A 57671-nucleotide genomic window follows, 5' to 3' on the forward strand; every position below is an offset into this window, starting at 1 on the left:
CGATCGATGGTTAACGTATTGCGCCATCGGTCGGTTTCTCGGCCTGCGAGAGTGCGGACTGTGACAATCTTGTGGTCCGCCCGGGCTGGACTGAGTTGACTTTAGTCCCATCACCATCCGTCCCAGACGCCGCGCCGCGCAAGCTGACCGCCGCCGCCGCCAAGCCGCCGCCACCAAATCCGCCGCCGCCGAAGCCGGAACCGCCGCTGCCGCCACCCCAGCCGCCTCCGCCGCCCCAGATAACGACCGGGCCGGCCCCACGCCGATAGCGTTTGCCACCGCGGTTGGAGAACATCGGGATGATGACGAAGAAAATCAGGACGAAAATCCAGAAGACCATAAGGCCGATATTCTCGCCATCGCCTTTGCTGGCTTGCTGACTGGCCTGCTGCGCCACCGCGAGCGCTTCTTCCTCCGGTAGCACCAGTTGGTTCGAAATCCGGTCGACGCCGGCAATGATGCCGCCGGCCATATCGCCATTACGGAACTGGGGAAGGATATCATTCTGGATGATGATGCTCGACAGGGCGTCGGTTATGATTCCCTCCAGGCCATAGCCCACTTCGACGCGGACCTTGCGCTCATTGGGCGCGACCAGCAGGATCAGGCCATTGTCCTTTTCCGCTTCGCCTTCTCCATCCTGTCCGATGCCCCATGTCCGGCCAAGCTGATAGCCATAGTCGGCGATATCATAGCCTTCGAGACTGTTGACCGTGGCAACAACCAGCTGGCGATTGGACTGGTTTTCCAGAGCCTCCAGCCGGGCTGTGAGTTCTGCTTCCTGCGCAGGATCAAGCAAATCCGCCTGATCGACGACGCGGCCGGTAAGTTCGGGAAAGCTCTGGGCGTTAACAATCGGCGCGCACAGTAGGATCGACAGGGCAAGGAGCCAGCGTATCACATTCATGAGATTTTCCTGTTTTGCGCGGGTATTTCCGGCGCATTATCATTTGCGGGAAGGGATGGAACACGCTGCATTTTCTTGATCAGTCTGGCGGCGCCGTTCAAAATCCCTTCTTCCATCCGACCTGCCGAAAAGGCCGGCAGCATGGCTTCACGGATGACCTCCGCACAAAATGGATCGCTCAGGGATGCTTCCAGTCCGTAACCCACTTCGATCCGGACCTCCCTTTCATTTGGTGCCACGAGCAACAGAACACCATCATCACGATGCTTGTTACCGATCCCCCACGCCCGTGCCAGCTTTAAGGAATAGTCCGTGATTTCCAGGCCATTCAGCGATTTCGTGGTCGCTATCACAAATTGCGGGCCTGAAGTTTGTTCCAGATTTGCCAAAATTCCTGTCAGCTCCTTTTCAGTTTCCTCTGTCAACAAATCCGCGTCATCAACAACACGCCCCGTGAGCGCCATCGACGGGGCGGCACTGTCTAACTGTCCCTGGTCCTTTTCAACATTCTGGCCGCATGCAGATAAGATGAACCACAGAGGCAAGATGAGCCTCGGGCTCATCCCACTCTAGAATTCCACCGAGGGCGCTTCGTCCGCGCCTTCTGTCGTGGCAGCAAAGGGCTCCATCGGTTCGGCACCATGGATGATTTTCGCACCGATGATATCGGGGAAGGTGCGGATCGTCGTATTATACTCGCGGACCGCTTCATTATAATCGCGCCGCGCTACGTTGATGCGGTTTTCCGTGCCTTCGAGCTGGCTTTGCAGCGCTAGGAAATTCTGGTTGGATTTGAGCTCGGGATAAGCTTCCACCGTTGCCATCAAACGTCCAAGTCCTTGCGAGAGGGCGCCTTGCGCAGCGGCAAATTCCTGAACCTTCGCGGCATCGCCGAGATCGTCGGCGCTGAGCTGAATCGAGGTTGCTTTAGCCCGGGCTTCCACCACGGCGGTCAGCGTGTCCTGCTCCTGCGTAGCAAAGCCTTTGACGGTCTCAACGAGATTGGGAATCAGGTCGGCGCGGCGCTGATAGGTGCTTTCAACGTCAGCCCATTTGGCTTTGGCATTTTCTTCCGCCGTCGGCACGCTGTTGATTCCACAGGCGCTCAACGACAGGGCCACGGCCGGCACCACCAGAATTTTGATCAATTTATTCAGCATGTTTGAAAACCCTCCATCCACACGGCGAAACGCCGCACCACGTTGTAAAAATAGGTATCAATGGTCGCCTTTGCAACGACTTCCCTCGACAATTTTGGATTTTTCATACATTTACACGGCTTTAGAAACGGGAAGGGAAATTTTATGTTAAACGAGTTCAAGGCATTTATTCTGAAGGGCAATGTGCTCGATCTGGCGGTCGCCGTTATCATAGGCGCCGCCTTTGCAACGATTACCACGTCATTGACCGAAGATGTGATCATGCCGGTTGTCAGCGCCCTGTTCGGCATGCCTGATTTCTCGGGAATGTTCATTCTGCTCGGTTCGCCGCCTGCCGATTACGCCGGGGCGATGACCGATTATGCAGCGCTCAAGGAAGCCGGCGTGCCGATGCTCGGCTGGGGCCAGTTCCTGACCGTGGTGATCAACTTCATCATTCTGGCGTTCATCATCTTCATGATTGTCCGCTACGCGAACAAGGTGATGAAGAAGGCTGAAGAAGAAGCCGCCGATCCGGGACCAAGCGAAATTGACCTGCTGACCGAAATCCGGGACAGCCTGAAGAAATAGACATTCGCGATTACCGATATCGCCCCTTTTGCCACATGGCCCGCCTCGCGCAGCCCGTGTATCGCGAAAGGGGCGATTTTTCTGTCCGCTGCCGGCGAGCAGCCCGTTGAAACCCCGCGGAACAGGGCGGATTATCAATAATAATCTTTTTATTACAATATTATAACAAACGGCTTCATTTTTGAGATACATTCGGAATTTTCGACCCTATAGGCTCGCTCGGCTGGATTGATTCTCAGCCGATTTGAACGACATATGGGGACTAATTATTATGCGTAAATTCGCTGTTTTGGCTGCATCCGCAGCTGTATTCGCTTTGTCTGCTTGCAATGCTCCAGCTGAAGATGCTGTTGTCACCGACGAAGTTGCTACCGAAGAAGTTGCACCTGCTGAAGACGTTATGGCTGCTGAAGAAGTTGCTCCTGTAACCGAAGAAGCTGCTGCACCTGCTGACGAAGCCGCTGCACCTGCTGAAGAAGTTGTTGCCGAGTAAGCTCGAAGCATCTGAAATTCCCTCTGGGGAACTAGAGAAGGGTCGACCGGTGAACCGGTTGGCCCTTTTTTATTATATTTTTTGGAACACGGGAACCAATTGCTGGACGACGGGTTGATGGAACCGAGGAGCCTTTTTCGCTCCTTCCAATTGACGAGGGATTAATATGCGTAAATTGATGATTTTGACCGCTTCTACTGCTGCTCTGGCACTCAGTGCCTGTGCACAGGAAGACACCAGCGGTGCCGAAACCGAAACCGAAGTGCAGGCTCAGGAAGCCGAAATGGAAGCAGACCGTCTCGACGAAGCTGCTGACAATGCGATGACCGAGTCGGCTGAAGATTCGCTGGAAAACAAAGCGGAAGCCATGGAAGACAAGGCTGATGCCCTGGAAGACAAGGCCGATGCCGAAGAAGGCGTTCTCGCCCAGTAATCCAGTTCGTAATCACGAATTCCCTTTGGGGAACTAGAGGAGGGTCAACCGGGCGACCGGTTGGCCCTTTTTCTTGTCTGTGCACTGGCCATTCAGAATTATCTCCCTATATAGGAAGCGTCCGTTCCGACGGACTATGGTGATAAATTGTGATGTGTAATAGACACTACGGACCCGGGGGCAGTACCCGGCGGCTCCACCATTTCAGGCGATTTGCAGCGATGCAGGACGCTTTTGCTGATGGGGCCGAACCAGGATCGACGGGTGTTCAAAGGCATTATTTTTACCCGGCCTGAGTATGCCGTGATTGCTCAAAACCTATAAGTGCAAACGATAACGAAGCACTCGCTATTGCTGCCTAACCCATTGACCTCACGGTCATAAGTTAGAAAGCTACGCGCGGTTGAACCCACCGGGCAACAGAAGGGATTTCAGCGGTTTGGAAGGCACCGGGCAACAGAAGCCTTCCACTTCATTCAGAATGACAGATAGAATCGCCCGGATCCAGTGGGCCGGCGAAAGCGGCTGTGCAGCCCGGCGCATTCAATATTCGGAACTGTAGGTCCGGTTGAGGTCGATGGCCTCGATCATCTTGGCACCGGCCATGAACACCGCGCCGGTCACCGCCAGAAACAGCATTTTCCCGCCCCATCCCGGATATTCGACCAGATAATGCTGGCCACGCTGCACCGCGCCGGTGGCGAGGGCATAGGTGATGAGAAAAGCCTCGAACTTGGTCTTGATAACGAACAGCCGTCTGAATTTTTCCACATGAGCCATCCTTAGCAAGCGCCGTGCCAAGCGCGGAAAACTGCTGTTCCTGTCACCGGAATATGGTAAATTGTAAGTTAACCCGACAGTCGCGCGGCAAGATCAGCCTTCGAGTTTGGCCAGACGGCAGACGTCGAGCAAGCAGCTTCGGGCCTGCCTGACAAGATCAGCCAGCGCCGGATCCTGCAACTGGTCGGGATCGATCGATTCCGGCCAATATTCGCTCACCACCCGCGCGATCGCATCCAGCTTCTCCGGCGTTGCCATGAAGCGCGGATCGACCGTCGCGGGATTGGCAACCACCCGCAATCGCAGACAGGCCGGACCGCCGCCATTGGCCATCGATTGCCGGACATCGACCGGGCAGAGGCGGCGGATCGGGCCATTGCCTGCCACCAGGTCGGTCAGATAGGCCCAGACGGCTTCATTCTCGCGCGCCTCGCTGGGCAGGATCAGCGCCATGCCGCCGCCGTCGGGCAGGCTCACCAGCTGGGCGTTGAACAGATAGGATTTTATCGCGTCGGCCAGGCTGACCCGGTCGGCGGGAACGATGATGATTTCTGCCTCCGGCAGCTTGGCCCGGATTGCCTCGTACAGTGCGTCGGGCTGCTCAAACGCCTGTTCGTGCGTGAACAGCACCCGCTCGTTGGCCACGGCTACAACATCATTGTGGAAGGCTCCCGCAGCAATGGCCGCTTCCGCCTGCTGCGCGAAAATCACGCTCTGCTCGTCCAGCCCGTGCTTGCGCGCCACCGCCTTGCTCGCCTCGATATGCTGGCGGGCGGGGAAGGGGCCGCCGCTCTTGCCATAGACAAATATCTCGAGGCCCGGCGCGTCATGACCGGAACAGAGCCGCATATGATTGGCCGCGCCCTCGTCGCCGAATGGCGAGGGAACGGGCGCGTGCACCGCGAAATGCTCATGATCGGCAAAGGCCAGCTGCAACTGCGCCAGCGTGCCCGGCCATTCATGGCTGCGGTGCGGCATCGTCTGGAGATTGGCGACGGTGAGATGGCATTTGCCGTCGGGCGCATCCGGTGCGGGGGATACGGTCGCGGCATTGGCCGCCCACATCGAGGACGCGGAGAAGGCAGCAGCCCGCAAATGCGGCTCTGCAGCGGCGACATTTGTCCCCAGCGCCTCCAGCCAGCCGCTGTTCGGCCGGTCCAGCGGCATCAAAAAGCCCTGCGCCAGCCCCAGCTCCAGATTGTGCCGCATCTTGGTGATGCCCTGAAGCGCCGCTTCCCGCGGATAGGCGGTCGCGCCGGCATTGGTCGAAGAGGCGATGTTGCCGAGACTCAGCCCGGCATAATTGTGACTGGGCCCGATAATCCCGTCGAAATTGATTTCGGTCAGCGCGCTCATCGCGGAATATACCGGATTTCATCGCCGACCGAGAGGCCGATATTGGCGGCAGCCTGCTCGTCGATCATCACGCCGTCGTCAGTCTCGCTCAACATGGCATAAGTTGCCTGAAAATCGCTCAGCTTGCCGTGCGAAATGATCACTTTCGTCTCGCCTTCACCAAGGGCGCTGATCTTCGCGGATTTTGCGTTGCGGATACTCGTCACATCATTGGTCTTCGCGATCATCGTCGGGCCGCCGTCAAAAATATCGACATAGCCGTCATAAGAGAAATTCTCGTTCTCCAGCATCCGCATGGCAGCCCGGCCATTGGGATGGGGAACACCGATCGCGGCGCGCGCGGATTCGCTCAGCATGGCCGTATAGATCGGGTGTTTGGGCATCAGGTCGGCGATGAACTGGTTGCCGTGGATGGCGTTGAAATAATCGGCTTCCTGAAAGCTCATGCCAAAGAAACGGCCGGCAAGACCGTCCCAGAAGGGCGACCCGCCCGCCTCGTCGATGATCCCGCGCAATTCGGCAAAAATCTTGTCACCGAAGCGCTCGCGATGTTCCTTGATGAACAGATAGCGGCTGCGGGCCAGCAACATGCCAAGACCGCCGGCGCGCTCGCCGGGATGGAGGAACAGGCCGCCGACTTCGCTCGCGCCTTCCAGATCGGTGACCAGGCTCAGCATCTGGGCGCTGAACGTCCGGTCGAGCTCCTTGCTGGTCTGCGACAGGGTGCTCAGGCGATAGGAATAGAAGGGCCAGGTCTGCCCGACCTTGGTGAACAGTTGCGAGGTGCCCCGGACCGCGCCGGTCTCGACATTTTCCAGCACCATGACAAACAGGTCATCGCCATGTTCGTTGCTGTCATTCTGATAGGCGCGTTCGGATCGCTCCAGTTTCTGGGTCAGCGAATCCCGGTCGGCCGGCAGGTTGGTAAAGCCGCCGCCGGTCAGTTTCGCCATTTCGTAGAGATGCTGCAGATCATCGACCCGCGCCGCGCGTATCCGGAAACTCATAATCCTCCTTTTCGGCGATCCGCATGATCGTCAGCGCCGATAATTGTGTCCGTTCGACCAGACTGTCCGTGATCAGAAATTCGTCGGCGCTGTGGATCGCCCCGCCGCGCACGCCCATCGTATCCACCACCGGGATACCGCAGGCCGCGATATTATTGCCATCGCATACGCCGCCGGTGCCGCGCCAGCTGATATCGAGGCCTAGCTCTGCGCCGCATTGCTTCACAAGGCCGAAAAGCTTTTCCGCCTGTGGGTCAATCGGCTTGGGCGGGCGGCCGAAGCCGCCGTGGCAATGGACGCCGAGATCGTGCAGCTTCGCGATATCTGTGACCATCTGGTCCAGAGCCTTTTGCGCCACAGCCTGATCTTCCAGCGTCTTGGGCCGGAAGTTGACGCGCAATATGGCATGATCGGGAACCGAATTATTCGGCCCGCCACCGTCAATCTTGGCCGGATTGACGCTCAGCCCCTCGCGGTGCAGCGCTTTCAGCCGCACGGCCATGTCCGCTGCCGCGACCAGCGCGTTGCGCCCTTCGCCCGGGTTGCGCCCGGCATGCGCGCTTTTGCCGGTAAAGATGATCGAAAAATTGCCGCTGCCGCCGCGTTCGCCGGCCAAAGTGCCGTCGGGCAGCGCGGGTTCATAGGTCAGGGCGGCGGTCTTGCCCTTCGCCAGTCGCCTGATCAGCGAAGCCGATGATCCGGAACCCACTTCCTCGTCGCTGTTAATCATCACGTCATAGCCGATCCGGCCCGCATATTCGCTTTGCTCGAGCAATTGCAGCGCGCCGAGCATGACGGAAAGACCGCCCTTCATGTCGGCAAGGCCCGGGCCGTTCAAAATGCCGCTTTCCAGCTCGACGATATGCTGGAACGGGTGATCCGCCGCAAAGACCGTGTCCATATGGCCGGTCAGCAGCAGACGCACCGGCGCTTCGGGTCGCACCGAAGTGATCAGATGCCGGCCGCGCTGAACCTGATCGACCGAGCCATCCGCGCGTACCGCCTCGACCGGTTCGGGATCGATCAGGCTGGTCTCTCCCGGCAATACCGAAAAGGCATCGGCGAGCATTCCCGCGACGGTCGCCAGGCCATCGAGATTGGTGGTGCCGCTATTGACCTTCGCCCATTCGAGCGTGCGCGGCAAAAGCGGCAGGTCGTTGGCCTTTTCCAATAATGTCATTTCGGAGGAGGAATCTGCTTTCATTTGAAACCGATAGCATTTGTCGTGAGTCCATGCCAGTCGCTCTGTCACGGGGAAAACGCTGTCCTACAGTGCGCAGCGCCGTTATTGTTGCATTCCGAAGCCCTCAGCGGCCTTGCCGTGCCGTTTCAAAAGGAGTGTCCCATGATCAAGCTCGCCCGTTCATCATCTCCCTTCTTTGTCAGAAATTCCGTCAATGGCAAAAATGGACGGAAATTCAGTTGGTTTGCAATGGCCTCTAATAGGCGATCGCAGGAAAAGGAAAAATTTTCATAACAGTGTAAAGTTTGTAAAGTTCATCTCCGGGAATATCCTTTTTCGTCTCTCCAGCGGCCCATCCCATTTACAGGGCGAAAAAGAGCCGTCATAGACGGCAGCGATTCCTCCCCGGAACAATTTGAACGCCCCCGGTGTAGTTTCTATGCTGAGGCTAAATGCATTTGAACGAGGAATTATCATGTCCGAATATGTCAGCCAGAACAATATCCAGATCGCGCAGGAACTGCTCGATTTTGTCAATGACCGTGCCTTGCCGGGAACCGGGGTGGACGGGGAAAAATTCTGGGCCGGGTTTGCCGATCTTCTCGGAAAATTCGCGCCGCGCAATGCGGAGCTTCTGGCGAAGCGCGAGACGCTGCAGGCGCAGATCGATGCCTGGCATATCGACCACAAGGGGCAGCCGATTGATCAGGTTGAATATCAAGGCTTTCTGAAGAGCATTGGCTATCTAGTTGAAGAACCGGTGGCTTTTTCCATCACGACGGAAAATGTCGATCCGGAAATCGCGACCATGGCCGGACCGCAGCTGGTGGTGCCCTCGCTCAACGACCGTTTCGTTCTGAACGCCGCCAACGCGCGCTGGGGCAGTCTCTATGACGCTTTCTACGGCACTGACGCGCTGGACGCGCCACCGGCCAAGCCCGGCGGCTATGATCCGGAGCGCGGCGCTGCGGTTATCAAGGCGGCAAAGGCCTTCCTTGATGAAGCTTTCCCTCTGTCGAGCGGATCATGGACCGATTATGCTGGCGGCGAACCCGCCTTGGCAGACCCGTCGCAACTGGTTGGCCGCAACGGCCAGTCGCTGCTGCTCAAGCATAACGGGCTGCACGCCGAAATCGTCATCGACCCGGCCCACCCGATCGGCAAGGATGACCCGGCCCATATCGCCGATGTCCTCATGGAAGCGGCGCTGACCACGATCATCGACATGGAAGATTCGGTTGCCGCTGTCGACGCTGAGGACAAGGTTCTGGCCTATACCAACTGGCTCGGCCTGATGCGCGGTGATCTCGACGCCTCCTTCGAAAAGGGCGGCAAGACGGTCGAGCGCAAGGCCAATCCGGATCGCGACTATGTCGATCCTGACGGCAAGTCTTTCACCCTGCCGGGCCGCAGCCTGATGTTCGTCCGCAACGTCGGTCACCTGATGCGCAACCCCGCGGTCCTGCTGGCCGACGGGTCGGAAGCGCCGGAAGGTTTGCTCGATGGCGTGTTCACCAGCCTGATCGCAATACATGATCTCAAGGGGCTCGGCGAACTGCGCAACAGCCGCGCCGGTTCCATCTATATCGTGAAACCGAAGATGCACGGGCCGGAAGAATGCGCCTTCACCAATGATCTGTTCGATGCGGTCGAAGATCTGCTCGGCCTCGACCGTCACACGATCAAGGTTGGCGTAATGGACGAGGAACGGCGAACATCCGCCAATCTCGCCGCCTGTATCCACGCAGTGAAGGATCGGGTCGTGTTCATCAACACCGGTTTCCTCGACCGGACCGGCGACGAAATCCACACGTCGATGCAGGCGGGCGCGATGCTGGCCAAGGGCGATATCAAGACAAGCGACTGGATCACCGCTTATGAACAGCGCAACGTCGCAATCGGTCTGGCTTGCGGCATGTCCGGCAAAGCACAGATCGGCAAGGGCATGTGGGCCGCGCCCGACATGATGGCCGACATGATGGAACAGAAAATCGGCCATCCGATGACCGGTGCCAACACCGCCTGGGTGCCCAGCCCGACGGCGGCGACATTGCACGCGATTCACTATCACCGGGTCAATGTGTTCGACCGGCAGAAAGAGGTCGCGGCGGACGGCGTTGCGCCGCTCGACAAGCTGCTGACCATTCCGCTGGCCGACGGCCACAACTGGTCGGATGCCGAAATAGAGCACGAACTGGACAATAATGCGCAGGGCATATTGGGCTATGTGGTCCGCTGGATCGATCAGGGAATCGGCTGTTCCAAGGTTCCCGACATCAATGATGTCGGTCTGATGGAAGACCGCGCGACACTGCGGATTTCCTCCCAGCATATGGCCAACTGGATGCTGCACGGCGTCTGTTCGCCCGAGCAGGTCGATGCCGCGCTACTGCGCATGGCGGCCAAGGTCGATGGTCAGAATGCGGGTGATCCGCTCTACCGGCCGATGGCCCCCAATCCGGATGCCAGCCTGGCGTTCCAGGCGGCGCGTGATCTGGTGTTCAAGGGTGTCGAGCAGCCGAGCGGCTATACCGAGCCGTTGCTGCACGCCTATCGGCGGAAGCTGAAAGCGGCGGGCTAGGAGAGCAGCCGGGCGAGTTCGACGAACTCGGACACGGCAAGAGTCTCGGGCCGGCGCTGGCTGTCGATACCGGCCTGCTCGAGGGCTTCGAGGCCGCCGGGCAGTTTCTTCAGGCTTTGCCGCAGCATCTTGCGCCGCTGGCTGAAGGCCGTCTGTGTCAGGATCTCCAGCTTGGCGAAATCGACGCCTTCGGGCTGCGCCGTGGGCGTGATATGGACGACCGCCGACATGACCTTGGGCGGCGGCGTGAAGGCCGAGCGGTGGACGGTCATGGCGAGCTTGGCCGTGCTGCGCCACTGGGCGAGGATCGACAGGCGGCCATAGGCGCTTGAGCCGGGCCGGGCGACGATCCGGTCGGCGACCTCGCGCTGGAACATCAGGGTCAGCGACTGCCATTGCGGTGGCCATTGCGGAGCGGAAAGCCACTTCACGAGCAGCGCCGAACCGACATTATAGGGCAGGTTGGAGAGGATGTGGAACGGACCTTCGAACAGGCTGCCATGGTCCAGCGCGAGCGCATCGTCGTTGATCAGCGTCAGCTTGTCCGGGAAATGACCGGACAGTTCGGACAGGGCGGGCAGGCAGCGCTCGTCCCGTTCCACAGCGGTCACCTGGGCACCGGCCTGCAACAGGGCGCGGGTCAGGCCACCGGGACCGGGGCCGACTTCAAAGACGGACTGGCCGTCCAGACTGCCCGGCACCGCAGCGATCCGGTCGAGAAGCTGCATGTCGAACAGGAAATTCTGGCCCAGCGCCTTGCTCGCGGTCAGGCCGTGTTTCTTGATCACCTCCCGCAGCGGGGGCAGGGCAACAGGCTGGCTCAATGGTCGTATATCTGGCGGTTGGTGACCGCGGTGGCGGCCATCTGGATCGCTGCGATCATCGAGCGCGGGTCGGCGATATTCCGGCCGGCAATGTTGAAGGCGGTGCCATGGTCGGGCGAGGTACGGACGATCGGAAGGCCGAGCGTGATATTGACGCCGTCGAAGAAATGCAGGGTCTTGAGCGGTATCAGGGCCTGGTCGTGATAGGGGCACAGCGCGACATCATATTGCCGCCGCGCTTCCTCGTGGAACATCGTGTCGGCCGGCATAGGATCGCTGATATCCATGCCGTCGTTGCGCAGCGTATCGATCGCCGGCTGCATGATCCGTTGCTCCTCGTCACCGAGATTGCCGCTCTCGCCGGCATGCGGATTGAGGCCCGCTACCGCGATGCGCGGCCGGGCGATGCCGAAATTGCGGACCATCGCCTTCTCCGCGGCACGGGCACGGGCGAGGATCAGCCGTTCGGTCAATTGCTCTGTCACGTCCCTGAGCGCGATATGGGTGGTCATCGGAATGACCCGCAAGCTGGGTCCGGCCAGCATCATCACGGCATTTTCGCGCGCGATTCCGCATCGTTCCGAGACAAATTCCGTCTGGCCGGGATAGCGAAAGCCGATCTTGTAAAGCTGGGTCTTGGAGACGGGCGCGGTGATCACCGCGCCGGCATCGCCCGAGCGGGCCAGACCGCAGGCAATCTCGAGCGCGTGCAGCGAACATTGCGCGCTGTCCAGCGTCGCCTCTCCGGGAACCGCGGCGGCGGCGTTGTGGATATGGAAGACGGGCAGCGCCTCGTCAAAAGTCTCGCCGGTTTCCACCGGCTGCTCGATCTTGCGAACCGGCACGCCGGCGAGATTTTCAAAGTCGGCTATATTGCCGATCGCGAAAAACGGCTTGAGCCCGGTTTCCGCCCGCTGCTGCCAGCTCTTGCCGATGATTTCCGGCCCGACACCCGCCGGATCTCCGCAGGAAACGGCAAATGGCTTGGCGTTCCACTCTGCCATCAATTATATTCGATAATGGCGTCGCGTCTCAGGTCGCGCAGATAGATTTGCGCCCGTTTGTTGATCCGGTCATTTTCGAGTCGCGACATGATCGCATCAAAGGATGGTGCTGCGGCGCTCTGCGGATCATCGCGGCCACAGAGTATGAGAACGCGGACACCGTCTTCGACCGAGCCGAATGGCTGGCTGGCCTGACCGATTTGCAACTGTCCGATCGCCCCCTGCAAGGCAGCAGGAAGATCGCGCAGACGGACCTGATCATTATCGACCACGCTGGCACCGAGCCTGGCCGCCACTTCGTTGGCTGCACCGCAACCCTTGATAGCCTGCGTCTCGGTCGCAAATTTCGCGGCCCGGGCAGATGCCTGTGCTTCGGTGACGCCCGGCGGGAAGTCGATCGCCAGCTGTTTGAGGCTGAGCAGAGCGTCTCGCGCATCGGCGGTGAGCACCTGACGCGAATCGATCAGATAGAGGATGGATAAACCGCCCGGGACTTCGATGGGACCGACGACTTGTCCGACCTGCATCTGTTCGGCTGCCTGCGCGAGGGTTTGCGGCAATTGTGCGGGCCGGACCCAGCCCAGATCACCACCGGTGGCGGCCGTGGATGCCTCCGAAAACTGGCGGGCATAGGCGACGAACGAACCACCGGCGCGGATCTGCTCCAGTATCTTCACCATATTTGCTGCCACCTGTTCGGCGTTTTCCTGATTGGCCGACATGTAGATTTCACCGATACGATATTCGGTGGTGCCCTTTGAGGCGTTCAATCGTTCGATGATGGCGTTGACCTCTTCATCGCCGACATTGATGAACGGCTGGATATTGCGGCGGAGCAGACGGCTCCAGGCCAGCTCGCCCTTGATCTGGCGCTTCAGCGTGTCGGCGGACGATCCCTGCGATCGCAAATATTGGTCGAATGCGTCGAGATCCTGTTTGAAATTCTGCTGTGCAACCTGACGGAACGTGGCTTCAACTTCCTCCGGCGCTATGACAATTTCATTGGCTTCGGCTTCCTGGATCTGCAGCGTTTCATCGATCAGATTGCGCAATATCTGGAGCCGCAGGCGCTGTTTCTCTTCGTCCGAGACCTCGCCGCCATTGGCAGCGACGATCAGGGCAAGACGATGGCCGACGTCGGTGCCGGTAATGATGTCTCCGTTGACGATCGCTGTCGCGCGACGGACGTTCGGATCATTATTGCCGAATATTGTCAGCTCGTCGGGAATGTCCAGTCCGGTCTGCGGCAGCGACGTATCCGCAACGGTCTGGCTGACCGAGGGGGATGCACCCGCAATGGCAAGCGCCGTGATCAGGATAGCCTTGCTCTTGAAGCCCTGGATTTTCGTGCTCAATACATTCATATTTTGTTTCTTCTCAAATACACAGAGTAAATTTTACGAAGCAAATACCAATTATCTGCTGAACCCAATATGAGTGGGCCGACCTGTTTGGATGACCTTTACACGCCCAGATTGCGCAAGGCCAGCCGGAACAGGAAGGTGCTGCCACTACGCGCGTCACCGGTGTCTTCATAATCATAGCGCCAGGTTACGCCCATAGAGAGGCAGCCGTCGTCATAGGCGATTCCGAGACGGTGTCGCACGGGAGCAAAACCATCGGCCACAGAGATCGGATCTTCGCTCCGATCGGTCAGGTCGATAATCGCCGACCCGAATACGGACCAGTAATTGTCGATCTGATAACGTCCGCCAGCGCGCACTTCCTCGCGGTCGCGCAGATCTTCCAGCTCCAGTCCGATATTGCGGTTCAGGCGCAGATAACCGACCTGGGCATAGGTTTCTTTCGAACCGATGGTTGCATCGATCTCGTTCCGCCGTACCGCCAGATTATCCTTGTCGAGCCGGAAACGATGGGTGAACTTGACGATATCCTTGAACCGGACGTTGGTGCGACCGACGATATCGGAAAAACGGTCTGACAGGCCGGTGCCTTCGGGCACGATATTATTGTTGTTTTCCAGTCGATAGCTCTGGCCGACGACCATATTGACTTGCAGATTGGGACGATTGATTTCCCATTCCATCCCGTAGGTCGCGCGGACATTGTCTTCATAGCGATCATAGCCGGGGAAGCGGTTGAGAGAAAAAAGATTGGTGTCTTCCAGATCCACGGCGCGGGAATCCTCGTTCGGAACCGAAAGATTGGCCAGAGCGGGTGTTGCGACAATCTGGAAACGCGGGGTGATCGTCTGGGTACCGCCAAAGGCCTCGCCGATCAGCGGCCATTTCACATCAATCGCCGCAGTGGCGATGGCGCGGGTCTGCCAGCCGCTCTGGCCGCGATAGATGTCCGTGTCGTTGAGCGCATTGTCGTCGCTATGATAGACATCGCCGCGAACCAGTCCGGTCAGGGTGATTTCCTGCCCCCAGTCGGTCAGCTTTCGCATGTCCCAGCGGGCAGAGCCGAATGCGCGCTGCGTGTCCTGTCCCTCGCTGCGCCCGATTGCCAGACTATTGGCCTGTACCTCGAGCCGACCGCCGAGAACCGGATCATCGAACCGCTTGCGATAGTCCAGCACCGGCAGCGCAACCGGCACACGGTTTTGCGGATCATTCACCCGCAACGTCTGGAACGCCCAGCCGGCAAGAGAGAAATAGCTGCTGTCGCTGATCCGCTCGACATTGATGGTGGAGCGAAGACTGTCGTCATCGCTGATGTCATAGCGCCGCAAAAAGGTGCGGTCGGACACAATGCGGGCCGATTGCGAAATCGTCCACTTGTCATCAAGCCGGAACCGGCCGCTCGTGGCAAAATAGCCGCGGAAATCCTTTTCGGAATCGGGAATGAGCTGGGTGGCACCGGTCGGAATACGGGAACCGTAAGTCGCATAGCCGGTCAGCTGGAATGCGCCCTTGTCGTCGAGGCTGCGAAACGTGCCGCTGACTAGCGGGGCGACGTCGGTAAACACCTGTGCGGTAACCGTTGCATCCTGGTTGGGTGCGATGCTGAAATAATAGGGGATGGTAATACCCATGCCATTCACCGTGTCGAACTTGATGTCCGGCACCAGAATGCCGCTGCGGTTCTCGTCGCTTACCGGATGGGAGAGACCGGGCAGGGGAATGACCGGCAGTCCGAAAATCTCGATCCGTGCGCCATCATATTTGACGCGTTTCTTGACCGGGTCGTAGATGACCTTGACCGCCTTGATCTCCCAACTCGGATTTTTCGGACATCCGTCTTCGGTCGAGACCGCGCAGGCGGTATAGGCGGCATTGTGCAGCGCAAGCGAGCCGTCGGTAAACCGTTCGCTGCGACGGGCCGCGAGGCGGCTGCCATCTTCCAGAACGAGCAGAAGATTGTCGACAGCACCGTCGCGCAGACTGTCGGTCAGCTCAATGCGATCACCATAAGCAACGTCACCATCGGGACTGACGGACTTGATATTGCCTTCTGCCACGACAGCGCCGGTTTTGCGGTTCCACAAGACCTGATCAGCGCGGAGCTGGTATCCGTCGCGATTGAGCAGCACATTGCCCTTGGCCGTGACGAAGTCATTTTCGAAATCATAATCGATACTGTCAGCGCTGAATTCGATCTCGTCGGCTTGCTGATCAGCAGAGACGGTGTCGTCGTCTTGCGACTGGCCCATGGCCGCAGCGGGAGTGACGGCGGCGAGACCCAAGGTGAAAAGGGCGAGTGAAGATTTCATCGACTGGCTCAACCTACTTTTAGCCCCATTTCGGACGGCATTGAATATCGCACTGTCCACCTTCCGAACGCCTATTGCACCAGATTGCCCAGTCTGCAAATTTTCTTTGCCAGATTCTGATGAACAGATGCTTGACCGGAAAACCAAGACGGTGCAGCAACAGCTCACGACAGGATAAATGCCGGCCCGGCCATCAATGAGTCGGATCGACGAGTAAGCCAGTAAGGCTTTTCACTCCTCAAAACAGAAAAATAGGGACAGTTTTCCAATGAATTTCACCTTTGCCACAGAGCGGCCCGCAGACGCTGATGCAATAATTTTTACCATCGCCGAGAATGGACTGGACGATTTCGAGCTCAAGCTCGAACAAGCAAATATCGTCAAGGCGGGGGCAAAAGCCGCCCGGTTTTCCGGCAAGCTGGGTGAAGTTTTCGAAATTTTCGTTACCGAGACGGGTACGGTCAAGCGGATCATCTTGACCGGATTGGGCAAGGGCAAGGCGAATAATGCGGAATCGGCCGGTGGTTCGGCCATCGCCAAAATCCTGGCATCCGGCGCGAAACACGCGGTCATCGAACCATCGGGTCTCGACGAGGAGCGGCTGGCGAAATTGCTCTTCGGCGCGAAATTGCGCAGCTGGCGGCACGACAAATACCGGACGACCATGCCGGAAAAGCAGAAGGTTACGCTGCAGACAATCACCGTGCTCGACCAGGACCTGGAGACCGCAAAAGCCTGGACGGACTTGTCCGCGGTTGCTGACGGTGTCGCGCTGACCCGCGAACTGGTCGCCGAACCGGCCAACGCTATCTACCCCGAAAGCTTCGTCGCTCGTTGCGAAGAACTGAAGGAACTCGGCGTCGAATTCACGGTGCTCGGCTGGGACGAGATGGAAAAGCTCGGCATGGGCGCATTGCTCGGCGTGTCGCAAGGTTCCGAACGGCCGCCGCGGCTGCTGGCCATGCGCTGGGACGGCACCAATGGGGAGCAGAAGACCCCGCTTGCTCTGGTCGGCAAGGGTGTGACCTTCGACACCGGCGGTATTTCGCTGAAGCCGGGTGCCGGTATGGAGGAGATGAAATGGGACATGGGCGGCGCCGGTGCCGTTGCCGGAACCATGAAAGCACTCGCTGGCCGCAAAGCCAAGGCGCATGTTGTCGGTGTTTGCGGACTGGTCGAGAATATGCCGGACGGCAAGGCGCAACGTCCCGGAGACGTCGTCACCAGCATGAACGGCCAGACCATCGAAGTGATCAACACCGATGCCGAAGGCCGCCTTGTATTGTGCGACGCGATGCACTGGACGCAGGAAACGTTCAAACCGGAGGTGCTGATCGACCTGGCGACTCTGACCGGTGCGATGATTATCGCACTGGGCAACGAACATGCCGGTTGCTTCAGCAATGATGACGATCTTGCCGACGACCTGATCGATGCGGGCAAGGATTCCGGTGATCCGCTGTGGCGGCTTCCCGTTGGCCCGGCCTATGACAAGCTGATCAACTCGCCGATTGCGACATGAAGAATGTCGGGCCGCGCGGGGCCGGGTCGATTACTGCGGCGCAATTTCTCAAGCGCTTCGTCAAGGACGGCGTGAAATGGGCGCATCTCGATATCGCCGGCATGGTCTGGGCGGACAAACCGGGCCCGGTCTGGGACAAGGGCGCGACCGGCTATGGCGTGCGCCTGCTCAACCAATATGTTGCCGACAATTTCGAAGATTGATCGCGTTGCAATGACGCTGAATTCTTGTGGGAAAGCGTAGCGGGTGCGGGTTGATTTCTATCACCTGACCCGCGATCCGGCGGACAAGCTCGTGCCCATGCTGGCGGGCAAGTCTCTCGAAGCGGGGAAAAGGGTTCTCCTTGTTTCGCAAGGCGAGGCCCGGTGCGCGGCTCTGGGCAATGCATTGTGGAGCGATGATCCGGCCAGCTTCCTTGCCCACGATTTTGCAGGGTCCGAGCGGCAGGCCGATCAGCCGATCCTGATTTCAGAGCAATGCGATGCGGCAAACGGTGCCTCCTATATCATCCTGTCTGATGGCTTGTGGCGGGAAGAGGCGCTGGCATTCGAGCGCGCTTTCTTCCTGTTTACAGCTGAACAGATCGACAACGCGCGAAATGCCTGGCGGGACTTGGCGGCCAAGGATGATGTGACGCCGCGCTACTGGAAGCAGGACGGTGGTCGCTGGGTCGAAGGCCCCTGATTGCGGCGAAACTGCCGACCGGGACGGTCAGACGATCATCGAAAACTTGCCATGGTGCAGTGCAGCGGCTAAGGGCGGCGCAACTTTTGATTATCCCTACATTTATGGAGCTTTATCATGGCCGTGACACGGACATTTTCGATCATTAAACCCGACGCTACCCGCCGCAACATCACTGGCGCTGTCACCAAGATGCTGGAAGAAGCCGGACTGCGCGTCGTCGCATCCAAGCGCATCCACATGACCCGCGAACAGGCCGAAGGCTTTTACGCGGTTCACAAGGATCGTCCTTTCTTCGGCGAACTGGTCGACTTCATGATCAGCGGCCCTTGTGTTGTCCAGGTTCTCGAAGGCGAAAATGCGATGCAGGCCAACCGCGATATCATGGGCGCGACCAACCCTGCCGACGCCGCTCCCGGCACGATCCGCAAGGAACTGGCCGAAAGCCTTGAAGCGAATACGGTCCACGGTTCGGACAGCGAAGAAAATGCCGCGATCGAAATCGCCTATTTCTTCAACGAAGACGAAATCGTCGGCTAAGCCCACGCATTCTATCAGTTATAAACGCGGTTGCACATTCTGCGTCCGGGCGTTTGGTTATCCAGCAAGCTAGGCGGGGCGAGGCCGGTCTGCCGGCGCGGTAAATTTTGCTGCGATATTTATCCGAAACTTCCTGACAACCGACAGAATTTGCGTGTAGCGTAGCTATGAATCCGCACCCACACTGAAGGAAGTTTTTCGATGCAAAATAATCTGTTTTCGATGCACGACAAAGTCTGCGTTATCACCGGAGGTTCCAGGGGTCTGGGAAAAGCCATGGCACGCGCCTTTCTGGAAGCTGGCGCAAAACGGGTCTATATCACGGCTCGCAAACCCGAAGAATGCGACGCGACCGCCAAAGAATTGTCCGGTCTGAGCGACAGCGGCGAATGCGTGGCTCTCCCCGGTGATATGAGCAGCGGAGAAGAAATCGCAGCCTTTGCCAAGGCGCTGGCGAAGCGGGAAGAACATATCGACGTGCTGGTCAACAACGCCGGCACCGGCTGGACGGCGTCGGTCGAAGAATTTCCCGAAATAGGCTGGGACAAGGTCATGGACCTCAATGTCAAAACGCCCTTCTTCCTGACACAGCAGCTTTTGCCACTGCTCAAAGCCAAGGCAACAGCAGAGAACAGCGCCTCCGTCATCAACATCGGCTCGATAGCCGGTATTCTCGGAAGCGCGGGAAGTGGCATCAGCTATGGCACGTCCAAAGCGGCGATTCACCAGCTTACCCGCAATCTTGCCAGCCTGCTCGCCGACGATCATATCCGGGTGAACGCCATTGCGCCGGGACGCTTCCATTCCAAAATGACCAGTCTGGTCGAGCAGGACAAAGAGCAATATGAGCAGGAAATTGCAATGATCCCGCTACACCGCTGGGGCCACGACGCGGATATCATGGGGCCGGCGCTCTTGCTGGCAAGCAAGGCCGGGGCGTTCATGACCGGGGAGATCATCACCGTCGATGGCGGCTATCTGCTGGTCTAGTATCGGCGGGAGCGACGGCCGTCTGTTACAAGAGCCTGCGGTGCGAAAAAGCAAGTTTCAGCCGGCGATCGCGGGAAAGGAAACGCGGCTGCCGATCGCGGTCAACAAAACAGCACACCGCTGATCGCAACAACCTGCTTGCTGTAAAATGAGAAATTGAGAACGGCTTGAAATTGCTTGCCGCGTTTCGTCTGCTTATATTCGGTGCCGTTATTTGCCGCCTGGCTCGCTGCCAGCCATCCCATCAACATCTGGAGATAATCGAGCGACACGGCGATACACCCGCAGATTGCTGCCCAGACCAGAAGATTGTCGGCGAAGGCTTCCATGCCCTTGCTGAATTCCGTGGCCCGCGACAACAGGCTGAAGGCTGCCGCGACAAGGCCATAGCCGATATAGCGGCTGGTTTCGCTGACCTTGGCGGAATAGGCATCCTGTTCCTTGCGCAGATTTTCCAGTCGTTTTTCAGGTGTCATATGCGGTGCCAGCCGATTGCATTATCTGAATTTGGGGCCAATCCAGCCATCATCGCCGCCGCGGCGGTTGTTGATGGCTTCTTTCAGACCCTTCCCGGCCTTGAATTTTGCACTGGTCGAGGGTGCTATTTGCATCGGTTCCCCGGTGCGGGGGTTTCTGCCGGTCGATGCCTTGCGTCTGGATGTGGAGAATGTGCCAAATCCGGCGAGACGGACATCTCCACCCTGGCTCAATGTCCCCGCAATCGCTTCGAAAATCGCGTCGACCGCTTTGGCTGCGTCTGTCTTGCTCAGGCCGCTTGCTTCGGCAACGGCGCTGATGAGGTCCTGTCGGTTCATCACATACCCCTGAAAAGCTCCAGTCGCCCGGATATTGCCAGTCGATCGTCAATTTGTCAAAAATGCGGGCGCGCAGAGCGCTAGGGAGATTTTTCACAGTAGATGTCAGTTGGTGGATAGAAAAGTCGACTTTTGCGCCGACATGGTCGGCAAGGCCGAGCAGTAGCTAAGGATATACTACTTCGGATCTATGATCCTAAATCCTTGCGATTCCCCGAGCGCGTGGCAAGATGCTGGCAAGAACTGCTTTGTCAGGAGGGGATTGATGGATAGCTTCAGTAAATTCGCAACATGGTTCGTCATCGCATCGTTCGCTATCCTCCCCGAGAGACCACAGGCTCAAGTCCTGCAGGAAGAGGACGATTATAACGTCATAGTCGTGACATCCGCTCGCCAAGGCGGAGCTCAGGATGCCCGCCGATTTCGAAAAGCGGCTGAAGACGGGATGCCCCGACCGGAAATGCTGACCATTGAGGGGCTGATGGGCGAACATGATCTGACGCTTCCCGCCACTGGGAAATGTGAACAGATGTTCTGTTTGGTGACCGAAGCTATGCCCGCATCTATCTCAGGGCGCCCCGATGACAAAATATTTGTCGGGCTTAGTTTCGCGACCAACATCGATGAAGCTCTTTACAAGCGTCCTCCACTCAATCTGGTCGCTGTCGTCGACAAATCGAGATCGATGTCGGGTGAACCGCTCGAGCTTGTCCGGCAGAGTTTGCGCCGGATTGTCAGCCAGATGCAGGACGACGACCAGCTCTCCATTGTCCTTTACGGCGATGAATCGCATGTGTGGATGAATCCCACCAAGTTGAAGCAAAATCGCCGTGCCATCTTGTCCAAGGTCAACGCGATCGAAAGCGCTGGCTCCACCAATATGGAAGCGGGCCTCAAAGTTGGCTATGATACGGCGTTTGATAGCCAGAAAGGGTTCCCCGGTTCGACCCGTGTGATGCTGTTCACCGATGAAAACGCCAATGTTGGTGATACGTCTGCAGAAGGCTTCATGGGCATGGCAATAGCCGCCTCGCAGCGCGACGTCGGTCTTACAACGATCGGCGTCGGCGTTATATTCGACGACAGTCTCGCGACAAAATTGTCGAGCGTGCGGGGTGGGAATCTGTTCTTTATCGAGGATCAAGCCGCTGTCGAAGATGTCTTTTCCAAACAATTCGAATTGATGAGCGGAGAGTTCGCCCATGATTTGAAACTGACAATCGTGCCCGCTAATGGTTGGACCGCAACAGGTGTTTTCGGCGTACCCGATAGCCTGATGACAAGCGGAAGGGACGGGGCAATCGCCGTGACAATTCCCACGGTGTTCCTCAGCAATAATGGCGGCGGTATTTATGTCACGCTTGGCAAGTCTAGCGAACGCGCAAACTTGCCAGTGGCCGCCATTGACGAGGACGGATGGCTCATGAATGTCTCGCTCAGTTACGCCGAGGCACAATCGGGCAAGGCCGGGACCGACCAGTTGACAGTAGCGCCGCCGGGTGCCGTCGCCAGCGCGCCTTTGCGTTTGTCGCAAAATCTGGTTGACCAGTTTCTGCATATGCAGAGCGCCACCACGGCCTATCATATCGACAATGACCCGAAACGGGCCTTCAGCATCCTTTCGGATCTCGAAAACAGGCTGAAGGACGCTTCGCTGGCCAGCCTGGATTCCGAACTCAAGCTCGTTGGCAATATGCGCGCCGAAGCCGCTTATTATGCCGGCTATTCCGGCGAGCTACCTGAAAATATCCGGCACAGGGCAATCTCGGGCCGTTGGAAAGTTGTCCGCGCGACGGGGTTTGTCGATGTTTTCAAAGGGAATATCATGACCTTCGAGACGGAGGAGGATGACAAAGGCTATGTTCAAACCGAGCGCGTCAAGCCGCCCCGTGGCGTGGAAGAGAGCGAGACGGAAGAATTCGCCGTGAACGAAAAGCAGATATTCTTCAAAGACAGTGATATCATCTTTGGCTGGCGATTGGTTGGCGACCGGCTTTATCTCAAGGACCGCGCAGTGGGCAGCAATGCCAGGATCAACCTGCAACGTATCGAGACTGACGCGGAAGCCGCGTCGCGCCGTCGAATTCTGAAAGGCGTGCAATATTTCCAGACGGTTAAGGCTGGTTATGGCGCTTCCTCGTGGTGCCAAGGAACGCCATCACTGCGGCAATCCGCCCGGAACGTCTAGCTGCCTCCCGCATGATTGCCGACGGTTACTGCCGAACTGCTGGCTTCTGCGGATCGTTCCCAGTCGTGGAAGGCTTCGCGCTTGACGATGATCCAGGCGCCGTCGCGTTTTTCCAGCCTGTCGCAATAGCGGCCGGCGACGATCCAGTCAGTGGCCTTGCCATGGGTCTGGCAGGCGGCGAAGTCCGGGTTGCCCGCCTCGATATAGTGATAGGCGACGAAATTGGCCTCGCTGGTGGCGCTGTTGCCGTCATCCGACAGGTCGATATGGACATTGGAGATAGAGTGGTGGGTGCCCGGGATATTTTCCAGCGTCTGGCTGGCAAAGCCGATGAACTCGTCCGGCGGCCCTTCATAATCGCCATGTTTGTGGACATGGTCATCGGCAAAACAGGAGCGGACCAGCGGCCAGTCGCGGCGATCGATCCCCTTGCAATAACGGTGCAGGATATCGCGGATTTCCTCGCGTGCCGAAAGCTGCTCCAAACTGTACATTCCTGATATCTCCTAATTTTGCCAGTCGTTATAATTTGACTCTGGCCCTAGCCTTCACCGCAATGATCGTTGAGGAGATAAAGCATGGGCAGACTGCAAGGCAAAGTGGCAATAATAACAGGCGCGGCCAAGGGATTGGGTGAAGCCGATGCCCGGATATTCGCGCGGGAGGGCGCAACGGTCATCCTCACCGACATGGACGAGGAAAATGGTCAGCGCGTTGCCGTAGAAATCGGTGATGCGGCGGAATTCCAGCTGCAGGATGTACGCGACGAGCAGGGCTGGGAAGATCTGATTGCCGATGTCGTTTCGCGCCATGGCAGACTCGACATATTGGTCAACAATGCCGGCGTGGTCGAACCCGGCACGATCGAGACACAGACGACCGAGGAATATCGCTTTGTCATGGCGGTCAGCGCCGACGGCGCCTTTTACGGCTGCAAATATGCGGTGCCGGCGATGAAGGCCTCCGGCGGCGGCGCAATCATCAATATGTGCTCGATCGCTTCGATCATCGGTGAACCGATTGTCGTCGCCTATTCGATGGCCAAGGGCGCGATCGAGAGCCTGACCCGCAGCGTCGCGGTCCATTGCGCCAACAATAAATATAACATCCGCTGCAACAGCGTCCATCCCGCCGGCATATTGACGCCGATGGTCGAGGCCATCGGCCCCAAGGTCATGGGCCGTGACGATCTCCGCCCTTCCAGTGAAGGCCCGGCACCAAGTGCGCTCGGCGAACCGGATGATATTGCCAATACCGTGCTTTTCCTGGCCTCCGATGAAAGCAAGTTCATCAATGGTGCGGCCATCCGCGTCGACAATGCGAAGTCGGTGGTGGAGGGCGTGGTGCCTTGACCATTTGATGGGGGCCGTTCTTGCCATGTTGGACGAGCGACATTTTCAAGATTGAGCCGGTCAGAAACATTCTCCGAACGTTTCCCGTCATGTGACCCGGCGTGGCAACGGCCGGAATCGCGCGAAGCCGCGAAGTCGCAAAGCGATTGCGCGCTGTTTTCCAACCTTCGCGGCTTCGCGCGGGCCCATTGAAAAAATGACAGCGATAACGCGGCGATTTTGACCTCGAACCGAACGATGCAGGTCGCTCAGAATCGGCAGCTTGCGGCCTGGACAAAGCCGGGTAAGGGTGAGTCGGACGGTGAGGGCACAGCGACCGGAGATCGGAACATCCTCAGCCAACTGCATTTAGCCGCCTCCGCTGACGCCGTGGCGCCAAGATTTCCTATCCTTCTCCCTCGTGGGAGAAGGCGCAACATGTTCAGGGCGATCTCGCAAAACCGCTTTCCTACACCCACTGCCATGGCCTATCCTCTTCCGCGGTCCTTGCGACAAGCTTGGGCCGCGCTCTTTGACAATCTGGAGATGACGAAGCCCCCTCCGCACGCCCCTGGAATTGAAGGGGAGCGATTGTCGGCCAAATCGAAAGGTCACACTCGGCGCGCCGTTGCTGGTTCAAAAGTTCCGGAAACCTGAGGTATTCGGGCAAAAGTCACGGAAAATAAACCGGGCTTTTCTGTAAAGTTTCCAGCGCGATGCATATTGATTGGGTTCGCACGAAGCCACGAAGTCGCAAAGGCCCAGAGAGACAGCGAGCAATGCCTCTCTATCTTCGCATCGCGGTAACGCCCCAATTGACCAAATTTGCCGCGGCCAATTGACAAAGGTTGCGTTTGCAACCGGAAGTGAGATATTCGGTGCCACCCGGCCGAACCGATCAACACGATCATATGATCGTTCGCTGTCCGGCCTCACAATGACATTGTTCCCCCGATCGAAAATATGTCGCCACAATTATTAGGAAGCCGTTGCCCCATGAACACCCTGATGGACTACCGGGAAAAAATCCGCACGCATCACCGCAGCGATGAAGATGAGATCCTGGATTATCTGATTTCCAACTATGCGCCGGACGAGCCGACCCGCAAGCGGATTCAGGAGCGGGCGATTCAGGTTGTCCGCGATGTGCGGAGCGCCTCGGGGCCGACGCTGACGGAAAGTTTTCTGGGCGAATATGGGCTGTCGACCGACGAGGGTCTGGCGCTGATGACGCTGGCCGAGGCGCTGTTGCGCGTGCCGGACAACCAGACGATTGATGCGCTGATCGAGGACAAGATCGGCCCGTCCAACTGGCGGGAGCATATCGGCCAGTCGGAAAGTTCGCTTGTCAACGCGTCGACCTATGCGCTGGAGATGACGCGCAGCGTGATCAACAAGCCGGAAAGCCGCGGGCCACTCGACGCCCTGCGCGGCGCGATCAAGCGCCTGGGCGAGCCGGTGATCCGGGTGGCTGTGCGCCAGGCGATGAAGGAACTCGGTAATCAGTTCGTGCTCGGCGAGGATATGAAGCTGGCCCTGAAACGAGCGGAGAAATGGAAAGCCAAGGGTGCGACTTACTCTTATGATATGCTGGGAGAGGCCGCGATCACGCAGGAAGGGGCGGATGAATATTTCGCCGCCTATGCCGACGCGATCGAGGAAATAGCCAAGGTCGCCGTTTCCGATGACTTGCGGGAAAACCCGGGGCTGTCGATCAAATTGTCGGCGCTCTATCCGCGCTACGAGATGAGCCAGCAGGCCAAGGCGGTGCCCGAACTTGCCGAACGCGTGGGTGAACTGGCGCGGGCCGCGCGCGATGCCAATATCGGTCTGAATATCGACGCCGAGGAAGCCTATCGTCTGGGCATATCGCTCGACATGATCGAGATGGTGCTCAGCGATCCGCGCCTGACCGGCTGGGACGGCTTCGGCGTTGTCGTCCAGGCTTTTGGCAAGCGCGCCAGCTTTGTGATCGACTGGCTCTATTCGCTGGCGACGCAGCTGGACCGCAAGATCATGGTTCGCCTGGTCAAGGGCGCCTATTGGGACAGTGAGATCAAACGGGCGCAGATGGACGGTGTCCCCGATTTTCCGGTGTTCACGACCAAGTCGGCGACCGATATCAGCTATATTTGCTGCGCGTCACAGCTGCTGAAAATGACCGACCGGATCTACCCGCAATTTGCCACGCATAATGCGCACAGCGTCGCCGCCATTCTCGAAATGGCAGGGAACCAGCAGAATTTCGAATTCCAGAGGCTTCACGGTATGGGCGAGACCTTGCACGATGCGCTGCTGCGCAATGAAAAAGTGCGGTCGCGGATCTATGCGCCTGTCGGCAAGCATCGCGAACTGCTTGCCTATCTCGTGCGGCGGTTGCTTGAGAATGGCGCGAACTCGTCCTTCGTCAACCAGTTGGCCAACCATGCGGTGGCGGCCGAAATGATCGCCACCGATCCTTTCGCGACGCTGAAAGCCGATCAGCAGGCCAGCCGGTCGAAAATCATCAAGCCGGTCGATCTCTACCAGCCGGAACGGGTCAACTCGCGCGGCTGGGATCTGGCCAATCGCACCGACATGAACGAATATGTCGGAGAGCGGGCGCCCTTTGCCGAGAAGCTGTGGCGTTCCTCGCCGATCACCGTGCGGCCGGTCACCAGCGGAACCACCCGCAAGATATTCAATCCGGCGCGTGTGGACAGTCAGGTCGGCGAAGTGATCGAGGCGGACGAGAGCCAGGCGCTACAGGCCATAGAAGACGCCCGGTCCTGGGATGCTCCGGTGTCCGAGCGGGCCGCGATCCTGCGCCGGGCCGCCGATCTTTACGAACACCATCATGGCGAAATTTTCGCATTGCTGGCGCGTGAAGCGGGCAAGACCCAGTTCGATACGATCGCGGAACTGCGCGAGGCTGTCGACTTCCTGCGCTATTATGCCAAGGAAGCGGAGAAGCATCCGGAGAGCAAGCCCCGTGGCATCATCAGCTGCATCTCGCCCTGGAATTTCCCGCTGGCGATTTTTACCGGTCAGGTGGCCGCGGCTCTCGCTGCGGGCAATGCGGTATTGGCGAAACCAGCCGACCAGACGCCGCTTATTGCAGCGCTTGCCACCAATTTGCTGCACGAAGCCGGCGTTCCGGTTGCTTCTCTGCAGTTGCTGCCGGGCGCTGGTGCGACCGTGGGGGCAACGATCAGCGGCGATGCCCGGATCAATGGTGTCTGTTTTACCGGCTCTACCGCGACGGCCCAGACGATAAACCGGAATATCGCCGAAAATGGTCAGGCGGACTCGCTGCTGATCGCGGAGACCGGCGGCCTGAACTGCATGATCGTCGATTCGACCGCTTTGCCCGAACAATCGGTTCGCGACATCATTACCTCGGCATTCCAGTCGGCCGGGCAGCGTTGCTCGGCCTTGCGGGTTCTCTATCTGCAGGAAGATGTCGCCGATTCTTTTCTGAACATGCTCTTCGGGGCCATGGATGCTACCGAAATGGGCAATCCCTGGTGGTTGTCGACCGACATCGGCCCGGTTATCGATCAGGCGGCGCACGACAAGATCAGTGCCCATATAGCTACCGCAAGGAAAGACGGCCGGTTGCTGAAGCAGCTCGACTGTCCGGATGAAGGCCATTTTGTCGGTCCGGCGGTCATCCGGGTGAAAGGAATTAACGATCTGGCAGAGGAAATTTTTGGTCCCGTCCTGCATGTTGCAACGTTCAAGAATGACGAGCTGGACATGATTGTCAGCGATATCAACAGTCGCGGCTACGGGCTGACCTTCGGCCTGCAGACCCGGATCGAGCGCCGCATCGACAAGCTGACCAGCGCCTTGAAGGTCGGGAATATCTACGTCAATCGCAACCAGGTCGGTGCGGTGGTCGGTTCGCAACCCTTTGGCGGAGAGGGCCTTTCCGGCACTGGCCCCAAGGCTGGCGGGCCACATTATCTACCGCGCTTCCATGCGGGCTCCAGGCCGGTGTCGGCGATCGAACAGGGCAATCAGCTAACCCTTGACAGGGTGCAGGCGGCACTCGACAACTTGCCGGCCGTCGACATGCGACCACGCAGTTCCGAGATTATGCCCGGACCTACCGGGGAATCGAATGAGCTGTTCACCTATGCGCGGGGGACGATATTGTGTCTTGGTCCTACAGCGGAAGATGCTGCAAGGCAGGCCGAGACGGCGCATCAGCAGGGCTGTGTGTCGTTGACCTGCGTTCCTGGCGCTACCGGAGAACAGACGGTCGACGGATTTGTGCCTCGCGAAATGCTGTCTGCCTTGACCGGTATCGATGCCGTTGTCTGCTGGAGCGAAATCGCGGATGTCCGCGCTATCCGCGAGGCATTGGCGAAACGCGACGGGCCGCTGATCCCGATCATCACCGAAGAGAATTTTGGTCAGCAATGTCTGGTTGAACGGCATGTCTGTATCGATACGACCGCTGCGGGAGGAAATGTTTCGCTGCTGACCTGAGGGTGTGGATGCCGTCGGGCCGCTTCACTGCGGGCAAATGCCCATGGCCACGGTTCCGCTCTACGCTTGCCTTTAACCCTATATGTAGAGTAGCTTAATCCGATGGAGCGCGAACAGAATTCCAGCATGAAAACCAGATGGCGATTTCCAAATCGGATTTGCCCACGGCCTCTGTCATGGGCCTGATCGAAAAAGTCCGATTGCCTCCGTGGTCAGCAATCCGCGTTTGCCCGATAATCCGCTTGTCGCCGTCAACGATGCCTTTGTGGAACTGACGGGCTATGACCGGGACTTCATTATCGGCCGGAATTGCCGTTTTCTCTCGGGCGAAGAGACAAAGCCCTGGCTGACGGAGGAAATCCGGCGCGGGGTGCGGCAGCAAAAGTCCGTCCTGGTCGAGATTTTGAATTATAAGAAGGACGGCACGCCGTTCCAGAATGCTGTGCTGGTGGCTCCCTTGTTCGACGAAGAGGGCGAACTGGAATATTTTCTGGGATCGCAGGTGGAAATCGATGCGGATGTTCCTGCGCTGGCGAAAGCGCGCCGGATGCGGGCTGTCGAGATTGTGAAAGAGCTGTCGAAGCGGCAACGGGAAGTGCTGCAATTCATCGCCAAGGGGCTGCTCAACAAACAGATCGCGCATGAACTGGGTCTCAGCGAGCGGACCGTGAAAATGCATCGTTCGATCCTGATGAAACGGCTCGATGTACCCAGCGCGGCGGACATGGTCCGACTGGCTGTCGAGGCGGGAATGTAGTCAGGGAGTCATACGGTCCAAGGGCCGTATCGATTTCACAGCGGTTACCACCTATCTGTAAAAGTGCATCGCGGGTTGGAGTTTCTTTTCCCAATTCGGGCCGCAGACCTTTTTGGATAACAGTTCTCCCTCCTCCTTGTTATCCAAAGATTTTCAGCCCGTGATGCATTATCCCCTAAAATTGGTCGGCGATTGCAATCATCTTGGTAAGTCGTTTCGGCGCCACCTGGCACCAGCTGCTGTACAGCCGGTCCGCAATATGGTCCCAATCGGTACGGCCTGTGTCGAGGCGGATCGCGATCCAGCCTGACTTTCCGTAAAATTTGGGAGAATAATAGAGGTCGGGATCGGCACTGATCAATGCAGCCTGCTCGTCCAGTCCAGTGGTCTTTACGAGAAGGGCTATGCTGGCCTCGCCATGATGGCTCTGCGCGAAATAGGCGAAATATTTGCCCGTTGTTTGGCTGCCCACGCGCCAACCGGGGGCGCCGAAACTGGCCCGTTCGTGGGTCTCCTCGAGCGCCAGCGCACGCGCGCGAACCTGGGCCAATATCCAGTCCGGATCCGCCTCGCGCGTGACATATTTGGCGAGCGTGGCGGGATAGAGCTGATGTTCGGCGATCAAAATGCGGCTGGCCAGACTGTCGGCATCGTCGTCGGGCCAAATGGCGACCTCGGTCTGGGCCAGTACAGGGCCATCATCCAGTTCCGCAGTTACGAGATGGACACTGCATCCCGCGACGCTGTCGCCCGCATCGATAGCGCGCTGATAGGTGTCGAGGCCTTTGTATTTCGGCAGCAGGCTGGGATGGATATTGAGCATATGGTCCGTCCATTTTCTGACAAAACCATCACTCAAGATCCGCATATAGCCAGCCAGCACGACATATTCTGCCCCGGCTTCGACTATGGCCTCGTGCATCATTGCATCATGCGCTTCGCGCTCCAGGCCTTTGTGCGGATGAACGAACGTTGCGATATTTTCCGCTTCGGCCAGTCTCAGGCCGGGCGCTTGGGGATCATTCGATGCCACCAGTACGATCTCGAAGGGGCAGTCGGAGGATTTGGCTGCATAGACCATCGCCGCCATATTCGACCCGCGGCCGGAAATTAGAATCGCGATTTTGGCCTTTTCAGCCATTGTGCGTGGCGGTCCAGTCGTCCGTCGCCGACCATATGCCGCGTGCGCCCGATACTGAGCAGCCTTTGGGCCCGTCACGGACATCACCGATCCTGTGGACCTTCTCGCCGGCGGCTTCCAGATCGGCTGTGATCGACTGCACTTGGTCGGGCGATACCGCCAGCACCATACCGATGCCGCAATTGAATGTCCGCGCCATTTCCTCCGGCTCGATATTGCCCTGTGCCTGCAGGAAGGCCATCAGGCGGGGCTGCTCCCAACTCGAAGCATCGACATGGGCGTGCGTGCCATCCGGCAACACCCGCGGGATATTTTCCAGCAATCCACCGCCGGTGATATGGGCCAGCGCCTTGATCCGGCCGGCCTGCATCAGCGGCAGCAGCGATTTCACATAAATCCGGGTCGGCGCAATCAGGGCTTCGATCAGCAATATATCCGGGTTGAACAGGGCAGGGCGTTCCATTTTCCAGCCCTTGTCGGCGGCTAGTCGGCGGACCAGCGAAAACCCGTTGGAATGAACGCCGGAGGATTCGAGACCGAGAAGCACATCACCCGGCTCGATCGTCATTCCGGTCACGGCCTTTTCGCGTTCCACCGCACCCACACAGAATCCGGCAAGATCATAGTCGCCGTCGGCATACATGCCCGGCATCTCCGCCGTTTCGCCGCCGATCAGGGCACAGCCTGACATCTTGCAGCCATCGGCAATCCCTGCGACAACCCGCTCGGCGATGCCGTTCTCCAGCTTTCCGGTGGCGAAATAGTCGAGGAAAAACAGCGGTTCTGCCCCCTGAACGATCAGATCGTTGACGCACATGGCAACAAGATCGATGCCGACCGTGTCATGGCGGTCATAGTCGATCGCCAGTTTCAGCTTGGTGCCAACGCCGTCGTTGGCCGCGACCAGCAGCGGATCCTGATAGCCCGCCGCCTTAAGATCAAAAATCCACCGAAACCGCCGAGTTCGGCATTGGCCCCAGGGCGCGCCGTGGCTTTGGCCAGGGGCGCGATGGCCTTGATCAGGGCATTGCCCGCTTCGATGGACACACCGGCTTTCGCATAGGTGTAAGAATCCGGCTCATTTTGCTTTTCACTCATAGCTTGAGCGATTAGACAAGTCGCGGCTGGATTTCTACGCCATAATCGTCAAAAGGGCGCAAATGAGTTTTTTGAGTGACTTCCGGACCAAGATTGCCGCCGCCATTGCCGTCGTGACTGTGCTCGCGGGAACCGTTGTCTATGCCCAGCTGGAAGGTACGGAGCGCGGCGTCGCGCCGCTCGCCAGCACCGGTGATTTTGAAGTCATGGGCGTAGAAGTCGATGTCCATGGCGACAATGCATTCGACGCGCGGAAAAAGGGCTGGGAAGAAGCCCAGCGCAAGGCCTGGAAGATGCTTTACAAACGCACGCAGGGCGGGGAGACCTCCGGACTGCCTGACGGTACGCTCAATACCATCGTCTCGGCGATCATTGTCGAGCAGGAGCAGATCGGCCCCAAACGCTATATTGCCACGCTAGGCGTGATGTTTGATCGGGCGCGAACGGGTTCGATCTTGGGCGTTGGCGGCCGGCGGTTGCGTTCTCCGCCGCTGCTGGTTCTACCGATCATGTGGAGCGGTGGTTCTCCGCAGGTGTTCGAGAACCGCACCGAATGGCAAAAGGCTTGGGCGCGTTTCCGCTCCGGGGACAGCGCCATTGATTATGTGCGGCCTTATGGGTCGGACAGCGAATCGCTGGTGCTGACCGCAGGGCAGGCCAATCGTCCGAGTCGGCGCTGGTGGCGCAATATTCTCGATCAGTTCGGCGCAGCCGATGTCATTATACCGATTGTCCGGCTGACCTATGAATATCCCGGCGGTCCGGTGACCGGTCGTTTCACGGCGCGCTATGGTCCCGACAACCGGTTTATCGACAGCTTTGCCCTGAAAGTGGACCGCAGCGAAGATATTCCCAAGATGATGGACCAGGGTATCGCGCGTCTTGATAATATCTATGCCAGCGCCCTGTCGCGGGGCATATTGAAAACCGACAAGTCGTTGATCATTGAGGATCCGTTTAATCTGGACGAGCTCGATCTTGAAGATTTTGATCTGGATGAGGATCTGGCTGGCGAGGTCGGCGGGGGCGAGGATGCTGCATCAGAAGCAGGGAACAGCGCTACTGAGTCCGCCGGAGAAGCACCTATAGCCGCACCTGCTGCCGCAACCAGTATCTCGCTGCAATTTGATACGCCGGATGTTGGCGCTGTCGGGCGCGGCGAAGCGTCGGTACGCGCGATCCCAGGCGTTACCTCCGCTTCCACGTCCAGCCTCGCTCTAGGCGGTGTTTCAGTCATGAGCGTGACCTATAGAGGCGATATTTCTACGCTGGCTCAGGCGCTGCGAGCGCAAGGATGGCAAGTTCAGCAAGGAGCGGGCGCCTTGCGTATCAGTCGCTCCGGACAATAATATAACGGGACCATGAGTCAGATAGCCCTCCCTCTTGAACAGAAACCGTCGCCGGATCAGGGGGGATATCTGGTGACCGCTGCCAATGCCGAAGTGCACAGGCATTTGCAGAACTGGCAGGATTGGGTGCATCATACCTTGATTCTGACCGGTCCCGAAGCCTCTGGCAAAACCACGATGGCCGCAGCGTTCGAAGCGGAGAGCGGCGGGCTCTCCCTCGACGATGCTGCAGATCATAAGGACACAGAGATATTCCATCTCTGGAATCGCGCCAACAGCGAGCAAAAGCCGCTTTTAATTTTGGCGGCCAAGCCGGTGTCGGAGTGGGGGATCACTCTTCCGGATCTGAAATCCCGTCTGGCCGCGTCGCTGCATGTTGAAATTGGTGCTCCCGATCAGGCGATGATCGACGGACTCTTTCAGAAATATTTCGCCATACGCGGGCTGACAATATCTCAGGATGCGTTGCGCTATCTGGAAAAGCGCATGGTTCGGTCCTATGCCATGGTGCTTGAACTGGCGCAAAAATGGACTCGTTAGCAATTGAGTCCCGGAAACCGATAAATCTGGCAATCGCGAAATCAGCGCTCGGTTTTTTGAAGCCGATGATGAAAAGGTGGATATTTAGCCCATGGAAAATCCTGCTGCAAAATCGCCTGATGCGGATGTGCTGCCTGCGGATACTGTCCCCGTTGCCTCGACGGAGGATAGCGGTAAGCGGTATTTCAATCGGGAAATCAGCTGGCTAGGCTTTAACGAGCGGGTTATCGAAGAGGCCGAGAACAGCGCCCATCCGTTGCTAGAGCGGCTGCGCTTTCTGTCGATATCCGGGAATAATCTGGACGAGTTTTTCATGGTTCGCTTCGCCGGATTGGTCGGACAATATCGGCAGAAAATCGAGGAACGTTCAGCCGATGGCCTGACCGCCACGCAGCAGCTGGAAGCGATAGCGGCCCGGACTGATTTGCTGATCGAACATCAGCAACGGGTATGGGCGGCCCTGTCCAGAACGCTGGCTGAGGAAGATATTTTTGTCTCGGCTGTGGCGGACCTGTCCGAGGATTCGAAGAGCTGGCTCAGGCAGCATTTCATTGACCAGATATTCCCAGTACTCACCCCGCAAGCGCTCGATCCGGCCCATCCCTTCCCCTTCATTCCCAACAAGGGGCTGAGCCTTGTTTTCGATCTGGTCAGGGAATCCGACAATCAGGGTATCAGAGAACTGGTGATGATCCCGTCGGGCCTCGCGCGCTTCATCCGCTTGCCCGGAGAATCGGCAATCTATGTTTCGGTCGAGACGGCGATTCAGAAATTTTCCGATATCCTGTTTCCCGGCTACGCCGTGAAAAACAGCGGACTGTTCCGGATCATCCGCGACAGCGATATCGAGGTGGAGGAAGAGGCTGAAGATCTCGTCCGCTATTTCCGCAGCGCTATCAAACGCCGACGCCGCGGTGATGTGATCCGGCTGGAAATGGGGCCGAATCTTGCCGAACCGGTGATCGCGATGTTGCGGGAAAATCTGCTCGATGACGGGGCCACCGAAAGCCGCATCAACGGGCTGGTCGCGTCGGCGATCTCGACATATTGGTCGAAGAAGACCGTCCGGATCTGAAATTCACGCCGTATAGTCCGCGTTTTCCCGAGCGTATACGGGATCATGGCGGCGACTGTTTCGCCGCGATCCGGGACAAGGATATTTTGGTCCATCATCCGTATGAATCGTTCGAGGTGGTGATCGAATTTTTGCGGCAGGCTGCTGCCGATCCCGATGTGGTGGCGATCAAGCAGACCTTGTATCGCGCCGGCAAGCAATCCGCCGTTATCCGTGCGCTGATAGATGCTGCCGAAGCGGGTAAATCGGTGACCGCGATTGTCGAACTCAAGGCCCGTTTTGACGAAGAGCAGAATCTGCTCTGGGCAAGCGCGTTGGAAAGGGCCGGCGTCCAGGTCGTCTACGGATTTATCGAATGGAAGACGCATGCGAAAATATCGATGGTCGTTCGCAAGGAACAGGAAGGCTATCGCACCTATTGCCATTTTGGCACTGGCAATTACCATCCGGTAACCGCCAAAATCTATACCGACCTTAGCTTTTTCACCGCCGACCCGCGAGCCGCGCGCGATGCGGCGCAATTGTTCAATTATATCACCGGCTATGTCGAACCCAAGGCGTTGGAACTCATTTCCATGTCACCCCGCGATATGCGCAACGACCTGATGGGCCTGATCGATCAGGAAATTGCCAATGTCCGGGCCGGCAAGCCGGGCATGGTCTGGGCCAAGATGAATTCGCTGGTTGATCCGGCACTCATTGAAAAACTCTATCAGGCGAGCAACGCCGGTGTCGAAATTGATCTGGTGGTTCGCGGTATTTGCTGCCTCAGGCCCGATGTGCCGGGCATGTCCGACCATATTCGCGTAAAATCGGTCGTTGGCCGGTTTCTCGAACATAGCCGCATATGGGCCTTTGGCAATGGCAGGGAATTGCCGAATGACGGAGCGAAGCTCTATATTTCATCGGCTGACTGGATGCCGCGAAACCTTGACCGGCGTGTGGAATATATGATGCCGATCACCAACAAGACCGTCCACGACCAGATATTGGATCAGGTCATGGTTGCCAATCTGATTGATGACGAACAGAGTTGGGAGCTGAATGCCGATGGTAGCTACACGAGAGTAAAGCCGTCCGACAAGCCGTTCAACCTGCATCGCTATTTCATGACCAACCCGTCTCTTTCCGGTCGCGGCAAGGCGCTAAAGAAAAGCAACGCCGTGCCTCGTCTCAGCCTGCGTCGCCGCAAGAAAAAGGCGTGAACAGCATGCCGGGACAAAAAGGCGCTGATTTCTTCCCTGTCCAGATGAGGAAAAACATGGTTGCCAGCGTACGGCGATAGTCGATATCGGCTCAAACTCCATCCGTCTTGTTGTCTATCAGGGTCCGGCTAGGGTTCCGGCAATATTGTTCAATGAGAAGGTAATGGCCGGGCTCGGCAGGGAACTGTCGACCACCGGTGCGATCGCCAAGGATTCAATGGCGCTCGCGGTGCGCGGACTGAAGCGCTTCCATTGCCTGTGCATGGAAATGGAAGTCGACAGCGTCAAGAGTTTCGCCACCGCTGCGGTGCGGGACGCCAGCAATGGCAAGGATTTGCTAAAAGCGGCGCGCGAGATCGGCTATGACGTTGTGGTTCTGCAGGGTGAAGAAGAGGCGGAATCGGCAGCACTCGGCGTTATTTCCGGCATACCGCATGCCAAGGGTATAGTTGGTGATCTCGGCGGTGGCAGTCTGGAACTGGCGATGATCGAGAAGGGCAAAGTGCTGGAACGCTATTCCTTCCCGCTGGGCGTGCTCAGGGTCGCGGACCTGCGTGCGAAGGGGCAGGATGCGCTCAAGAGGCAAGTCCGCAAGATGCTCAAAAAGACCGGCTGGGAGAAGCAGGCTCAGGGACTTCCTTTCTATCTGGTCGGCGGTTCCTGGCGATCTCTGGCCCGGCTTGACATGTTTGACAGCCATTATCCGCTTCCGGTCATCCACAATTACGAGATGGAACCGCGGCGCGCGCAACGGCTCGTCAGCAGGCTTGCCCGTCTGAACAAGGAAAAGCTCAAGAATGTGCCTGGGCTTTCGAGTTCGCGGATACCGACCCTAAAGGATGCCGCATGGCTTTTGTCGATGCTGGTGCGTTATCTCAACAGCAGCAAAATGGTTGTCTCTGCTTATGGTGTGCGAGAAGGGCTGCTGTACCAGAGCATCAGCAAGCAGGAAGCTGCGCGCGATCCGCTCTTGCTGGCGACCGAAGATGCCGGTGCGGCACAGGCCCGCTTCCCGGCCAACAGCAAATTGCTCGGCAAATGGATCGCCGATATATTCTCCGAGGATCCGGTCGAATGGCACCGAATTCGGCAGGCGGCCTGCAATCTCGGTGATGTTGCGTGGCGCGCAAACCCGAATTTTCGCGCGGAGCGCGGACTGGAAATCGGATTGCACGGCAACTGGGTGGCGATCAGCGGTCCGGAACGCGAGATGCTGGGGCAGGCACTCTATACCAGTTTCGGGGGCGGCAATCATATTTTCCCCGGCGGCGGTAAACTCGCCAGCGATCAGGCGACACAGCGGGCGATCAGCTGGGGCTTGGCGATGCGCCTGGCGCAGCGGTTGAGCGGCGGTACCCGCAACCCGCTGGAACAGACGCAAATCCGCAAGTCCGGGAAACAGCTGGAACTGACGATAGCCGGTGATCTCGTCCATCTCTATGGTGACGCGGTTGCCAAGCGGCATGGCCATCTGGCCAACATGATGGGTTTGGAACCGGTGATGACTGCCGTCTAGCTATTCCGCTTCGGCGTTATCGCCTTCTTGCTGGTGGGTCATTTTGAGTTTTCCGTCCTTGACCGTGAAGCTCACCCGGCCTTCAACCAGATCCAGCGCGTCCCGGCCAAATTCTTCGTAGCGCCAGCCCTCGAGCAGCGGCACGTCTTCGCGCTCGCCGGCAACGATCCGTTCCAGATCATCGGCGCGGGCCAACAATCGCGAGGCGACGTTCATTTCCGCCGACCGGATCTTGAGCAACAGTTTGAGCAGGTCGGTAACCAGCGCGTTGGATTTGCCATTCTTGGGACGCCGGCCGATTTTCAGCGGCAAGTCGTCGCGCGATAGCGGTTCCGCCTGTTCGATCACTTCCATCAGCCGTGCGCCGATATCATTGTTTTTCCAGCCGGACGATAGTCCGCGGACCTGTCCCAGCTTGTTCTGATCCTTGGGAGGATGGGCTGCAATATCCGCCAGCGTTTCATCGCGCATAATCCGGCCGCGTGGCAGGTCCTTGGATTGGGCTTCGGTCTCCCGCCATGCTGCAATCGCTTTCAGCCTTCCAAGCATCTCCAGATTGCGGCCCTGCGATTTGACCCTTAGCCAGGATTTTCCGGATCATTGACATAATTATCGGGATCGGCGAGCTTTTCCATTTCGGCATTGATCCACATGCCCCGGCCAGTCTCGCGCAATTTGTCCAGCATCATCGGGAAGATTTTAGCGAGATGAGTGACGTCGGCCACCGCATATTCCAGTTGACGCGCGTTCAGCGGGCGCCGCGACCAGTCGGTGAAGCGCGCGCCCTTGTCCAGGGTGATGCCCAGCCAACTATCGACGAGATTGGCATAGCCGATCTGTTCGCTCTGGCCTATGGCCATGGCGGCAATCTGGGTGTCAAATATCGGGTGCGGGGTCTTGCCGGTGATATTGTGGATGATTTCGACATCCTGTCCTCCGGCATGAAAAACCTTGAGCACATTCTCGTTATTGACCAGCAATTCCATAAGGGGACCAAGGTCGACACCTTTCGCCAGCGGATCAATCGCCGCGGCTTCCTTGCCATCAGAAATCTGGATTAGGCAGAGAATGGGCCAATAAGTATTCTCGCGCATGAACTCTGTATCAACGGCCACGAAATCCGCGGTCGCAAAGCGAGTGCAGATGTCGGCGATGTCCTGATTGGTCGTCAGCAAATTATGGATGTGCATTTTTATCCTATACAGCGGGCGGCTCATCCCGCAAACAATTCGTGGGTGCAGGAAAAAATTTGGGGGAAATCATGACATTTTGGTCACTGGTTCTGATCGGTGTGTTGGCGTTGCTTTTGCTCGGGCAGATCATGGCGCTTTGGGGGGACGCCTGTCTGGCGGTTGCCGATCCACGACCGGTCGGCGGCAAAACGATCGAAATCACAATATTGGGCTGGGGCTTTGCCTCGCGTCGAGGGCGGTCCCTGCAGGTAGATGACTGCTATCAGCTCGGTATAAACGACATGCGCTTCTTCATGACCGGCAAGGCCGTGCTGGTCTGTCTGCTAACCTTCGGCTTTGTCCGGAAGGTCAGCATCGCCTACCGCTGCTATGCCGGTGACCATGACGTGGGAGAAGCCTGATGGCACGGATCGTCAACCTTGGCCAACAGGTTTGGACCAACTATCACCAGACCGCAGAGTGCAATCTCAAGAGCCGGATCGAACTGGCAAACGGCGACGAGAAAAACGGCCGGGCGCATCTGAGAGGTGTGGCTGAAACGGTTCGCGATTTGCTCAGGGAGGCGAGGCAATATCGGATTCCGGTGCGGCCGATCGGGGCCGGCTGGTCGCCATCGCCGATCAATGTGGTGGAGGATGGCTGGCTGGTCGAGACATTGCGGCTCAATCGGACCTATAAATTGGCGGCAAAAGATTTGCATGAAGATTGCGAAGTTGCCGCGGAAGCGCTGTTGCTGGTGCAGGCCGGTGCGACGGTTGATGAAGTTTACGAAAGTGCCGAAGAAATCGGCCGGTCCCTGCGCACCGGCGGGGCGAGCAACGGCCAGAGCTTTGCCGGTGCCTGCGCGACCGGAACCCACGGTAGTGTCTGGCAGGCGGGCGGCATCCAGGACCATGTTCGGGCGGTACAATTGGTGACGCCGGAACGGATATTGTGGATCGCGCCGGAAAAACCGATATTGTCGGACGCGTTCATCGCGCAGACCGGATCGGAGATCATCCGCGACGACCGGATCTTTGCCGCCGCCCAGCTGCACGTCGGCGCCATGGGCTTTGTCACGGCGATGCTGATCGAGACCGATCCGATCTATATGGTGCAGAATATCCAGAAGGCAGCAAGGATCAGTCGCGACCATATCGACTGGCTCTCGCGCGGCGAATTCCGGAAATTCTCCTGTGAATTCGGATTGAATGAAGATCCTTATTTTCAGCAGGTTATCCTCAATCCTTTCGATCCTTTCGATAAGAAGTGCCTGCTGCGTTTTCTCTACAAGCGGCCCTTCGACGCCAGCATTCCCCCGCCGCCGCCGCGAGACATGGGTGCCGGCTATGACGCGCTGACCCTGCTCGGAAAGGCGATGGCACAAAGCGACCTTTTCAAGGGCGCGATCATGCAATTCGCGATGGAACAGGGCTATCCCAACAACCGCGATGTTGACGATCCGCCGGCCATCGCCACCTGGGGCCACACGACCGAAGAGCATGCGCCGATTGCCAGCCTATTCAACGGTTCTGTAACACTTGATCGGAACAGGCTGAGCGAAGTATTTGATATGATTATAGATAATTTCAGACGAGGCGGTGGCGGTACGGTCGTCACCCTGCGCTTCGTCCGGCAGGCCGCAGGCCTTCTCGCGCCCGCCCACTGGCCGGACAATGTGGTCATCGACTTTGACGGGCCCAATGTAGAATCCAGCCACAAGGGTTACAAGAAGGTGATTGAAGCGCTTGACGAGGCCGGGATTCCCTTCACCCGCCATTGGGGGAAAACCAACAATCTTGACGAGCGGCGGGTGAAGCAGGACTATGGGCAGAATTTTGCCGACTGGAAATGGGCACAGGCGCAAGTGATGCCGGACCCTGCCGACCGTCAGGTTTTTGCGAATGATGAACTGGTCAAACTGGGGCTGATCTAGGCTTTAGCATCCCGTCACCGTTCTGATCTTCAGCGATCGACGGCGGCCAATGGCGCTTTTGCGCTACGGAAATCACCCGTAGCCGGTTCGTGGGTGGATAGTTCTTGCGAATGCCATTGCTCTCCGTCGAGGGAAAACCCGACGTGGCTTGCACGCTGGAATCCTTCGCCATTCCAGACGATCACCTGCAATTCCATCCGGTTGTCTGGTTCGACGTGCAGCCAGTTGAAGCTTTGCGGCTCCTGATTGCGCAGACGGGTCGACGTCGCCGTACCCGCCTGGATCACCAGGGTGGGGCCGGCTTCAGCGACCATTTTGCTGGCGGCTTCGGCATAGGTGCGGTGGAAGTGGCCCGCCAGCGTCAGATGAATGCCGGCGTCGGCTATCGCCTGAAGGGCATCTTCCTGTCGCCCCACGGCTTCGCTAAGCTCGTTGCCCTGGCCTATCGGCAGTTCGAACAGCGGGTGGTGGGTAACCAGAATTCGCGTTTTATGGGGTGCGACGCCTTTGAATCGCTCGCGAATGAGCTGCATCTGGTCGCGGTTGATCCGGCCATCCTTGATCGTGAGGGACCGTGCGGTATTGATTCCCAAGATGGCGGCTTCATCCGTTTCCACCCAGGGACACAGGTCCTGGGCAATATGGCGTTTGTACCGGCCTAGCGGCGAAGCGAAGCGCCGGAAAACATCATATAGGGGAATGTCGTGATTTCCCGGGACGACCACCAATTTGTGCCCGTTTTCCCGCAGCGCCCCGAGATATTCGGCTGCATCCTGAAATTGACCCTCGCGCGCGCGTTGGGTCAGATCACCGCTGATGATGACGAGATCGGGCTGTTTCTCTTTCAGCCAGTCGATCGTTGCTACAACGATGGTGGGGTCATTTGCGCCAAAGTGAATGTCAGATAGATGTGCGATCCGGGCCATGGAGGTCTAACGGTTGAAACATAAAGTGGTTTCATCGTGCATCCAAACATCCGCCGCGGCGTAATCTCTCCATGAAAACAATTCTCTCCCGCGGGACGCCATTCTTGTCATAAACGCCGGTTCCGGAAGGGAGAGGATCTCTTCGAAGAGGCGAAGGCAAAGCTCGCTGAAGCTGGCGTCAATCTGCTGGACGCACAGGCCGTCGAGAATCCTGACAATATTCAGGAAATTGTCCGGCAAGCGGTTCAGAACGCCCCGATGGTTATCGTCGGCGGCGGTGATGGTTCGCTTTCCGGCGTGGTGGACGAATTTGTCGGCACCGGTTGCATATTTGCCATATTGCCGCTGGGGACCGCCAATAGTTCAGCGCGAACGCTGGGCTTGCCGCTCGATCTGGACGGGGCCATCGACGTTATCGCGCACGGGCATCGCAAGTCGATTGACCTTGGCATGATCGATGATGACTATTTTGTAAACGCTGCGTCCCTGGGCCTTTCCCCGATCATCGGGGAAACGGTGCCGCACGATTTGAAGCGCTATCTGGGTCGCTTTGGCTATCTGTTCTGGGCTTTGAAATGCCTCATCGGCTTCCGGCCGTTCAGGCTGATGATTGATGATGGCGCAGAAAAGCATGCATTATGGTCAACCGAAGTGCGGATTTTGAACGGACCCTATCATGGCGGTCTGGAATTGTCCGACGATGCGGAAATCGACAGCGGGCAGATCGTGATCCAGGCCGTGGTCGGAAAGAGTAAAATCCAGCTGATGTGGGACTGGCTTGCAAAAGCGCTCAAGCTGAGAGACCGGAACGCCAACACGCGTGAATTTTCCGGAACATCCTTTCATCTGGAGACCATACCGAAGCTGAAGATTTCGATCGATGGCGAAGTACTGGCAACCACGCCTGTCCAGGTCCGCGTTGCAACGGATGCCATAGAGGTCGCTTGTCCATAAGGGGCGGAACTATCCTGCGATGGCCGCGTAATTCTATTATGACACAACATGATGGAGAGTCCCCCATGGCGAAGATTGACAAGAAGAAAGCCGGACATTCGCACGAATATGAACGACTGAACCCCGGGGCAGCGCCCGGTACTCCGCATCGACCGGACAGTTCCTACGGCATGGATAAGGGCAAGGCCGGCGGGACGTATGGAGACGCCGACAATGTACCGGAAAACAAGGACGATAATGCGGCTCCCGGCGGCCAGGCCCCGGAAAAGGTGAGCGACCGTCCCAATGTTTCCACGGTTCGGCCCGAAGACTATCCGCTAAAAGATCGTAAGGACAGCCAGGCTTGAGCGTTTAGCAAAGCTATCGTGGGCCGCTGACACCTTGCGCCTGTTGCAGAGCTTTCGGCGGCGACAGCCTTATCCCTCGCAAAACACCGCATCAGGCGCGGCGCACAGCCTGTTCGGGCAATCTCAAGCCTTGACAAATGGCCCGCAGACCTGTGTTACGCGTGCAATCTTTCCATCTGGGAAAGCACCCAATTCCAAAGGTCTATCATGCACGCATATCGCACCCACAATTGTTCCGCGCTCCGCTCTTCGCACGTCGGCGAGGAAGTCCGTCTGTCCGGCTGGATTCACCGCAAACGCGATCATGGCAATCTGCTGTTCGTCGATCTGCGCGATCATTTCGGTCTGACCCAGATCGTCAGCGAGACCGGCAGCGAAGCTTTCAAGCTGCTTGACAGCGCGCGGGTTGAATCGGTTGTGACGGTCACCGGCAAGGTTGTCGCCCGCGATGAGGAAACCGTGAACAAGAATCTGCCGACCGGTGATGTCGAGCTGGTCGCCGATACGGTGTCCATGCAAGGCCCGGCCGAAGAACTGCCGATGCCGGTGTTTGGCGAACAGGAATATCCCGAGGATATCCGTCTGCGTTACCGCTTCCTCGACCTGCGCCGTGAAAGCGTTCACGCCAATATGATGCTGCGTTCCAAGGTGATCGCCAGCCTGCGCAACCGGATGACCGAGCAGGGCTTTACCGAATTCCAGACGCCGATCCTGACCGCGTCGTCCCCGGAAGCGCGCGCGATTATCTTGTGCCGAGCCGCGTCCATCCCGGCAAATTCTACGCGCTGCCGCAGGCACCGCAAATGTTCAAGCAGATGCTGATGGTCGCCGGTTTCGACCGCTATTTCCAGATCGCGCCCTGCTTCCGCGACGAAGATGCCCGCGCCGACCGCTCGCCGGGGGAATTTTACCAGCTCGACTTTGAAATGAGCTTTGTCACCCAGGAAGACGTATTCCAGACGCTGGAACCGGTTCTGGCCGGCGTGTTCGAGGAATTTGCCAATGGCCGCTCGGTCACCCCGGCCGGTGAATTTCCGCGCATTCCCTACAAGGAATCGATGCTGAAATATGGCAATGACAAGCCGGATCTTCGCAACCCGATCATCATCCAGGACGTCAGCGAGCATTTCAAGGGCTCCGGTTTTGGTCTGTTTGACAAGATCACCTCGACCGGTGGCACCGTCCGCGCCTTTGTCGCGCCGGAAGCGGGCAAGAACAGCCGCAAATTCTTTGACGCGATGAATGACTGGGCGCGCAGCGAAGGTTTCGCTGGCCTCGGCTATATCAACATGAAGGAAGGCGCGGCTGGCGGGCCGATTGCCAAGAATCACGGCGAGGAAGGCACAGCGAAGCTGCTCGCCAATCTGGGCTGTGGCCCTGACGATGGTGTCTTCTTTGCTGCTGGCAAGGAAGCCGAAGCGGCAAGGCTGGCCGGTCTGGCGCGCACGCGTGCTGCCGAGCAGCTTGGCCTGATCGATGAAAATGCGTTTAAATTCTGCTGGATCGTCGACTATCCTATGTTCGAATATGATGAAGAGCTGAAGAAACTGGACTTCTCGCACAATCCTTTCTCGATGCCACAGGGCGAGCTGGAAGCGCTGGAAAATCAGGACCCGCTCGACATTCTTGCCTGGCAATATGATATTGTCTGCAACGGCATCGAACTGTCCTCCGGCGCAATCCGGAACCACCGGCCCGATATCATGTACAAGGCGTTTGAAATCGCCGGCTACACCAAGGAGCAGGTCGACACCGAATTTTCCGGTATGATCAACGCGCTGAAATATGGCGCGCCGCCGCATGGTGGCTCCGCGCCGGGCGTTGACCGGATCGTGATGATGCTGGCGAACGAGCCGAATATCCGCGAAGTCGTTCTCTTCCCGATGAACCAGAAAGCCGAAGACCTGATGATGAGCGCGCCAAGCGGCGTGTCCCAGAAACAGTTGCGCGAATTGCATATCCGGGTGGTCGAGCCGCCAAAGGAAGGCTAGCCTCAACATTATAGGCAGTTCCGTTCGTGTCGAGCGTAGTCGAGACACGTCGGGAAGCAGGACATGTCTTGTGCCTACGCCGGAGACGAACGGAGTTATGAATTGACCAGTATCATCCCCGAACAACATCATTTCGCGTCTTCCCATGGCGATATTTGCTATTTCGAATGGGGCAAGCCGGGCGACGGTCCATCCGTCCTCCTGCTTCACGCAACAGGTTTTCACGCGCGCTGCTGGGACCAGGTCGTGGCTGCCTTCCCCGACGGCACTCATGTCATTGCGGTTGACCAGCTGGGCCACGGACGCAGCGCCGCGCCGATCATCACCGACTGGACCGATGTCGCGGGTGCGACAGCCGAACTGGTGCAATCGCTCGGCATTCGCTTTGCGGTGGGAGCAGGCCACAGCATGGGGGGCCATTGCCTGGTGCAGGTCGCGGCCAGCCATCCCGAGCTGGTGGAGCGCCTGGTTCTGGTCGATCCGGTCATCATGGAACGGGCGGTCTATCAGAACCCGCCCGATTACAGCACGACCAACGAAATGGTCGCCAGACGCCGCAACAGCTGGACCGGACCGGAGGAAATGTTCGAGCGGTTCAAGGACCGGCATCCCTATAAATTGTGGGACCCTGCGGTACTGCGCGATTATTGCGCCCATGGCTTGCTGCCGGACGGGCAGGGCGGCTATCGACTGGCCTGTCCGCCGCAGACCGAGGCGTCGGTCTATGCGACCAGCGCTACGGTTGATCCGTGGCCACTGATCGCCGCTATTACCCAGCCGGTGACGGTTCTGCGCGCGCCGCAGCTCGAACAAAATGGCGCTTTTGATTTCGCCACGTCACCAACTCCACCCGGACTTGCGGACGGTTTCGCCAATGGCACCGATATCTATCTGCCCGACCTGACGCATTTCATGCCGATGCAGGACCCGAAACGGATTGCGGAACTGATCATCAGCGGCTAATGTTTCGTTCATCTTCACATCAATAATTGTGAACGACTGGTTTCGGGGGGATGGACATGAACAGATTAGTGACCGCAGCAATCACGGCCGCAATGGCCCTTTCGGGCGCGGCGCAGGCAGAGGTTCTGACCATCGAGGGGATGGCGCCGGCGCATTCGCCCGAATTTGCAGAAATCGGTTCCCTGTCCATCGAGCGTTTTGGCGGCAGCGATGGCCGGGCGCTGGCTTTTGAACTGGAGGACCGGCTCTCTGCGGTCAATATTCATGACGAACCCTATTTCGTGGTGATTGGCGGGCGCTCTGCGGTGCAACCGGATGCGACGCTTTCCGGCAATGTGACGGCCGGCGTCGAAGAATATGAGACAACCGCGAAACGGCGGCGCTGCGTCGAACGGAACGACAAGGGCAAATGCGTCACGCACAAGAATATCAAGGTCGACTGCCTCACCCGGATCATCGATTATCGCGCGCAGGTCAGGGCGACACGCTATAGCGACGGGCGCAGTCTCTACGCCGAAAGCTTCCCGGACAAGCAAGAGCAGACAATCTGCTTTGGCGATGACGAGGATTTTGCCAGCAGCGAATCGGTGATCCGCAACATGGTCTCGCAGACCGCCGGCGCCGTCCGCAATGATCTGGCCCCGCGAGAATATCGTCAGGATATCCGGATATTGGAAAGCCGCAAGGGCATGAGCAAGGTCGAAGGAAATTTCTTCAAGGCGGCGATCAGGATGACCAAGAGCGATCCGGCGGAAGCCTGCCGGATGTGGGACGAAGCGGCGAATAACGGACAGGAACATGTATCGCTGACCTTCAATCGCGGCCTCTGCGCGGAACAGCGCGGCGACCTCGAAACCGCGCTGATTCTGTATGAAGAGGCGGACAGGCTCGCGCCCGGTAAGTCGGAGGTCACCCAATCCTTGCGGCGCGTCAGCGATCACCGGCGCGCCTCGGAAGAATGGGAATTGCGTCGCTCTGCAACATCGTGAAATTCCCGCGAAGGTGACGGGTTTGCACGCCTGTCGTCCGGACGTGGCGGATATGGATTGACCTGTCGGTGCCGAGCTTGTCAAAGGCTCGCGATATGCGATAGATGCTGTTGAGCGGTGCTCGCCCTCGGGGTTGGCAAGCTGAGCGCGAACGGAGTGAGAATGACCATAGACCTGTCCGACTATGAATCCGCCGAAAAATTTGATGGTGATTATGGCGAGGCGTTGAAAGCGCTGCAGGACCGGCTGGCGCATATCCATTTCAAGCATATCATTCACGGCAGCCGTTCGATCCTGGTGTTCGAGGGATGGGACGCGGCGGGAAAGGGCGGCACGATCCGCCGGATGACCGGCGAATGGGACCCGCGCTATTATGATGTCTGGCCAATCGGCGCACCGAGCAAGGAAGAAAAAGACCGCCATTTCCTCTGGCGCTTCTGGCAGAAACTGCCGGGCAGCCGCGAAATAGGCGTTTTCGATCGCAGCTGGTATGGCCGGGTGCTGGTCGAGCGTGTGGAGGGCTTTTGTGATCCGGCCGACTGGAAGCGCGGCTATGACGAGATCAACGAATTTGAAGCGCAGCAGATCGACGGCGGCACCAATTTGGTGAAGCTGTTCTTCCACACGACGCAGGAAGAACAGGACGCGCGCCTGACCAAAAGGCTCGACACGCCGCACAAGCGCTGGAAGATTACCGCCGAGGATTTTCGCAACCGGGCAAAGCGCGATGAATATCTCGAGGCGATGCACGACATGTTCCAGTATACCGACACCCGCTGGGCGCCGTGGAAGGTGATCGCCGGCAACAACAAGAAATCCGCCCGCATCGCCGCTATGACCCATGTCGCCGATATGCTGGAAGCAGCCCTGCCGGATCATCTGCCCGACGCGGATCCGGAGCTGGTGAAATTGGCGCATGAGGCGTTCGGCTATGAGGTCAAGGATTAGTCCGTCTGGAAACGTCCTCGAGGATTTAAAGGCTGGCCTATAAGCAAGGGCCAGCCTATTCAGCCAGAGGGAGCGGCGGCTCCGGACTGGATGCGGCCGGCTTCCTGCAACGCTGCTTCCCGCAATTCCTTGGCCAGACTTTTGTCAGGCAAAGTTCGCGCTAGAGTCATCCCGCCGACACAGAGGGCGGATAGCGTTAGCGCCCGCTGCCTGCGGTCCGGCTCATCCGTTCCGAAACATTGCTCGAATAGCCAGATCATCGACTCCAGCAGACCCTGATAGGCCGTTCGCACATCGTCATCGGCCCGCGCTGCGTCCGACGAAAGTGCAATCATGGGGCACTGGCCATCCAAATCACCAAGATGCTCGTCGGATAGATAACTTTTGATCATATTCTGGACCATCTCGGGTGAGGGTGACTGTATGTTGACCCCGGCGTTGTCACGCCATTGCGCACCGCGTCCCATCAGGAAGCTCGCTACTGCCTCGCCATATAGGGCCTGTTTATTTTCGAAATGACTGTAGAATCCGCCGCGGGTCAGACCCGCTGAATCCATGATCTGGTCGATCGTTACATTTTCGAAGCCGTGGCGATTGAACAATATTCGCGCCGCTTCAACAATCTTCTTTCGCGCCTGCCGTTTATGTTCGGCGCTGTAAGGCATGGCTGGTTCCTCCCGTTTCAGCGGAAATAGCATGAATCAAAATATGTTCTTTAACATATTAAAAGCCGTGTCAGTTTGTGGCTCACCGAAGCAATCAAAATCGATGAAAGGATTATAAAATGCCAAAATTTGTCTTCGCCTATCATGGTGGGGCGTCTGATCTCTCTCCCGAAGAAGGTCAGGCCCTTATGGCGGAATGGATGACATGGATCGAAAGCATGGGTGAAGCCGTGGTCGATCGAGGTCTGGCGGTTGGCCCGTCCAAAACAGCAGGTCCGGAAGGCATCGTCGACAATGGCGGGGCGAACCCCTTGTCGGGATATTCGGTTATCGAAACGACCAGTCTGGATATGGCATTGCAACTGGCAGCCGCGTCTCCGCACATCAAGATCGGTGGGACCATCGAGGTGGCGCCGGCGCTGGACATACCGATGTAGCAAGGTGAAGAGGCAGATTGGTCTTTCTGATGCGTCGCTATCTGCGGTGCGATAGCGCAGTTTCCGCTCAACCGGGATTCTTGCGCGCAGACCAATTTGCTAGCGCGGTTCCTGTGCGATCAGTGTCGCAATGTCGAGCCGGTAACCTGCACCGAGATTCAGCGGCAGATTCTCGCGTTGCCATGAAGTCTGATCGCCCAAAGTCTCATCCCTTCGGAGCAAGCTCGCTGTTTCGGCTTGTGCGAGCAGCGGAAAGCCAGATTGCGCAGCCTGCAAAAATGTAGCAACGGCGCCGCTCGCACCCGAAAACGGTACGGCACCGAGCCCCAGATATACCGCGGCAATATTCAGGATCATGGCAATCGCGCCGGCGACCATGCTGATCAGGCCGATCGCCCGGACTTTGGTCTTGTCGCTGCGAAACAGGGATAGTCCGAAGAGCAAAGCTGCCAGTCCGATTATCGCCTTCGCCAGATTGTAGAACAGAAAGGATCCGGCGAGCAGGGTCCCCATAAGCGGCGCGAATTCCGGGCCGGCTTTGGCGGCCGGCAGAAACATCGACAGGCCGATGCCGGACTGGACGATATTGATTGCCCCTGCCACGACCAGAGCGGCCCAGCCCCATGGCACGGCCGGGGAGCGAACCAGGGCGACGAGCGCTGCGATCGTGATGCCGGTGAACAGCAGGATTTCGGCGGTCCAGAGGGTCGACCGCAACGGCCAGCCCTCGACAATTCCGACGCCGCCCAATGTGGCGATATAGAATATTTGCGTCGCCACCGTGAGCAGAAGCATGATGGATATATATGTGGTGATGCTGCGGGACGTCTCTGGCATAAATGCTCCGGAATAACTGATGTATGGGAGCCTATTCAGGCGGACGGGTGATTAGGTTACAGCGGCAGGCCGATTTATCGGCTCACTGTCGGCCTTTTTATCGGAACGTTATCGCGACATTCTCCGGGGCACAGGTCTGTGAACTGACCGCTGTCGGGTCATTGGCAAAGCGCGAAAGGGGCTTGGCCAGGCAATCCTGGCTGGTGATATAGGCCGCGTGCGGGGCGTCGGTGAGGCTCAGCACCCCGACCGGGCCGCTGGCGCCTAGGCTGGCTGCGCGATTGATCGCCGCACCATAGGGTGTTTTTGCGTCCAATGTGCCTTGCAAGATGAATATCGGCGGCAGGGTCGCACGTGCGGGCAGCGCCGGCGGCGCTTTGTACAGCGGGAACTGGTTGCTCACCAGCAGGCCGGGGAGCGGGCTGGTGAAGCCCAATTCCGCTTTTTCCGATGCCAGTCTCTCGGCGGTCAGATCAGGGCGGCTGTTATATTCGGAACCGGTGATGATGGCCGACAGGGGGATCGACGATGTCGCCTGCGCGTAACGGGTGATCTCGCTCCAGTGGGCTTCGGCGCTCTGGATGACCTGCTCGATCAGGGGACCGGCTGCGGGATCCCTGTTCGAAAGCGCGGCGATGATATCGGGAATCCGGTTGCGGGCCGCCGGTACGTCCAGAAGCAGACCCATGAACTGCCGCAGATCGCCATTGGGCACGCGATCCATGCCCGGAATTTCCGCGCCCGCGTCGAGCTCCTTGAGCAGGGCGCGGTAGGTTGCGACGGCTTCAGGGCCGAGACTGCAATCGCTATCTGTCGCGCAGCGGTCGAGCAAGGCCATGCCGACGCGGTCAGTGGTCTGCGACCGATAGGAGAGGCCATTTGAATGATCGGACGGGGCCGGTGTCAGCGAGTCGAGAATGATACCGTCGATATCGGTGGAAGCTAACCTGGCATATTCGAGCACCAGCGACGTGCCGTAGGAGACACCGTAGATGAGAGTTTTGTCTTTTGAGCCCAAGGTCGAGACAAGTGTGTCGAGATCACGGGCGGCGTTTCGTTGGCTGAAGCGGTCGGCTCTTCCGTGCGCTGCATATAGCTGCTCGAAACAGCTTCCCCACTCCGCGCCGGCGAGAGCCAGCCCGTCCGGGCTATCCAGCGTTTCCTCCGGCATACACAATTTCGTCGAATAGCCGGTGCCGCGATGGTCGGGGACCATGACATCATAACCGGCGAACGTCTGTCTGAAGAAATTGATGTCGGCGTAGAAACTGGCACCGGATTCGCCAGGGCCGCCAGCGATCAGCCATATCTCTCCCTGATGGTCGCCGCGCGCCGGGAATTTGCGCACGAACAGATTGACGGGCTCGTCCTGCAACGCGCCGTGGTCGACTGTAATCTCGGTACAGAGGCTGTCGGACAGATTCGCGTGCATATTCCGGTCATCGCAGGCGGTGAACCCGGATTGTGCGGCCCGTTCATGGGGAGTGGCGCAGGCATTCAGGGCGACGACCGCCAATATCGCGGGCAGGAACGTGGGTAGATATTTCACAGGCAGCTTCCACTTGGAAGATGGGACATCGATCGGGCCGGACCGATGCTCATCCCTTGTAATTTTTCCCGATATAGCGGGTCAGTGGCGTATCGCTGCGGATGGTTGGGCCGTTCGGGTTTTTCGTGTCATAGACCACTGCATTTTCCAGCACGCGCTTGACGTAATTGCGGGTCTCGGAAATCGGGATATCCTCGATCCACTGGATCCAGTCGATACCGCCCATGCGCGGGTCGCCGTTGGCGCGCAGCCATTTGTTCACATTGCCGGGACCGGCATTATAGGCGGCGACGGCGAGCGGGTAGCTGCCGCCATAATAATCCATCATCCGCTGGATATAGCCGCTGCCCAGACGGATATTATATTGCGGGTCCTCGGTCAGCGAGGAGAGATTGTAAGAGAGGTTCGCCTTGCCGGACTGTTCGCGGGCGGTGCCGGGCATCAGCTGCATCAGGCCGCGCGCGCCGGCGTGGCTGATCGCGCCTTCGGCAAACTGGCTTTCCTGCCGGGTAATCGCGTGAATCAGCGTCCAGGTGCTTTCATTGCCAAAGGGCACAGGCATCGTGGGGAAGGATGTCTCGTCGATCGCTCCGACACCGGCGCTCAGCGCGCTGATGCCCTTGATCACGCCGAGATCACGGGCCCCGATACGGGTCGAGAGATCGCTGAGCAGCAGATAGTCCTTGGCTGTCTTGGCATTATAGGCGAGCGCCCGGTGAAACCGGATCTGCTCTTTCCACGGACCGGTGCGGATCGAAGCCTTGGTCGCGATAACCAGCGGCTCGCTGTCATAGGCCTTGCGGTCTTCCTCGGTTATTTCGATCGCCGGCTTGCGGTTAAACTCCGGCAGCGGACGCCCGAGCCGTTCCAGCGACAATTGACCGTAGAAATAGTCAGGAAAAGCAGCTGCTTTCTCGAAATAGGCATTGGCCTGCTCGGTCTGGCCGGCTTCGGCAGCAGCGCGCCCCGCCCAGTAATAGCCCTTGGACGTAATATTGGGCGAATCATAGGATTGCGCGTACAGATCAAACATCGGCACCGCCATGGCGGGCTGGCGCAGACCGTTCAGCGCCGCTGTGCCAGCAATCCAGGCAAGATCGGAATATTTGTCCCGCACACGCGAATTCTGGTCGGCGATCCGCGTCGGCACGGCATAGGCATCCTCGATTTTCGAGGCGATATTATAGGCCGTCGACCATTGCCGGTCATTGGCAGCTGCTTCCGCATTGATCAGTATTGCCTCGAACCAGGTTTCCGGCGAGGCGGGTTTGACGCGCAGCGGCGGACGGGTGGCGAGCAGCTGACGCGCCGCCGCGCTTTGTCCCTGATTGCGCAAATAGCGGGCGCGATCGGCCAGATAGCCGGCGTCATCGCGGGCGATACCGCCAACCGCGCTGGCCTGGTCATTGGCGTCGAAGGATTCGGTGAGCTGGGCGAGCCTCGCCTCGAACACCGGGCGGCGCGCAGGCGAGGTAAAGCCAATTTGCCGTGCCGCATCGCGCGTTGCTCTGGCCCATAATAGCGCGTCCATACGCGCGTCATGATCCTCGATGCTGAAGGCCGAGCTGAAACGCGAGATCAGTGCTGCCTCGTCCTCGTCGGTCAGGGTGCCGCCGCGCCAAGCCGTTCTGGCCCATTTTTCCGCGAGCTCCCGCTGCCCGGTCGCCTGCAGGGCAATCGCAAATTTGGCGGCGCCGGCATTGGTTATCGGCTCGAATCGGCTGAAGAAAGCGAGCACGCGGGCAGGGGAGAAGCTGTTGATATTGATCGCCTGTTCGGCGTTACGCTGCATTCTCGTGTCTTCGGGCCAACCCGGGAAAGTTACCAGAAAGCCGGCATAGTCCTCGAAGGAATAATTGTCGGATTGAGTCAGCACACGCCAGCGTTGCAGGCCGAGAACGGCATTGCCGCCGGTCGGATCGGACAGGCCCGCGCTTTCATTTTGCCAGCCCATCTGTTCGCCGATATTGTCGGCTGCCATGCAGGTGGCGGGGCTGAAAAGCAGTGCCGCTATAACAAATCTTGATACCATGCTGGACATTTTACGGTTAGGCTCCTTATCAGGCGCTGAACGGCGAACTATATCACCGTTAATATTGAAAATGACTTGGTGGCGGCTTTGCCAATTTCCAAGGCAAACATAAAGGATTATTAGATGTTCTCGGGCTCAATACCGGCTCTGGCGACTCCCTTTCGCGACGGATCGTTTGCCGAAGACCAGTTTCGCGCTCTGGTAGACTGGCAGATCGACCAGGGCAGCAGCGCCCTGGTGCCCTGCGGGACAACCGGGGAAGCTTCCACATTGTCCAATGCGGAGCATCACCGGGTCATAGAAATATGCATCGAGCAGGCAGCGGGCCGGGTGCCGGTAATCGCCGGTTGCGGGTCCAATGACACGACCAATGCCTTGCTGCACCTCAATTTCTCGAAGAAATGCGGCGCAGCGCCGGCCTCGTCGTCGCTCCTTACTATAACCGGCCCAACCAGGAGGGCATCACCGCGCATTTTACAACGCTGACGCAGAAGACGGATCTCCCGCTGGTGCTCTACAATGTCCCGGCACGAACGGTGACGGATATCATGCCCGACACGGTTGCGGCCCTGTCGAAGCTGCCCAGCGTCGTGGCGATCAAGGATGCCAGCGGCGACCTCGACCGGGTCACCGCGCACCGGCTGAACTGTGCCGAGGATTTCGTGATGCTCTCCGGCGTCGATGAACTGTCGCTCGCGTTCAATGCTGCTGGCGGTGTCGGCTGCATTTCGGTGACTGCCAATGTTGCACCGAAATTGTGCGCCGAGTTCCAGGCTGCCTGTGCCGCCGGCGACTATGCCAAGGCGCGCGAGCTCAATGATGTGCTCTATCCGCTGCACAAGTCGCTCTTCTCGGACGCGTCGCCCGGCCCGATCAAATATGCGATGTCGCGGGTGCTCGAGAATTTCTCGACCGACCTGCGCCTGCCGATGACGCCGCCGTCCGAGGCCAGCCGCAAGGCAGTGGATGCTGCTCTGGAAGGGGCTGGGCTGGTCTGATGGCAAAACCGCGGCCGGAAGAATTTGACAAGCAGAAGGTGGTCGCCGAAAACCGGCGCGCGCGCTATGACTATTTTCTGGACGACAAGTTCGAGGCCGGGATCATGCTCACGGGCACGGAAGTGAAATCGCTGCGCTTCGGTTCCGGTTCGATTGCCGAAAGCTATGCCGAGGTGAAGGATGATGAAGTCTGGCTGGTCAACGCCAATATTCCGGAATGGAGTCATGGCAACCGGCACAACCACACTCCGACGCGCCCGCGCAAACTGCTGCTGAGCCGACGCCAGATCAACAAGCTGCACGGAGCGGTGATGCGCAAGGGCATGACGATTGTGCCACTGTCCATCTATTTCAACAGCAAGGGACGGGCGAAGCTGGAACTGGCTCTGGCCAGGGGCAAGAAAGCGCCCGACAAGCGGCAGACCGAAAAGGATCGTGACTGGAAAAGGCAGCAGGGCCGGCTGATGCGCGAACATGGCTGATCCCAAGCCCAATATTCATGACAAGGATTTTGCGGCGCGTTCGATCATGCTCGTGGTCCACTGGTTGAAGAAGAAAATGCCGACTCGCGCCGGGATGGAGCGGAACAAATATCTCAAACCGATCGCCCATCGCTTTCTGCGTTCGGAATTGTGGCGCTTTACCCGTCGTTCGGTACCCCGCGGCGTTGCCCTCGGGATGCTGGCCGCCTTTCTGGTTCCGGTGGGCCAGATATTTGCGGCGGTCTTTCTGGCGCTTCCGGTGCGGGCCAATGTTCCGATCGCGGCGATCACGACTTTCATTACCAACCCGCTGACCTATCCGTTCTGGATTGCTGCGGCCAACCAGACCGGAAAATTTGCCCTGCAGATCGATGCGATGACATCGAGCCAGCCGATCAACACGCATATCCAGAGTGAATTCGGCCAGTGGCTGAGCTGGCTGGGGCGCGAAGCGGGGGTGACCGCGTTCGGGTTTCTGATTTTTGCGATCGTTTTTGCGGCGGTCGGCTATCTGGTCAGTTCGTTTGGCTGGCGGTGGTGGATTGGCCGGAAACGGAAAGGGCGGTTGATCAAAATCATGGCTAACAGGGCAGATGATGGCGAGTAAGCCGCAGCACAAGACCGGGCTGCTGAATCCCAGCACGCGCAAGGCGCAGAGCGATGTAAGGACACGGGCTCTGGTTCTGGCTATAGCGGTGCTCGCTTCGGCGGGGCTGCTCTTTTGGCAGGTGCAGAATATCACGCTGCTTATCGCCTTTCTCGCGCTGGTGCTCAGCCTCGCGGGTGTCGCGTTTTTCCTGCGTCCGCAGAATATCGCCGCCGATCAGGACCAGGCGGATCCCGAAGACTGGGCGGTTACCCGCATGGTGGCCGATCAGTCCGCCATCGGCCTGGCGATTACCGACCGGGCCGGGCGGCTGGTCTGTGCCAACGAGCTTTTTACCAAATGGTTCAACGGCGCGGCTGTTCCACCTGAACTGCCCTTGCAGGCGGGAGGTGCCGAACTGCTTGCTACCGCGGGGCGAACCGCCTGGCGCGACGGTCGCGGCTACGCAGAAGGGCTGAAGCGCGGCGTCGCCGAATATAACGCAAAAGTCGTGCGAGCCGGACAGGGCGACGAATATCTGCTCTGGCAGATGATACCGCAAATCCAGGAGGATCTGCTCGACGAGATGGTCAGTCTGGTCAGTGGCGGCGGGGGCAGGGCCTTCTCGGAAGTCGGCATATTGGCCAGCGTGATCGGTGGCGAGGGACGGATCCGGGCGTCCAATCAGGCCTTTGCCCTGCGCGCCACCGGCCGGGTCGATGCCAATATCACCGGACGCAATTTTATCAATTTCCTGCGGTCCGATGACAAGGGCACGATCTTTTTCGAGCGCGAGGGGCGGCATGGCACGCCAGTGCGTCTTTTTCACGTTCCGCTAGACCGGGAAAAGGAAAAGGGGCCCGCGCTGATCCTGCTGATCGACGATGACGGCGGGATGGTCGAGCGCGGCAAGGCGTTGGAACAGGTGGAATCGATGCTGTCGCTGCTGCCGCTGGGGCTTGCCCTGACGGATCGCGACGGCCGCTTCCTGTTTCTCAACGAGGCTTTCGCGAAAACCGCCGGCATTGGCGAAAAGGAAAAGCCGCTCTATCCCGGCGACCTGATGATCCGCGATGACAAGTCGGCGGTTTCCGATGCCGTGCGCCGCTATGCGAGCGGCCCGCCGCTGGCCGGCGATCTGGCGGTTCGGCTGCGCAATGGCGGCGAGGAACCCGTGGCGCTGGGTATTGCCGGTGTGCGCGGACTGGGCGAGGCGGCGGTGCTGCTCTCGATCCGCGACAATAGCGAGGAATCGAAGCTGAAGAGTCAGGTGGCGCAGGCGACCAAGATGCAGGCGGTCGGCCAGCTTGCCGGTGGCGTCGCTCATGATTTCAACAATATCCTGACCGCCATCATCGGCCATTGCGACCTGATGCTGCTCCGTCACGCGCCGGGTGACAGCGACTATGACGATATCCAGCAAGTCAAGAATAACAGCAACCGGGCAGCCGGCCTGACCCGGCAGCTGCTCGCCTTTTCGCGCCAGCAGACGCTACGGCCGCAAGTGCTGCAATTGCCCGACGTGGTTGCCGATGTCTCCAATCTGCTCAAGCGTCTGCTTGACGAGACGATCGAGTTGGAAGTGCGCCATGGCCGTAATCTGGGACTGGTCCGTGCGGATCCGGGACAGCTCGAACAAGTGATTATCAATCTCGGCGTCAACGCCCGCGACGCCATGCCCAACGGCGGCAAGATTTCGATCTCGACCCAGGCAGTGGTGGCATCCGATGTGCGGGCGCTGAAGAGCGATATCCTGCCGGTCGGTGACTATACGGCGCTGATCTTCTCCGATACCGGAAACGGCATCCCGCCTCATGTGATCGGCAAGATTTTCGAACCGTTTTTCACGACCAAGGCGGTCGGCAAGGGGACGGGGCTCGGACTGTCCACGGTGTACGGAATCATCAAGCAGTCCGGCGGCTATATTTTTGCCGATTCCAAGCCCGGAGAGGGCACCACCTTCTCGATCTATTTTCCGGTGCATCAGCCCACCAAGGACGATCTGGACCGGGCGACGCTCAACTCGCTGCCGGTCAAGGCCACGGCGAAAAAGGAATTGTGGGGCAGCGCCCATATCTTGCTGGTCGAAGACGAGGATATGGTGCGCGCGGTCGCCGAGCGGGCCCTTACCCGTCAGGGCTATACGGTGGTGACTGCCAGCGAGGGCGAGGAAGCTTTGGGCCTGCTCGCGACGCAGGCGGACAAGGAACTGCCGTTCGACCTGATCGTCTCCGACGTGGTGATGCCGAACATGGACGGGCCGACCATGGCTAAACATGTGCGCAAAACTATCCCGACCTGCCGATCCTGTTCATGTCGGGCTATGCCGAGGAGCAATTGCGCAAGTCCATCGATCTCGACAAGGTGAATTTTCTGCCCAAGCCATTTTCGGTGGCGCAAATTGCGGAAGCGGTCGGGGAGACTTTGGCCGAACATGCCAAGGAAGACTAGAAAGCGGAAGCATTTCGACTAATATTCAATAATTTGGCATTGGTGGAAAAATTTTGTTCCACTCTTGTTCTTAGAGAACAAATGCGGTACATAATCACAATCATTGATTGATGATGGTTAAGCATTTAGCGAAGGGGACAGGCAAATGGCCGGCAATTTAAAAGTTGTAGAATCGGAAAATCAGTTGAACTCATCAGACAGACAAAA

General features: G+C 58.4%; 44 protein-coding genes, 1 other RNA gene and 8 pseudogenes (1 of these 53 running past the window's edge). 31 read left to right on the plus strand and 22 right to left on the minus strand.

What is annotated here, in order from left to right:
- Positions 1 to 10: 10 nt before the first annotated feature.
- Genes C8024_RS01015 through C8024_RS01025 form a run of 3 tightly spaced genes read right to left on the minus strand, consistent with a single transcriptional unit; the run spans position 11 to position 2067 of the window.
- The gene (locus tag C8024_RS01015; RefSeq protein WP_173202634.1) at positions 11 to 907 is read right to left on the minus strand and encodes a YgcG family protein; all 897 of its coding nucleotides are present in this window, start codon (positions 905 to 907) and stop codon (positions 11 to 13) included.
- Positions 904 to 1470 (minus strand): YgcG family protein, encoded by a 567-nt coding sequence (locus C8024_RS01020; RefSeq protein WP_173202635.1) that lies wholly within the window; start codon positions 1468 to 1470, stop codon positions 904 to 906. The genes C8024_RS01015 and C8024_RS01020 overlap by 4 nt, the downstream gene beginning before the upstream one ends.
- 6 nt (positions 1471 to 1476) lie before the next feature.
- Positions 1477 to 2067 carry a LemA family protein gene (locus C8024_RS01025; RefSeq protein WP_173202636.1) on the minus strand — a complete coding sequence of 197 codons (591 nt, stop codon included), beginning with the start codon at positions 2065 to 2067 and terminating at the stop codon, positions 1477 to 1479.
- Between the two features lie 144 nt (positions 2068 to 2211).
- Between C8024_RS01025 and mscL the strand changes: the two genes are divergently transcribed.
- The 4 genes from mscL to ssrA all read left to right on the plus strand — a co-directional run bounded on the left by mscL (position 2212) and on the right by ssrA (position 4035).
- Positions 2212 to 2637 (plus strand): large conductance mechanosensitive channel protein MscL, encoded by a 426-nt coding sequence (gene mscL / locus C8024_RS01030; protein WP_173202637.1) that lies wholly within the window; start codon positions 2212 to 2214, stop codon positions 2635 to 2637.
- A 271-nt stretch (positions 2638 to 2908) separates the two neighbouring features.
- Entirely contained in the window at positions 2909 to 3130 is a 222-nt protein-coding gene (locus tag C8024_RS01035) for a hypothetical protein (RefSeq protein ID WP_206169912.1), read from the plus strand.
- 166 nt (positions 3131 to 3296) lie between these two features.
- Positions 3297 to 3563: a hypothetical protein gene (locus C8024_RS01040; RefSeq protein WP_100095284.1), complete on the plus strand. Its 267-nt coding sequence runs from the start codon at positions 3297 to 3299 to the stop codon at positions 3561 to 3563.
- A gap of 81 nt (positions 3564 to 3644) precedes the next feature.
- Positions 3645 to 4035, plus strand: a transfer-messenger RNA (tmRNA) gene (gene ssrA, locus C8024_RS01045).
- A 71-nt stretch (positions 4036 to 4106) separates the two neighbouring features.
- Here the strand turns inward: ssrA and C8024_RS01050 are convergent.
- From C8024_RS01050 to C8024_RS01065, 4 genes are all read right to left on the minus strand, one after another.
- Positions 4107 to 4343 (minus strand): hypothetical protein, encoded by a 237-nt coding sequence (locus tag C8024_RS01050; RefSeq protein WP_173202639.1) that lies wholly within the window; start codon positions 4341 to 4343, stop codon positions 4107 to 4109.
- Positions 4344 to 4436: 93 nt separating this feature from the next.
- A complete protein-coding gene (locus C8024_RS01055) occupies positions 4437 to 5699 on the minus strand; it encodes an N-succinylarginine dihydrolase (protein WP_173202640.1) in 1263 nt (420 codons plus the stop codon).
- Positions 5696 to 6706: an arginine N-succinyltransferase gene (locus C8024_RS01060; protein WP_173202641.1), complete on the minus strand. Its 1011-nt coding sequence runs from the start codon at positions 6704 to 6706 to the stop codon at positions 5696 to 5698. Before C8024_RS01060 ends, C8024_RS01055 begins: the two co-directional genes overlap by 4 nt.
- Positions 6672 to 7886, minus strand: a complete 1215-nt coding sequence (locus C8024_RS01065; RefSeq protein ID WP_254305450.1) for a hydrolase — start codon at positions 7884 to 7886, stop codon at positions 6672 to 6674. The genes C8024_RS01060 and C8024_RS01065 overlap by 35 nt, the downstream gene beginning before the upstream one ends.
- Positions 7887 to 8364: 478 nt before the next feature.
- Here C8024_RS01065 and C8024_RS01070 point away from each other — a divergent pair, with 478 nt between their 5' ends.
- Positions 8365 to 10470 (plus strand): malate synthase G, encoded by a 2106-nt coding sequence (locus C8024_RS01070; RefSeq protein ID WP_173202643.1) that lies wholly within the window; start codon positions 8365 to 8367, stop codon positions 10468 to 10470.
- Here the strand turns inward: C8024_RS01070 and rsmA are convergent.
- From rsmA to lptD, 4 genes are all read right to left on the minus strand, one after another.
- Positions 10467 to 11294 (minus strand): 16S rRNA (adenine(1518)-N(6)/adenine(1519)-N(6))-dimethyltransferase RsmA, encoded by an 828-nt coding sequence (gene rsmA, locus C8024_RS01075; RefSeq protein ID WP_173202644.1) that lies wholly within the window; start codon positions 11292 to 11294, stop codon positions 10467 to 10469. The genes C8024_RS01070 and rsmA overlap by 4 nt on opposite strands.
- Complete coding sequence (gene pdxA / locus C8024_RS01080) at positions 11291 to 12298, minus strand: 4-hydroxythreonine-4-phosphate dehydrogenase PdxA (RefSeq protein ID WP_173202645.1); 1008 nt, start codon at positions 12296 to 12298, stop codon at positions 11291 to 11293. Before pdxA ends, rsmA begins: the two co-directional genes overlap by 4 nt.
- Positions 12298 to 13662 (minus strand): peptidylprolyl isomerase, encoded by a 1365-nt coding sequence (locus tag C8024_RS01085; RefSeq protein WP_100095276.1) that lies wholly within the window; start codon positions 13660 to 13662, stop codon positions 12298 to 12300. Before C8024_RS01085 ends, pdxA begins: the two co-directional genes overlap by 1 nt.
- A gap of 98 nt (positions 13663 to 13760) precedes the next feature.
- Positions 13761 to 15974, minus strand: coding sequence for an LPS-assembly protein LptD (lptD, locus tag C8024_RS01090; RefSeq protein ID WP_173202646.1), 2214 nt, complete (start codon positions 15972 to 15974; stop codon positions 13761 to 13763).
- 268 nt (positions 15975 to 16242) lie between these two features.
- On the opposite strand from lptD, the pseudogene C8024_RS01095 reads away from it, so the two are divergent.
- The 4 genes and pseudogenes from C8024_RS01095 (at position 16243) to C8024_RS01110 (ending at position 19710) form a co-directional block, all read left to right on the plus strand.
- A pseudogene (locus C8024_RS01095) lies at positions 16243 to 17699 on the plus strand (leucyl aminopeptidase).
- 43 nt (positions 17700 to 17742) lie between these two features.
- The gene (locus tag C8024_RS01100; RefSeq protein ID WP_173202647.1) at positions 17743 to 18180 is read left to right on the plus strand and encodes a DNA polymerase III subunit chi; all 438 of its coding nucleotides are present in this window, start codon (positions 17743 to 17745) and stop codon (positions 18178 to 18180) included.
- A gap of 117 nt (positions 18181 to 18297) precedes the next feature.
- Positions 18298 to 18720, plus strand: a complete 423-nt coding sequence (gene ndk / locus C8024_RS01105) for a nucleoside-diphosphate kinase (protein ID WP_100095272.1) — start codon at positions 18298 to 18300, stop codon at positions 18718 to 18720.
- A 201-nt stretch (positions 18721 to 18921) separates the two neighbouring features.
- Positions 18922 to 19710, plus strand: a complete 789-nt coding sequence (locus C8024_RS01110) for an SDR family oxidoreductase (protein WP_173202648.1) — start codon at positions 18922 to 18924, stop codon at positions 19708 to 19710.
- Between the two features lie 101 nt (positions 19711 to 19811).
- Here the strand turns inward: C8024_RS01110 and C8024_RS01115 are convergent, their stop codons facing one another.
- Positions 19812 to 20186 (minus strand): hypothetical protein, encoded by a 375-nt coding sequence (locus C8024_RS01115; protein ID WP_173202649.1) that lies wholly within the window; start codon positions 20184 to 20186, stop codon positions 19812 to 19814.
- 21 nt (positions 20187 to 20207) lie between these two features.
- Entirely contained in the window at positions 20208 to 20525 is a 318-nt protein-coding gene (locus tag C8024_RS01120; protein ID WP_173202650.1) for an HU family DNA-binding protein, read from the minus strand.
- Between the two features lie 265 nt (positions 20526 to 20790).
- Between C8024_RS01120 and C8024_RS01125 the strand changes: the two genes are divergently transcribed.
- Complete coding sequence (locus tag C8024_RS01125) at positions 20791 to 22713, plus strand: VWA domain-containing protein (protein ID WP_173202651.1); 1923 nt, start codon at positions 20791 to 20793, stop codon at positions 22711 to 22713.
- Here the strand turns inward: C8024_RS01125 and C8024_RS01130 are convergent.
- Complete coding sequence (locus C8024_RS01130; RefSeq protein ID WP_173202652.1) at positions 22710 to 23207, minus strand: nuclear transport factor 2 family protein; 498 nt, start codon at positions 23205 to 23207, stop codon at positions 22710 to 22712. The genes C8024_RS01125 and C8024_RS01130 overlap by 4 nt on opposite strands.
- Positions 23208 to 23291: 84 nt before the next feature.
- On the opposite strand from C8024_RS01130, the gene C8024_RS01135 reads away from it, so the two are divergent.
- The 3 genes from C8024_RS01135 (at position 23292) to C8024_RS01145 (ending at position 29277) form a co-directional block, all read left to right on the plus strand.
- Positions 23292 to 24065, plus strand: a complete 774-nt coding sequence (locus tag C8024_RS01135) for an SDR family oxidoreductase (protein ID WP_173202653.1) — start codon at positions 23292 to 23294, stop codon at positions 24063 to 24065.
- 975 nt (positions 24066 to 25040) lie between these two features.
- The gene (gene putA, locus C8024_RS01140) at positions 25041 to 28520 is read left to right on the plus strand and encodes a bifunctional proline dehydrogenase/L-glutamate gamma-semialdehyde dehydrogenase PutA (protein WP_173202654.1); all 3480 of its coding nucleotides are present in this window, start codon (positions 25041 to 25043) and stop codon (positions 28518 to 28520) included.
- Between the two features lie 208 nt (positions 28521 to 28728).
- Positions 28729 to 29277, plus strand: coding sequence for a LuxR C-terminal-related transcriptional regulator (locus tag C8024_RS01145; protein ID WP_367947084.1), 549 nt, complete (start codon positions 28729 to 28731; stop codon positions 29275 to 29277).
- Between the two features lie 175 nt (positions 29278 to 29452).
- Here the strand turns inward: C8024_RS01145 and purN are convergent, their stop codons facing one another.
- Both purN and purM read right to left on the minus strand, forming a co-directional pair.
- On the minus strand, positions 29453 to 30418 hold the full coding sequence (gene purN, locus C8024_RS01150; protein WP_173202655.1) for a phosphoribosylglycinamide formyltransferase: 966 nt from the start codon (positions 30416 to 30418) through the stop codon (positions 29453 to 29455).
- Positions 30411 to 31516 (minus strand): annotated as a pseudogene (purM, locus tag C8024_RS01155) (phosphoribosylformylglycinamidine cyclo-ligase). Before purM ends, purN begins: the two are co-directional and overlap by 8 nt.
- Before the next feature lie 62 nt (positions 31517 to 31578).
- Here purM and C8024_RS01160 point away from each other — a divergent pair.
- The 4 genes and pseudogenes from C8024_RS01160 to C8024_RS01175 all read left to right on the plus strand — a co-directional run bounded on the left by C8024_RS01160 (position 31579) and on the right by C8024_RS01175 (position 37201).
- On the plus strand, positions 31579 to 32865 hold the full coding sequence (locus tag C8024_RS01160; protein WP_173202656.1) for a heavy-metal-associated domain-containing protein: 1287 nt from the start codon (positions 31579 to 31581) through the stop codon (positions 32863 to 32865).
- Positions 32866 to 32877: 12 nt separating this feature from the next.
- Entirely contained in the window at positions 32878 to 33405 is a 528-nt protein-coding gene (locus C8024_RS01165) for a DnaA/Hda family protein (RefSeq protein WP_173202657.1), read from the plus strand.
- 127 nt (positions 33406 to 33532) lie between these two features.
- A pseudogene (locus C8024_RS01170) lies at positions 33533 to 35685 on the plus strand (RNA degradosome polyphosphate kinase).
- Between the two features lie 85 nt (positions 35686 to 35770).
- Positions 35771 to 37201: a Ppx/GppA family phosphatase gene (locus C8024_RS01175; protein ID WP_367947092.1), complete on the plus strand. Its 1431-nt coding sequence runs from the start codon at positions 35771 to 35773 to the stop codon at positions 37199 to 37201.
- Here the strand turns inward: C8024_RS01175 and rnd are convergent.
- Positions 37202 to 38391, minus strand: a pseudogene (rnd, locus tag C8024_RS01180) (ribonuclease D). It abuts the gene before it with no gap.
- A 71-nt stretch (positions 38392 to 38462) separates the two neighbouring features.
- On the opposite strand from rnd, the gene C8024_RS01185 reads away from it, so the two are divergent.
- Positions 38463 to 38795: a hypothetical protein gene (locus C8024_RS01185; RefSeq protein ID WP_173202659.1), complete on the plus strand. Its 333-nt coding sequence runs from the start codon at positions 38463 to 38465 to the stop codon at positions 38793 to 38795.
- Positions 38795 to 40309: an FAD-binding protein gene (locus C8024_RS01190; RefSeq protein WP_173202660.1), complete on the plus strand. Its 1515-nt coding sequence runs from the start codon at positions 38795 to 38797 to the stop codon at positions 40307 to 40309. The genes C8024_RS01185 and C8024_RS01190 overlap by 1 nt, the downstream gene beginning before the upstream one ends.
- A gap of 29 nt (positions 40310 to 40338) precedes the next feature.
- On the opposite strand, the gene C8024_RS01195 is transcribed toward C8024_RS01190, so the two are convergent.
- Positions 40339 to 41235 (minus strand): metallophosphoesterase, encoded by an 897-nt coding sequence (locus C8024_RS01195; RefSeq protein WP_173202661.1) that lies wholly within the window; start codon positions 41233 to 41235, stop codon positions 40339 to 40341.
- A 100-nt stretch (positions 41236 to 41335) separates the two neighbouring features.
- On the opposite strand from C8024_RS01195, the pseudogene C8024_RS01200 reads away from it, so the two are divergent.
- The 6 genes and pseudogenes from C8024_RS01200 (at position 41336) to C8024_RS01225 (ending at position 47427) form a co-directional block, all read left to right on the plus strand.
- Positions 41336 to 42189, plus strand: a pseudogene (locus tag C8024_RS01200) (diacylglycerol kinase family protein).
- 65 nt (positions 42190 to 42254) lie between these two features.
- Positions 42255 to 42536 (plus strand): hypothetical protein, encoded by a 282-nt coding sequence (locus C8024_RS01205; protein ID WP_173202631.1) that lies wholly within the window; start codon positions 42255 to 42257, stop codon positions 42534 to 42536.
- 207 nt (positions 42537 to 42743) lie between these two features.
- Positions 42744 to 44527 (plus strand): annotated as a pseudogene (aspS, locus tag C8024_RS01210) (aspartate--tRNA ligase).
- Between the two features lie 102 nt (positions 44528 to 44629).
- Positions 44630 to 45490, plus strand: coding sequence for an alpha/beta fold hydrolase (locus tag C8024_RS01215; protein WP_254305452.1), 861 nt, complete (start codon positions 44630 to 44632; stop codon positions 45488 to 45490).
- 56 nt (positions 45491 to 45546) lie between these two features.
- Complete coding sequence (locus tag C8024_RS01220) at positions 45547 to 46479, plus strand: tetratricopeptide repeat protein (protein WP_173202663.1); 933 nt, start codon at positions 45547 to 45549, stop codon at positions 46477 to 46479.
- 162 nt (positions 46480 to 46641) lie between these two features.
- Positions 46642 to 47427, plus strand: coding sequence for a polyphosphate kinase 2 family protein (locus C8024_RS01225; protein ID WP_173202664.1), 786 nt, complete (start codon positions 46642 to 46644; stop codon positions 47425 to 47427).
- Positions 47428 to 47486: 59 nt separating this feature from the next.
- On the opposite strand, the gene C8024_RS01230 is transcribed toward C8024_RS01225, so the two are convergent.
- The gene (locus C8024_RS01230; protein ID WP_173202665.1) at positions 47487 to 48092 is read right to left on the minus strand and encodes a TetR/AcrR family transcriptional regulator; all 606 of its coding nucleotides are present in this window, start codon (positions 48090 to 48092) and stop codon (positions 47487 to 47489) included.
- 119 nt (positions 48093 to 48211) lie between these two features.
- Between C8024_RS01230 and C8024_RS01235 the strand changes: the two genes are divergently transcribed.
- On the plus strand, positions 48212 to 48529 hold the full coding sequence (locus C8024_RS01235; RefSeq protein WP_173202666.1) for a hypothetical protein: 318 nt from the start codon (positions 48212 to 48214) through the stop codon (positions 48527 to 48529).
- Positions 48530 to 48628: 99 nt separating this feature from the next.
- Here C8024_RS01235 and C8024_RS01240 read toward each other — a convergent pair whose 3' ends face one another.
- From C8024_RS01240 to C8024_RS01250, 3 genes are all read right to left on the minus strand, one after another.
- The gene (locus C8024_RS01240) at positions 48629 to 49324 is read right to left on the minus strand and encodes a hypothetical protein (protein WP_173202667.1); all 696 of its coding nucleotides are present in this window, start codon (positions 49322 to 49324) and stop codon (positions 48629 to 48631) included.
- 139 nt (positions 49325 to 49463) lie between these two features.
- Positions 49464 to 50915 (minus strand): alpha/beta fold hydrolase, encoded by a 1452-nt coding sequence (locus C8024_RS01245; RefSeq protein WP_173202668.1) that lies wholly within the window; start codon positions 50913 to 50915, stop codon positions 49464 to 49466.
- A gap of 49 nt (positions 50916 to 50964) precedes the next feature.
- Positions 50965 to 52896 carry a lytic transglycosylase domain-containing protein gene (locus tag C8024_RS01250; protein ID WP_254305453.1) on the minus strand — a complete coding sequence of 644 codons (1932 nt, stop codon included), beginning with the start codon at positions 52894 to 52896 and terminating at the stop codon, positions 50965 to 50967.
- 174 nt (positions 52897 to 53070) lie between these two features.
- On the opposite strand from C8024_RS01250, the pseudogene dapA reads away from it, so the two are divergent.
- The 5 genes and pseudogenes from dapA to recA form a co-directional block, all read left to right on the plus strand.
- Positions 53071 to 53945 (plus strand): annotated as a pseudogene (gene dapA / locus C8024_RS01255) (4-hydroxy-tetrahydrodipicolinate synthase).
- Positions 53945 to 54427: an SsrA-binding protein SmpB gene (smpB, locus tag C8024_RS01260; RefSeq protein WP_100095244.1), complete on the plus strand. Its 483-nt coding sequence runs from the start codon at positions 53945 to 53947 to the stop codon at positions 54425 to 54427. The pseudogene dapA and the gene smpB overlap by 1 nt, the downstream one beginning before the upstream one ends.
- On the plus strand, positions 54420 to 55034 hold the full coding sequence (locus tag C8024_RS01265; protein ID WP_240616797.1) for a DUF2062 domain-containing protein: 615 nt from the start codon (positions 54420 to 54422) through the stop codon (positions 55032 to 55034). The genes smpB and C8024_RS01265 overlap by 8 nt, the downstream gene beginning before the upstream one ends.
- Positions 55024 to 57464, plus strand: a pseudogene (locus C8024_RS01270) (response regulator). Before C8024_RS01265 ends, C8024_RS01270 begins: the two are co-directional and overlap by 11 nt.
- A gap of 145 nt (positions 57465 to 57609) precedes the next feature.
- On the plus strand, positions 57610 to 57671 hold the beginning of the coding sequence (gene recA / locus C8024_RS01275; RefSeq protein ID WP_173202670.1) for a recombinase RecA. 1027 nt of this gene lie beyond the right edge of the window; only the first 62 of its 1089 coding nucleotides appear in the window; the start codon lies at positions 57610 to 57612; the stop codon falls past the right edge of the window.

The sequence above is a fragment of the Sphingopyxis sp. BSNA05 genome (assembly GCF_013265645.1).
Classification (GTDB): Bacteria; Pseudomonadota; Alphaproteobacteria; order Sphingomonadales; family Sphingomonadaceae; genus Parasphingorhabdus.

Excerpts from the sequence above, each read along its gene's own strand:
- C8024_RS01025 (WP_173202636.1), bottom strand. The coding sequence starts at position 2,067 with ATGCTGAATAAATTGATCAAAATTCTGGTGGTGCCGGCCGTGGCCCTG.
- pdxA (WP_173202645.1), bottom strand. The coding sequence starts at position 12,298 with ATGGCAGAGTGGAACGCCAAGCCATTTGCCGTTTCCTGCGGAGATCCG.
- C8024_RS01190 (WP_173202660.1), top strand. The coding sequence starts at position 38,795 with ATGGCACGGATCGTCAACCTTGGCCAACAGGTTTGGACCAACTATCAC.
- C8024_RS01135 (WP_173202653.1), top strand. The coding sequence starts at position 23,292 with ATGGGCAGACTGCAAGGCAAAGTGGCAATAATAACAGGCGCGGCCAAG.
- C8024_RS01160 (WP_173202656.1), top strand. The coding sequence starts at position 31,579 with ATGAGTTTTTTGAGTGACTTCCGGACCAAGATTGCCGCCGCCATTGCC.
- C8024_RS01055 (WP_173202640.1), bottom strand. The coding sequence starts at position 5,699 with ATGAGCGCGCTGACCGAAATCAATTTCGACGGGATTATCGGGCCCAGT.
- lptD (WP_173202646.1), bottom strand. The coding sequence starts at position 15,974 with ATGAAATCTTCACTCGCCCTTTTCACCTTGGGTCTCGCCGCCGTCACT.
- C8024_RS01265 (WP_240616797.1), top strand. The coding sequence starts at position 54,420 with ATGGCTGATCCCAAGCCCAATATTCATGACAAGGATTTTGCGGCGCGT.
- C8024_RS01240 (WP_173202667.1), bottom strand. The coding sequence starts at position 49,324 with ATGCTTCTGCTCACGGTGGCGACGCAAATATTCTATATCGCCACATTG.
- C8024_RS01115 (WP_173202649.1), bottom strand. The coding sequence starts at position 20,186 with ATGACACCTGAAAAACGACTGGAAAATCTGCGCAAGGAACAGGATGCC.
- C8024_RS01015 (WP_173202634.1), bottom strand. The coding sequence starts at position 907 with ATGAATGTGATACGCTGGCTCCTTGCCCTGTCGATCCTACTGTGCGCG.
- C8024_RS01060 (WP_173202641.1), bottom strand. The coding sequence starts at position 6,706 with ATGAGTTTCCGGATACGCGCGGCGCGGGTCGATGATCTGCAGCATCTC.
- smpB (WP_100095244.1), top strand. The coding sequence starts at position 53,945 with ATGGCAAAACCGCGGCCGGAAGAATTTGACAAGCAGAAGGTGGTCGCC.
- C8024_RS01120 (WP_173202650.1), bottom strand. The coding sequence starts at position 20,525 with ATGAACCGACAGGACCTCATCAGCGCCGTTGCCGAAGCAAGCGGCCTG.
- C8024_RS01085 (WP_100095276.1), bottom strand. The coding sequence starts at position 13,662 with ATGAATGTATTGAGCACGAAAATCCAGGGCTTCAAGAGCAAGGCTATC.
- mscL (WP_173202637.1), top strand. The coding sequence starts at position 2,212 with ATGTTAAACGAGTTCAAGGCATTTATTCTGAAGGGCAATGTGCTCGAT.
- C8024_RS01250 (WP_254305453.1), bottom strand. The coding sequence starts at position 52,896 with ATGGCAGCCGACAATATCGGCGAACAGATGGGCTGGCAAAATGAAAGC.
- C8024_RS01195 (WP_173202661.1), bottom strand. The coding sequence starts at position 41,235 with ATGGCCCGGATCGCACATCTATCTGACATTCACTTTGGCGCAAATGAC.
- C8024_RS01020 (WP_173202635.1), bottom strand. The coding sequence starts at position 1,470 with ATGAGCCCGAGGCTCATCTTGCCTCTGTGGTTCATCTTATCTGCATGC.
- C8024_RS01125 (WP_173202651.1), top strand. The coding sequence starts at position 20,791 with ATGGATAGCTTCAGTAAATTCGCAACATGGTTCGTCATCGCATCGTTC.
- C8024_RS01110 (WP_173202648.1), top strand. The coding sequence starts at position 18,922 with ATGCAAAATAATCTGTTTTCGATGCACGACAAAGTCTGCGTTATCACC.
- C8024_RS01165 (WP_173202657.1), top strand. The coding sequence starts at position 32,878 with ATGAGTCAGATAGCCCTCCCTCTTGAACAGAAACCGTCGCCGGATCAG.
- C8024_RS01130 (WP_173202652.1), bottom strand. The coding sequence starts at position 23,207 with ATGTACAGTTTGGAGCAGCTTTCGGCACGCGAGGAAATCCGCGATATC.
- C8024_RS01040 (WP_100095284.1), top strand. The coding sequence starts at position 3,297 with ATGCGTAAATTGATGATTTTGACCGCTTCTACTGCTGCTCTGGCACTC.
- putA (WP_173202654.1), top strand. The coding sequence starts at position 25,041 with ATGAACACCCTGATGGACTACCGGGAAAAAATCCGCACGCATCACCGC.
- C8024_RS01035 (WP_206169912.1), top strand. The coding sequence starts at position 2,909 with ATGCGTAAATTCGCTGTTTTGGCTGCATCCGCAGCTGTATTCGCTTTG.
- C8024_RS01205 (WP_173202631.1), top strand. The coding sequence starts at position 42,255 with ATGGCGAAGATTGACAAGAAGAAAGCCGGACATTCGCACGAATATGAA.
- C8024_RS01220 (WP_173202663.1), top strand. The coding sequence starts at position 45,547 with ATGAACAGATTAGTGACCGCAGCAATCACGGCCGCAATGGCCCTTTCG.
- C8024_RS01070 (WP_173202643.1), top strand. The coding sequence starts at position 8,365 with ATGTCCGAATATGTCAGCCAGAACAATATCCAGATCGCGCAGGAACTG.
- C8024_RS01230 (WP_173202665.1), bottom strand. The coding sequence starts at position 48,092 with ATGCCTTACAGCGCCGAACATAAACGGCAGGCGCGAAAGAAGATTGTT.
- C8024_RS01185 (WP_173202659.1), top strand. The coding sequence starts at position 38,463 with ATGACATTTTGGTCACTGGTTCTGATCGGTGTGTTGGCGTTGCTTTTG.
- C8024_RS01065 (WP_254305450.1), bottom strand. The coding sequence starts at position 7,886 with ATGACATTATTGGAAAAGGCCAACGACCTGCCGCTTTTGCCGCGCACG.
- C8024_RS01225 (WP_173202664.1), top strand. The coding sequence starts at position 46,642 with ATGACCATAGACCTGTCCGACTATGAATCCGCCGAAAAATTTGATGGT.
- C8024_RS01050 (WP_173202639.1), bottom strand. The coding sequence starts at position 4,343 with ATGGCTCATGTGGAAAAATTCAGACGGCTGTTCGTTATCAAGACCAAG.
- ndk (WP_100095272.1), top strand. The coding sequence starts at position 18,298 with ATGGCCGTGACACGGACATTTTCGATCATTAAACCCGACGCTACCCGC.
- C8024_RS01235 (WP_173202666.1), top strand. The coding sequence starts at position 48,212 with ATGCCAAAATTTGTCTTCGCCTATCATGGTGGGGCGTCTGATCTCTCT.
- purN (WP_173202655.1), bottom strand. The coding sequence starts at position 30,418 with ATGGCTGAAAAGGCCAAAATCGCGATTCTAATTTCCGGCCGCGGGTCG.